The 57047-nt window shown below is 56.9% G+C and carries 55 protein-coding genes (1 of these 55 running past the window's edge); 37 read left to right on the forward strand and 18 right to left on the reverse strand.

The window, feature by feature from the left end:
- The 3 genes from BMX75_RS13165 to rho form a co-directional block, all read left to right on the forward strand.
- On the forward strand, nucleotides 1-140 hold a 140-nt coding region (locus tag BMX75_RS13165; protein ID WP_139197168.1), incomplete at its 5' end, for a transposase.
- A 194-nt stretch (nucleotides 141-334) separates the two neighbouring features.
- Entirely contained in the window at nucleotides 335-1363 is a 1029-nt protein-coding gene (locus BMX75_RS13170; RefSeq protein WP_092828653.1) for a glycosaminoglycan attachment site, read from the forward strand.
- Nucleotides 1364-1630: 267 nt separating this feature from the next.
- Nucleotides 1631-2587 (forward strand): transcription termination factor Rho, encoded by a 957-nt coding sequence (gene rho, locus BMX75_RS13175; RefSeq protein ID WP_092828655.1) that lies wholly within the window; start codon nucleotides 1631-1633, stop codon nucleotides 2585-2587.
- Between the two features lie 55 nt (nucleotides 2588-2642).
- On the opposite strand, the gene BMX75_RS13180 is transcribed toward rho, so the two are convergent.
- Nucleotides 2643-3839 carry a DEAD/DEAH box helicase gene (locus tag BMX75_RS13180; protein ID WP_092828657.1) on the reverse strand — a complete coding sequence of 399 codons (1197 nt, stop codon included), beginning with the start codon at nucleotides 3837-3839 and terminating at the stop codon, nucleotides 2643-2645.
- Nucleotides 3840-4304: 465 nt separating this feature from the next.
- Between BMX75_RS13180 and BMX75_RS13190 the strand changes: the two genes are divergently transcribed.
- The 8 genes from BMX75_RS13190 to BMX75_RS13225 all read left to right on the forward strand — a co-directional run bounded on the left by BMX75_RS13190 (nucleotide 4305) and on the right by BMX75_RS13225 (nucleotide 10840).
- The gene (locus tag BMX75_RS13190) at nucleotides 4305-5048 is read left to right on the forward strand and encodes a carbon-nitrogen hydrolase family protein (RefSeq protein ID WP_092828659.1); all 744 of its coding nucleotides are present in this window, start codon (nucleotides 4305-4307) and stop codon (nucleotides 5046-5048) included.
- A 42-nt stretch (nucleotides 5049-5090) separates the two neighbouring features.
- Nucleotides 5091-5732, forward strand: coding sequence for a hypothetical protein (locus BMX75_RS13195; RefSeq protein ID WP_217639880.1), 642 nt, complete (start codon nucleotides 5091-5093; stop codon nucleotides 5730-5732).
- A gap of 107 nt (nucleotides 5733-5839) precedes the next feature.
- Nucleotides 5840-6718: an alpha/beta fold hydrolase gene (locus BMX75_RS13200; protein ID WP_092828660.1), complete on the forward strand. Its 879-nt coding sequence runs from the start codon at nucleotides 5840-5842 to the stop codon at nucleotides 6716-6718.
- Between the two features lie 48 nt (nucleotides 6719-6766).
- Nucleotides 6767-7210 carry a Replicative DNA helicase gene (locus BMX75_RS13205; RefSeq protein ID WP_092828662.1) on the forward strand — a complete coding sequence of 148 codons (444 nt, stop codon included), beginning with the start codon at nucleotides 6767-6769 and terminating at the stop codon, nucleotides 7208-7210.
- Complete coding sequence (locus BMX75_RS13210; protein WP_092828664.1) at nucleotides 7200-7685, forward strand: YehS family protein; 486 nt, start codon at nucleotides 7200-7202, stop codon at nucleotides 7683-7685. Before BMX75_RS13205 ends, BMX75_RS13210 begins: the two co-directional genes overlap by 11 nt.
- 195 nt (nucleotides 7686-7880) lie before the next feature.
- Nucleotides 7881-8297, forward strand: a complete 417-nt coding sequence (locus BMX75_RS13215) for a DUF4019 domain-containing protein (protein ID WP_092828666.1) — start codon at nucleotides 7881-7883, stop codon at nucleotides 8295-8297.
- Nucleotides 8298-8604: 307 nt separating this feature from the next.
- A complete protein-coding gene (locus tag BMX75_RS13220) occupies nucleotides 8605-10002 on the forward strand; it encodes an NfeD family protein (protein ID WP_092828668.1) in 1398 nt (465 codons plus the stop codon).
- Between the two features lie 49 nt (nucleotides 10003-10051).
- Nucleotides 10052-10840, forward strand: a complete 789-nt coding sequence (locus BMX75_RS13225; protein ID WP_066319148.1) for a slipin family protein — start codon at nucleotides 10052-10054, stop codon at nucleotides 10838-10840.
- Nucleotides 10841-10855: 15 nt separating this feature from the next.
- Here the strand turns inward: BMX75_RS13225 and BMX75_RS13230 are convergent, their stop codons facing one another.
- Nucleotides 10856-11680: a DUF1206 domain-containing protein gene (locus BMX75_RS13230; RefSeq protein ID WP_092828670.1), complete on the reverse strand. Its 825-nt coding sequence runs from the start codon at nucleotides 11678-11680 to the stop codon at nucleotides 10856-10858.
- Nucleotides 11681-11868: 188 nt separating this feature from the next.
- Here BMX75_RS13230 and BMX75_RS13235 point away from each other — a divergent pair, with 188 nt between their 5' ends.
- Nucleotides 11869-12573 carry an aspartate/glutamate racemase family protein gene (locus BMX75_RS13235; protein WP_092828672.1) on the forward strand — a complete coding sequence of 235 codons (705 nt, stop codon included), beginning with the start codon at nucleotides 11869-11871 and terminating at the stop codon, nucleotides 12571-12573.
- 10 nt (nucleotides 12574-12583) lie between these two features.
- Here the strand turns inward: BMX75_RS13235 and BMX75_RS13240 are convergent, their stop codons facing one another.
- Nucleotides 12584-13504: a glutaminase gene (locus tag BMX75_RS13240; protein ID WP_092828674.1), complete on the reverse strand. Its 921-nt coding sequence runs from the start codon at nucleotides 13502-13504 to the stop codon at nucleotides 12584-12586.
- A gap of 156 nt (nucleotides 13505-13660) precedes the next feature.
- On the opposite strand from BMX75_RS13240, the gene BMX75_RS13245 reads away from it, so the two are divergent.
- The 3 genes from BMX75_RS13245 to BMX75_RS13255 all read left to right on the forward strand — a co-directional run bounded on the left by BMX75_RS13245 (nucleotide 13661) and on the right by BMX75_RS13255 (nucleotide 18551).
- The gene (locus BMX75_RS13245; RefSeq protein ID WP_092828676.1) at nucleotides 13661-14527 is read left to right on the forward strand and encodes a bifunctional transcriptional activator/DNA repair enzyme AdaA; all 867 of its coding nucleotides are present in this window, start codon (nucleotides 13661-13663) and stop codon (nucleotides 14525-14527) included.
- Between the two features lie 236 nt (nucleotides 14528-14763).
- On the forward strand, nucleotides 14764-16962 hold the full coding sequence (locus tag BMX75_RS13250; protein ID WP_245748551.1) for a S8 family peptidase: 2199 nt from the start codon (nucleotides 14764-14766) through the stop codon (nucleotides 16960-16962).
- Nucleotides 16963-17084: 122 nt separating this feature from the next.
- Nucleotides 17085-18551, forward strand: coding sequence for a cobyric acid synthase (locus tag BMX75_RS13255; protein ID WP_092828680.1), 1467 nt, complete (start codon nucleotides 17085-17087; stop codon nucleotides 18549-18551).
- On the opposite strand, the gene BMX75_RS13260 is transcribed toward BMX75_RS13255, so the two are convergent.
- Complete coding sequence (locus tag BMX75_RS13260) at nucleotides 18511-18909, reverse strand: RidA family protein (protein ID WP_092828682.1); 399 nt, start codon at nucleotides 18907-18909, stop codon at nucleotides 18511-18513. The genes BMX75_RS13255 and BMX75_RS13260 overlap by 41 nt on opposite strands.
- Nucleotides 18910-19036: 127 nt before the next feature.
- Between BMX75_RS13260 and BMX75_RS13265 the strand changes: the two genes are divergently transcribed.
- Complete coding sequence (locus BMX75_RS13265) at nucleotides 19037-19600, forward strand: hypothetical protein (protein WP_092828684.1); 564 nt, start codon at nucleotides 19037-19039, stop codon at nucleotides 19598-19600.
- 26 nt (nucleotides 19601-19626) lie between these two features.
- Here the strand turns inward: BMX75_RS13265 and BMX75_RS13270 are convergent, their stop codons facing one another.
- Nucleotides 19627-20808 (reverse strand): vWA domain-containing protein, encoded by a 1182-nt coding sequence (locus BMX75_RS13270; RefSeq protein WP_092828686.1) that lies wholly within the window; start codon nucleotides 20806-20808, stop codon nucleotides 19627-19629.
- Nucleotides 20809-20811: 3 nt separating this feature from the next.
- A complete protein-coding gene (locus BMX75_RS13275; protein WP_092828688.1) occupies nucleotides 20812-21666 on the reverse strand; it encodes an AAA family ATPase in 855 nt (284 codons plus the stop codon).
- Nucleotides 21667-21986: 320 nt separating this feature from the next.
- Between BMX75_RS13275 and BMX75_RS13280 the strand changes: the two genes are divergently transcribed.
- Together BMX75_RS13280 and BMX75_RS13285 are read left to right on the forward strand one after the other, a co-directional pair.
- Complete coding sequence (locus tag BMX75_RS13280; protein WP_245748553.1) at nucleotides 21987-22175, forward strand: PIN domain-containing protein; 189 nt, start codon at nucleotides 21987-21989, stop codon at nucleotides 22173-22175.
- A gap of 574 nt (nucleotides 22176-22749) precedes the next feature.
- Entirely contained in the window at nucleotides 22750-23364 is a 615-nt protein-coding gene (locus BMX75_RS13285; protein ID WP_175474743.1) for an OmpW/AlkL family protein, read from the forward strand.
- 110 nt (nucleotides 23365-23474) lie between these two features.
- Here BMX75_RS13285 and pepQ read toward each other — a convergent pair whose 3' ends face one another.
- From pepQ to BMX75_RS13325, 8 genes are all read right to left on the reverse strand, one after another.
- Nucleotides 23475-24764, reverse strand: coding sequence for a Xaa-Pro dipeptidase (gene pepQ, locus BMX75_RS13290; protein ID WP_092828690.1), 1290 nt, complete (start codon nucleotides 24762-24764; stop codon nucleotides 23475-23477).
- 9 nt (nucleotides 24765-24773) lie between these two features.
- Nucleotides 24774-25688: a LysR family transcriptional regulator gene (locus BMX75_RS13295; RefSeq protein ID WP_092828692.1), complete on the reverse strand. Its 915-nt coding sequence runs from the start codon at nucleotides 25686-25688 to the stop codon at nucleotides 24774-24776.
- A 46-nt stretch (nucleotides 25689-25734) separates the two neighbouring features.
- Entirely contained in the window at nucleotides 25735-26802 is a 1068-nt protein-coding gene (locus BMX75_RS13300; protein WP_092828694.1) for an ABC transporter ATP-binding protein, read from the reverse strand.
- On the reverse strand, nucleotides 26799-27815 hold the full coding sequence (locus BMX75_RS13305) for an ABC transporter ATP-binding protein (RefSeq protein ID WP_092828696.1): 1017 nt from the start codon (nucleotides 27813-27815) through the stop codon (nucleotides 26799-26801). The genes BMX75_RS13300 and BMX75_RS13305 overlap by 4 nt, the downstream gene beginning before the upstream one ends.
- Before the next feature lie 7 nt (nucleotides 27816-27822).
- Nucleotides 27823-28764 carry an ABC transporter permease gene (locus BMX75_RS13310; protein WP_092828698.1) on the reverse strand — a complete coding sequence of 314 codons (942 nt, stop codon included), beginning with the start codon at nucleotides 28762-28764 and terminating at the stop codon, nucleotides 27823-27825.
- The gene (locus BMX75_RS13315; RefSeq protein WP_092828700.1) at nucleotides 28761-29810 is read right to left on the reverse strand and encodes an ABC transporter permease; all 1050 of its coding nucleotides are present in this window, start codon (nucleotides 29808-29810) and stop codon (nucleotides 28761-28763) included. The genes BMX75_RS13310 and BMX75_RS13315 overlap by 4 nt, the downstream gene beginning before the upstream one ends.
- 134 nt (nucleotides 29811-29944) lie before the next feature.
- Nucleotides 29945-31516, reverse strand: coding sequence for an ABC transporter substrate-binding protein (locus BMX75_RS13320; protein ID WP_092828702.1), 1572 nt, complete (start codon nucleotides 31514-31516; stop codon nucleotides 29945-29947).
- A gap of 267 nt (nucleotides 31517-31783) precedes the next feature.
- Entirely contained in the window at nucleotides 31784-32170 is a 387-nt protein-coding gene (locus BMX75_RS13325) for a glutaredoxin family protein (RefSeq protein ID WP_092828704.1), read from the reverse strand.
- Nucleotides 32171-32378: 208 nt separating this feature from the next.
- Between BMX75_RS13325 and mpl the strand changes: the two genes are divergently transcribed.
- Genes mpl through BMX75_RS13340 form a run of 3 tightly spaced genes read left to right on the forward strand, consistent with a single transcriptional unit; the run spans nucleotide 32379 to nucleotide 35038 of the window.
- Nucleotides 32379-33764, forward strand: a complete 1386-nt coding sequence (gene mpl, locus BMX75_RS13330; protein WP_092828706.1) for a UDP-N-acetylmuramate:L-alanyl-gamma-D-glutamyl-meso-diaminopimelate ligase — start codon at nucleotides 32379-32381, stop codon at nucleotides 33762-33764.
- Entirely contained in the window at nucleotides 33764-34411 is a 648-nt protein-coding gene (locus BMX75_RS13335) for a flavin prenyltransferase UbiX (protein ID WP_092828708.1), read from the forward strand. The genes mpl and BMX75_RS13335 overlap by 1 nt, the downstream gene beginning before the upstream one ends.
- 3 nt (nucleotides 34412-34414) lie before the next feature.
- A complete protein-coding gene (locus BMX75_RS13340; protein WP_175474738.1) occupies nucleotides 34415-35038 on the forward strand; it encodes a LysE family translocator in 624 nt (207 codons plus the stop codon).
- Between the two features lie 18 nt (nucleotides 35039-35056).
- Here the strand turns inward: BMX75_RS13340 and BMX75_RS13345 are convergent, their stop codons facing one another.
- From BMX75_RS13345 to BMX75_RS13355, 3 genes are read right to left on the reverse strand one after another with little or no spacing between them, the layout of a single operon-like run.
- Nucleotides 35057-36454 (reverse strand): bifunctional DedA family/phosphatase PAP2 family protein, encoded by a 1398-nt coding sequence (locus tag BMX75_RS13345; RefSeq protein ID WP_092828710.1) that lies wholly within the window; start codon nucleotides 36452-36454, stop codon nucleotides 35057-35059.
- Nucleotides 36455-36477: 23 nt separating this feature from the next.
- Nucleotides 36478-37410, reverse strand: a complete 933-nt coding sequence (locus BMX75_RS13350; RefSeq protein ID WP_092828712.1) for a diguanylate cyclase domain-containing protein — start codon at nucleotides 37408-37410, stop codon at nucleotides 36478-36480.
- Nucleotides 37407-38261 carry a hypothetical protein gene (locus BMX75_RS13355; protein ID WP_092828714.1) on the reverse strand — a complete coding sequence of 285 codons (855 nt, stop codon included), beginning with the start codon at nucleotides 38259-38261 and terminating at the stop codon, nucleotides 37407-37409. The genes BMX75_RS13350 and BMX75_RS13355 overlap by 4 nt, the downstream gene beginning before the upstream one ends.
- Before the next feature lie 192 nt (nucleotides 38262-38453).
- Here BMX75_RS13355 and BMX75_RS13360 point away from each other — a divergent pair, with 192 nt between their 5' ends.
- The 11 genes from BMX75_RS13360 (at nucleotide 38454) to lipB (ending at nucleotide 48801) form a co-directional block, all read left to right on the forward strand.
- Nucleotides 38454-39761 (forward strand): glutamate-5-semialdehyde dehydrogenase, encoded by a 1308-nt coding sequence (locus BMX75_RS13360; protein WP_092828716.1) that lies wholly within the window; start codon nucleotides 38454-38456, stop codon nucleotides 39759-39761.
- A complete protein-coding gene (gene nadD, locus BMX75_RS13365; RefSeq protein ID WP_092828718.1) occupies nucleotides 39758-40423 on the forward strand; it encodes a nicotinate-nucleotide adenylyltransferase in 666 nt (221 codons plus the stop codon). The genes BMX75_RS13360 and nadD overlap by 4 nt, the downstream gene beginning before the upstream one ends.
- 55 nt (nucleotides 40424-40478) lie before the next feature.
- A complete protein-coding gene (gene rsfS, locus BMX75_RS13370; RefSeq protein ID WP_092828721.1) occupies nucleotides 40479-40859 on the forward strand; it encodes a ribosome silencing factor in 381 nt (126 codons plus the stop codon).
- Complete coding sequence (rlmH, locus tag BMX75_RS13375; RefSeq protein WP_092828723.1) at nucleotides 40856-41323, forward strand: 23S rRNA (pseudouridine(1915)-N(3))-methyltransferase RlmH; 468 nt, start codon at nucleotides 40856-40858, stop codon at nucleotides 41321-41323. Before rsfS ends, rlmH begins: the two co-directional genes overlap by 4 nt.
- Nucleotides 41324-41377: 54 nt before the next feature.
- Nucleotides 41378-43285, forward strand: a complete 1908-nt coding sequence (gene mrdA / locus BMX75_RS13380; RefSeq protein WP_092828725.1) for a penicillin-binding protein 2 — start codon at nucleotides 41378-41380, stop codon at nucleotides 43283-43285.
- Between the two features lie 2 nt (nucleotides 43286-43287).
- The gene (gene rodA / locus BMX75_RS13385; protein ID WP_092828727.1) at nucleotides 43288-44445 is read left to right on the forward strand and encodes a rod shape-determining protein RodA; all 1158 of its coding nucleotides are present in this window, start codon (nucleotides 43288-43290) and stop codon (nucleotides 44443-44445) included.
- A gap of 42 nt (nucleotides 44446-44487) precedes the next feature.
- Nucleotides 44488-45540: a lytic murein transglycosylase B gene (gene mltB / locus BMX75_RS13390; RefSeq protein ID WP_092828729.1), complete on the forward strand. Its 1053-nt coding sequence runs from the start codon at nucleotides 44488-44490 to the stop codon at nucleotides 45538-45540.
- On the forward strand, nucleotides 45537-46496 hold the full coding sequence (locus BMX75_RS13395) for a septal ring lytic transglycosylase RlpA family protein (RefSeq protein WP_092828731.1): 960 nt from the start codon (nucleotides 45537-45539) through the stop codon (nucleotides 46494-46496). Before mltB ends, BMX75_RS13395 begins: the two co-directional genes overlap by 4 nt.
- A 67-nt stretch (nucleotides 46497-46563) precedes the next feature.
- On the forward strand, nucleotides 46564-47763 hold the full coding sequence (locus BMX75_RS13400; protein WP_092828733.1) for a D-alanyl-D-alanine carboxypeptidase family protein: 1200 nt from the start codon (nucleotides 46564-46566) through the stop codon (nucleotides 47761-47763).
- Between the two features lie 58 nt (nucleotides 47764-47821).
- On the forward strand, nucleotides 47822-48133 hold the full coding sequence (locus tag BMX75_RS13405; RefSeq protein ID WP_092828735.1) for an HP0495 family protein: 312 nt from the start codon (nucleotides 47822-47824) through the stop codon (nucleotides 48131-48133).
- A complete protein-coding gene (gene lipB, locus BMX75_RS13410) occupies nucleotides 48133-48801 on the forward strand; it encodes a lipoyl(octanoyl) transferase LipB (RefSeq protein ID WP_092828737.1) in 669 nt (222 codons plus the stop codon). Before BMX75_RS13405 ends, lipB begins: the two co-directional genes overlap by 1 nt.
- Nucleotides 48802-48821: 20 nt before the next feature.
- Here lipB and lipA read toward each other — a convergent pair whose 3' ends face one another.
- Entirely contained in the window at nucleotides 48822-49877 is a 1056-nt protein-coding gene (lipA, locus tag BMX75_RS13415; RefSeq protein ID WP_066315151.1) for a lipoyl synthase, read from the reverse strand.
- Nucleotides 49878-50170: 293 nt separating this feature from the next.
- On the opposite strand from lipA, the gene BMX75_RS13420 reads away from it, so the two are divergent.
- The 5 genes from BMX75_RS13420 to BMX75_RS13440 all read left to right on the forward strand — a co-directional run.
- Nucleotides 50171-52525 carry a DUF3141 domain-containing protein gene (locus tag BMX75_RS13420; protein ID WP_092828739.1) on the forward strand — a complete coding sequence of 785 codons (2355 nt, stop codon included), beginning with the start codon at nucleotides 50171-50173 and terminating at the stop codon, nucleotides 52523-52525.
- Nucleotides 52526-52827: 302 nt separating this feature from the next.
- Nucleotides 52828-55458: a type I DNA topoisomerase gene (topA, locus tag BMX75_RS13425; protein ID WP_092828741.1), complete on the forward strand. Its 2631-nt coding sequence runs from the start codon at nucleotides 52828-52830 to the stop codon at nucleotides 55456-55458.
- A complete protein-coding gene (locus tag BMX75_RS13430; RefSeq protein WP_092828743.1) occupies nucleotides 55455-55916 on the forward strand; it encodes a DUF6586 family protein in 462 nt (153 codons plus the stop codon). The genes topA and BMX75_RS13430 overlap by 4 nt, the downstream gene beginning before the upstream one ends.
- A gap of 82 nt (nucleotides 55917-55998) precedes the next feature.
- Nucleotides 55999-56463 (forward strand): hypothetical protein, encoded by a 465-nt coding sequence (locus BMX75_RS13435; RefSeq protein WP_092828745.1) that lies wholly within the window; start codon nucleotides 55999-56001, stop codon nucleotides 56461-56463.
- A gap of 40 nt (nucleotides 56464-56503) precedes the next feature.
- A protein-coding gene (locus BMX75_RS13440; RefSeq protein WP_092828747.1) for a L,D-transpeptidase family protein crosses the window boundary here: on the forward strand, nucleotides 56504-57047 show its 5' portion. The gene runs 89 nt beyond the window's last position; 544 of the gene's 633 nt are visible here — the first part of the coding sequence; it begins with the start codon at nucleotides 56504-56506; the stop codon falls past the right edge of the window.

Here is a 57047-nt window from a genome sequence, read left to right on the forward strand (position 1 = left end):
TCGGTAATATTGGCACGACGAAGAGGCTGAGCCGCTTCAGCCTACGGGGCAAGAAGAAGGTGCAAGGTCAGTGGAAGCTCTACTGTATGGTGCACAATATTGAGAAGTTAGCGAATTATGGTCACTTGGCCGCTTCATGAGGGGCTTTGAGCGGGTGATGTTGCTTTGTGAGCGCAAAATACAGTATTTAACGCGCTTTGGCTGGGCGCTCAAGTGGCTGAATGCCAATATTAGTATGACTCAGCCAGGTGGCTGGTTGAGCCAAAAAATTAGGACGCCAGGCGATAGAAGTGCTCGAAATCGGGTTTTCTACAGCCTCGTTAGGGCATAAATTATGATCGAGCTACCACTATTTACTGATGTGGCGAAAATAGATGCTCAACATCCTATCTACAAGATGATCCGGGATGGTGACTATGAAGCTGAAAGAAAGGTTCTCCTAGACTGGTCTAGGGGCTTCGAAGATCGAGATGGTAAATTCTGCCATGAATTTCAAACCAGTTTCGAACCCTGCTTATGGGAACTTTATATTCATGCGTTTCTTAAAGAGATAAAAGTCTCAGTCGACTTTAAATACGACGCTCCAGATTTTGTGGTAAATGCGGAGCAGCCGTTCTGTATTGAAGCTACGATTTCTGCTCCCGCTCATGGGCAAAAGCCACCTCATGGCTACTCTATGGACTCTATGCCGGACGACTTCAATCGTTTCAATCAAGAAGCAACTATTCGGTTCTGTAATAGCTTTACCTCAAAGGTTAGGAAGCTGAGAGAGCGCTATTCAAAGCTTCCTCAAGCTCAAGATAAACCATTTATTATTGCAATCGCTTCATTTGATCGTCCATTTTCTCATATGTCAGCTATGAGGCCTGTCATTAGTGCGCTTTATGGGCTGTATCACGATGAAATGAAAACTATTGAAACTGGCTCACCTGAGATGATTAGTTACAACGTTGATGGTGTGGTAAAGAATGATAATGTAAATATTGATTTAGGGTATTTTTGTTCACCTAATTATTCGGACGTAAGCGCTGTTATTTTTAGTAGTCTTGCCACATGGGGAAAGGTTAGAGCCGTTGCTGAAAATCCAACAGCTATGACTATGTATACGACCTATCACCCTAACCCTGGCTCACTTCATCCTACTATTAAGCATACTCAAAAATCAGAGTACTATGAGCATCTGTTAGATGGCCTGTGCATATTACACAATCCATTTGCTAATAATCCCCTAAAGCCTGGCACATTGAGTCACGAGAGGTTGGCTCAAGGCTTTGTGAGGGACGACGGTGAGTTGGATTTCGAAGCGCCCGATGATTTTTTACTTATGCGCTCGTTAATGTCCATAAAGCCAGCTAAAGAGTGAAGTAGGCTGGATGCCTAACAAACATGGAAAAAGTTTCCCTTGCGCTTCAACTTCGCCCGCGTTAGCAGGGACTTACGATCCCTATGATTTCCGAAATGCCAGAACTGTCCTTACTTTGACCAGTTTCTTCTTCCGAGTGAACTTATAATTCTCGTCCACAACCACCAGTAGAGTTTTAAAGGCATCGTACCCGCAAGACCAATATCATTTTCAAAGCACTGCAGCTATTCTATTAATCCAGTTTATACAAGGCAATCCACCAATACTATGACCAGAAAAACACTAGGCTTGAAAACAAAAAGACAGGCAGACGCCAAGCCCGCCGACGAAGTGGAAGACCAATTCCCAAATGATCCCGAAAAGCGTTTTTTAAATGGCGTCGCTATTCATCCTTCTCCGCGCATTGTTTTAGTGCCTGGTTCTCAAGAGCGTACCGTGCGGGCGATGGATTTGATTACGCCTATTGGTATGGGGCAGCGTGGGCTGATTGTGGCGCCGCCGGGCTCTGGCAAAACGACCATGCTAAAACATATCTGTCAGGCCGTGGCCGAGGCTCATCCTGACATAAAGCTGTATGCCTTGCTGATTGATGAGCGGCCTGAAGAAGTGACGGATTTTAAGCGCAGTGTGTCGGCAGAGGTACATGCCTCGTCGTCAGACGAGACCTACACTCACCATGTGCGTATGGCCGATAAGCTGCTTGAGACGGCGCGTAAGCAGGCAGGCGAGGGGCATGATGTGATGATCGTGATCGATTCGCTGACCAGGCTCTCGCGGGTTCATAATTCTGAGCAGCGGGGCAATGGTCGCACCATGTCAGGTGGGCTGGATTCCCGCGCGATGGAAATACCGCGAAAACTGTTTGGCGCTGCGAGAAAGATCGAAAACGGCGGATCGCTCACCATTCTGGCCACCGTGCTGGTGGATACGGGAAGCCGTATGGATCAGGTGATTTTCGAGGAGTTCAAGGGCACGGGTAATATGGAGCTGGTGTTATCCCGCGACGTGGCAAATCAACGGATTTTCCCGGCGATCGATATTGCCAAAAGCAGTACCCGGCGAGAAGAGCTTTTGATTGATGCAAAAGATATTGAAAAAGTAAGGGCATTGCGTAGAGCGTTGACAACCCTTAAACCAGTAGAAGGCGCTCAGAAGTTGCTTGCTTTATTGGAGAAGTATCCCACTAATGCCGAGCTGTTGGATGCGTTTTTGCCCGCCTCCTGAAATGTCTATAATAAAAATCCCACCTGTTTTTAAGAGGTGGGATTTTTGGTAAGTATTAACGAGTGCTTTTTTTACTATGGTTTATGTTTGACGCGGGCACTGCTTTTTTAACCGGAAAGCCTGCAATTTCTTTGCGCTCAATCGTATTTTTCAATCGCCTTTCAATAGCACAAAGATTTTTAAAGTCACTGATGTCTACAAGGGAGATGGCTTCACCTGAGGCACCCGCACGGCCGGTTCGGCCAATGCGGTGGATGTACTCTTCGGGCTGGAAAGGTAAATCGTAATTCACCACACGGCTCAGTTCACCAATATCCAACCCTCGGGCGGCGACCCCCGTGGCCACCAGGTACTTGAGTTCGCCCGTTTTGAACTGAGTTAACACCTGTTCGCGCATGGCCTGGCTTCTGCCGCCATGAATGGAATCCGCTGCGATGCCGCGTTTTTCCAGTTGGGCAACCAGCTTGGCCGCACTGTGTTTTTTCTCGACAAAAATAAGCGCCTGATCCCACGCTTGCTCGTTGATCAAATGGCTTAATAAGGCGGACTTGGTGTCTTTGTCTACCGTGATTAGCCACTGTTTGATCGTGGCGGCGGCGCGGACGTTGGGCGTAATGGCGATGTCAGCCGCCAGGTTGGTCATCTTGCTGTCTGAAAAAGCGTGGGCGATGGCGCGAACGTCATTGGTCATGGTGGCCGTGAACAACAGGTTTTGACGGTTTTCAGGCAGGCGCACGATGATTTTGTGGATATCATCGACAAAACCCATATCGACCATTCTGTCCGCTTCGTCCAACACCATCACTTGTAGCTCATCAAAGTGCAGCGCTCGCTGATGCGCCAAATCGAGCAGTCTGCCCGGTGTAGCGACCAGAATATCCACGCCTTCTATTAAACGCTCCTTTTGCGGCGCGGTATCCACGCCGCCATACGCGGCCATCGAGGTTAAGGTCGTGTGCTTAGCGTATTGAGCCACACTGGCTTCGACCTGAACCGCTAACTCACGGGTCGGCACGAGAATCAGCGCACGTATGCGTTTGCCGCGCAAGGTTTCCGCGTTACTGAACTGTTCCAGCAGAGGCAGCACAAAGGCAGCGGTTTTGCCTGTTCCTGTTTGTGCGGTGGCGATTAAGTCGTTACCCGAAAGAATGACAGGAATGGCTTGTTCCTGGATGGGCGTTGGCGTTTTGTAACCCAGCTCGGTAATCGCTTGAACAAGAGGACTGGATAATCCTAGTTTTGCAAATGGCATAAGGCGCTCTGACAGAAAGTCGTGAGGGGTGTCGAAAATAAAAAGTGGTGCAGTATAGCGCGAGAGCCGCCGTTCGTTTCTTGAATTATCCAATCAGCGTCGTAGTGTTGCTATCTCACCCCTTGATTGTGGCGTTAGAGGCTCATCTTTGGCTTTACGATTCTGACATTAATCAGCACAAGGCCGACTTATGCACGTTGAGCGGTCTATCGATCCACCCGAGCCCGTTGCTCAGCCTGATCCAGAAGCACCGCACCGCTACCTGATTCGGCCAGTATGTCGTCTGGGTTATAGAGCGGGCAACGGGTCATGCTCAGGCAGCCACAGCTGATGCAGCCCGTCAGGTTATCGCGCAGTTGTTAATACTATATCGTACGGGAAGCGTTCCAGAATAAGTTGGTTCTGGACTGCACAATGCTTTAGCAAACACGGAATACAGACGCTGACGCCGATAGGAGCTCAACGATGAAGGTGTGTGCTGCTCAGCTTCGACCCATCGCGGGTGATTTTGCGAGTAACCGCGCGAAGCATCTTGAACTCATCGAGCTTGCCGTTGCGCAGCGAGCAGATGTCGTATTCTTCCCTGAGCTTTCGCTAACGGGTTTTGAGCCGCGCCTTGCTGATTCACTGGCTGTCGATATAAACGATCACCGGCTTGATGTGTTCCAGGCATGGAGCGATCAACACAATCTACTTATCGGTGTTGGTATGCCGATCATCGTTGAAGAGGGCGTGCAGATTGGCATGGTGTGGTTCACGCCGGGTAAGGCACGTTGCTTTTATTCTAAACAACAGTTGCACCCCGATGAGTACCCCTATTTTGTGCCAGGCTCTGAACAACGTGTATTGAAGAGGGACGGCTGCAAACTGGCTCCGGCTATCTGTTACGAGTCGCTTCAAATGAGCCATGCAGATGAGGTGGCTGCCTTGTCCGCCGAGTTGTACTTGGCCAGCGTTGCCAAACCCGCAGGTGGTCTGGACAAGGCCATGGCGCATTATCCCGCCGTCGCGCGCCATCATCATATGAGTGTGATCATGGCAAATTGTGTCGGGCCGAGCGATGATTTTATCAGCGTAGGCCAGTCGGCCGCTTTGAACGTGCATGGAGAACTGCTTGCGCAGATGGATGCCGAGTCGGAAGGGCTGGTAGTGCTGGACACCGTTAGCGGGCGTGCTAGTGTTAAGCAACTTGCTAATATGATGCTTTAGCGGCCAGAAAGTGACGCCTCAGACGCTTATTAACGATTTGATATGGAGGTTGATTTGCGGACACCGCAATCCGTAAAAAAACTTGAGGAGCTTGGCCGGGTGCGTTTGTCAGACTCCTTTTTCATGAGAGATTTTCTGTATTCGGAGATTTCTCAAATCGAGGGCATCCCTAATATCCCGGAATATCCTGATGTTGCCATAGAAGCTGGTAGAGGTTTGTGTCAGCACGTTCTGGAACCGATCCAGAAGGCGTTGGGGCGCGTTTCAATCAGGTCGGGGTATCGGTCACCCGCCGTAAACGAAAAAGGGGCCGAAAACAAAAATCAGTATAACTGCTCTAGCAACGCTTCAAACTATGCTCACCATATTTGGGATTATCGAGACAAGGACGGCAACATTGGGGCAACGGCTTGTATAGTCGTTAACTCGTTTGTTGACTATTACGAAAAAACGGGAGATTGGCAGGCGTTGGCGTGGTGGATTCACGACAATATTCCTGGATATTCCTCACTATATTTCTTTCCGAAGTTAGCAGCGGTGAACGTTCGTTGGAGCCCGCAACCTGAGAAATGTATATCGAGTTACATTCCGCCAAAAGGAATGTTAACAAAGCCCGGAGAGCAAAATCATAGCGATGATCATGCCTACCTATACAGTCATTTTTTGAACAATCTCAAAATATAATCGCTGCAATTTCTGTGGCAGCTTTTCCGTTACGGCTTCACTTCTTTCAGCAGCCGGGCGGGCTGCTGGCGTCATGAAAAACACCACCAGTGCGGGGTATCGCGACCATGTTTGACGATTTTGAGAAGCGCCGTATTCAAACCGATGACGCCGAGATATTTGTATGTCGCGGCGGATCTGGTCCACCGCTTTTGCTGTTGCACGGCTACCCTCAAAATCACGTGATGTGGCATGCGGTGGCAACGCAGCTACGCCACCATTTTACGCTCGTGATACCCGACCTGCGGGGCTACGGAGAGAGCAAGGGGCCGGAACCCGATCCAGAGCACCAAGGGTATTCCAAGCGCGCCATGGCCCAAGACATGGTGGAGGTCATGTCGGCGCTTGGGTATGAGCAATTTCTGCTCGCGGGCCATGATCGCGGCGCACGCGTGGGCTATCGGCTCGTGCTTGATCATCCCGAGCGGGTCCTGCGTTTTGCCGCACTCGATATCGTCCCAACCCTTGCGGTGTGGGAACGGATGAACAAAGATGTCGCCATGCGCACCTACCACTGGCCCTTTCTTGCCCAGCCGGCTCCCTTGCCCGAGCGGTTGATCGGTCACGATCCCGAATTTTATTTGCGTCACCTACTGGCGCAGTGGGCAGGGCGAGTGGAGGCTATCACTGCTCCTGCACTAGCCGAGTATATTCGCCACTTTAATAAGCCCTCTGTCATTGAGGCAACGTGCGAGGATTATCGCGCAGGGGCTACGGTTGACCTGGAACATGACCGGGCGGATCGCAATTCTGGTCGTCGGATTCAATGCCCGATGCTGGTTGTCTGGGGCAGGGGCTTCCTCGCCGGGCAAGCTGAGTCGCCGCTTAGCGTCTGGCGTGATTGGGCTGATGATGTACAGGAAGTCGCTCTAGACTGCGGGCATTTCGTGGCCGAAGAAGAACCGGACGCATGCGCCGCCGCCCTTCGCAACTTTTTTGGTGAATAGGCGGATCTGAATTTCTATGAATCCAGGTAATAGAAAAGGTAATAAACTGTGATCAACACCAAGATATACAAGGCGGTTTACGAGTTGGCTGAAAAGCTGATGAAGGCTGCCGCCAAGGATGACAGAGAAACATTTGATGCGCTGTATGCCGAGTTGCGGGCAATCTGCATCGATAACGAGAACACCGATAAAGACCACCCGGAACAATGGGAAACCCTTGCGGACTTTACCGAAGAGCTGGAAGACGCGCTGGCGGGCTACGAAAAGGCCCTGGAAAAGGCCAACGCCATTGATTCCAACGACCATCAGGCTTCCATTGGTTTTTCCATGGCGATGTTGCAAGCTGAGGCAGGCAAGACCGACGCGGCTATCGCCAGTTTGCGACAGGCCAAAACCAGCGCGCAGGGCATTGAAGATGACGAGCTGAAAGCCGACATCGATGAACTTCTTGAAAAACTAACTACCGGCCAGGAACCCCATTTTGACCAATAACGATATTTTTCGCCGCATCCGCTACACCTTCGATTTAAAAGACAGCACCATCGTGGATATTTTCGCCCTGGCAGAGGTCAGCGTGACCCGCGAGCAGGTCGCCGCCTGGCTGAAAAAGGATGAAGATGATGCCTTTGTCACGATGAAGAACAAGGAGCTGGCGGCGTTCTTGAACGGGTTTATCAGTTTCAAGCGTGGCAAGCGCGAGGGACCCCAGCCCGAGCCGGAAGCGCAACTGAACAATAATATGGTGTTCCAGAAACTGCGCATTGCGCTGAACATGAAAGCGGATGATGTGCTGGAAGTTTTTGAGTTGGTCGGTCTGCCGTTGAGCCATCATGAACTCAGCGCCTTTTTCCGCAAGCCAAGCCACAAGAATTACCGTGAGTGCAAGGATCAGATGCTGCGCAATTTCCTGCTCGGCATTCAGCGCCAGTTGCGGCCCAGTTCTGAAGACGCTAGTCCCGAAGTCTGAAAGAAGCCCTTCACGCCAGCAGTGCCCCGCCTTCGTAAAGGTAAGAAGGCGGGGCACTCCGCTTTGCTCTGTTTGCCTCAAGCCCTGGCGGCGCTGCCCTTGTAAAGATGCGCGCTAAAGAAACTCCGTCTATTTCCGATAACTCTCTATACGACGAACATGCACGACCGTCACCCAACGTCATGAGAGCCCGCCATGCCCAACATATTGCGCTTTATTATCACGGCCGTACTGCTGTCTTTCAGTACGCATGTAATGGCCCATACTGCCAATGAGGCGGAGGCCGCTGCGCTTGCCTGGTTGAAAGCGATCGATAACGGTAATTATGAACAAGCCTGGGAGACCTCGTCGCCGATCTTAAAAGCGCCGCTTTCACAAGGTATGTTGGCGCGCACCATTGAGCTTGTACGCCGGGACTTTGGTGAGGTGGCCTCGCGCAAGCGCATTCGTACCAGCCACCAGACGTCCATGCCGGGTGCGCCGAGCGGCGACTATATCGTCTTTACCTTCCAAACCGGCTTCGAGAACAGTGGGCGTCGGCTCGAGACCGTTACCCCTCACCTTGAAAACGGCACCTGGCGGGTTAGCAGCTATTACGTGGAAGCGCCCTGATTTGCCAGCTACCAGCGCTGCATGCCTGGCGAATCAGCGTTATTTCCCGATAGGGATAAAAATGCCAGGTTGGCGCTAAATCGAGTCAATTTTTCCCGCTAAGGAAGTTTACGCTTCGCCTCATTACCCAACCCACCATAAGTGCTATGTTGAAAGTATATCGATGTGGCGACATTACTTGTTCATAAAATATGCAGGGTGTAAGTTTTGTATATGATGATTCCGGTGGTGGGCGTGCTTATATGATGGCTGCTGACCCAGGCAGCTAGGCAATGGTTTCAGGACGCGAGGCGCGGGGAGAGCTGACATGCGAAGCCTTTCTTACAAATCCCCTTGGCTGTGGTTATCGCTGGCAGGTTTGTTGATGCTGGCGCTTTCGTTTGCCTGGCAGGCCACGGCGCAGACCTCTTCGCGTAATGCCCTTGTCATGAACATTGAAGGGGCCATTGGCCCCGCCACCAAGGATTATCTTGAGCGCGGCCTGCGCAATGCCCGTGAGCAGAACAGCGAGGTGATTGTCGTTGAACTGGATACGCCAGGTGGCCTGGTCGACACGACCCGCGACATGATCCGTGAAATGCTGAATACCGATATTCCCGTGGCGATGTATGTCTCCCCCAGCGGCGCCCGGGCGGCCAGTGCGGGCACTTATCTGCTGTATGGCAGCCACGTCGCCGCCATGGCGCCCGCGACCCATCTGGGGTCTGCCACGCCGGTGCAGATGGGCGGTTCCGGCTTTCCCGGCAGCGCTGATGAAGCAGATGACAACGTCGAAGGCCAATCGGAAGGCGAGACTGAAAGAGAAAGTGAAAGCGCATCTGGAGGCGAGAGCAGTGCCATGGAGCGCAAGGTCATGGAGGACGCGGTGAGCTTTATCCGCAGCCTGGCCGAGCGTCACGACCGGAACGCCGATTGGGCCGAAGCGGCGGTGCGCGAGGCGGTCAACCTCACCGCCAATGAGGCACTGGAGCAGAACGTCATCGACGTGATTGCGCAGGATCTGAACGATTTACTTTCACAAATAGACGGTACGACGGTGGTCATGGAGGGTGGTGATCGGACGCTTGAGACAGCCGACCTCGCCATCGAGCGCTTTGATCCGGATTGGCGCACAGAGCTGCTTTCGCTGATTACCAACCCCAATATTGCCTACTTCCTGCTGATCATCGGCTTTTACGGGCTGATCTTCGAACTTTCGAGCCCTGGCAGCCTGTTCCCTGGCACTATCGGGGTTATTTCGCTGCTGTTGGCGCTCTTTGCCTTTCAGATGCTGCCGATCAATTATGCGGGCCTGGCGCTTATCATCGTGGGATTGGCGCTGATGGTGGGCGAGGCGTTAATGCCCAGCTTTGGTGTATTGGGAGTGGGCGGGATTATTGCCTTTGTGCTGGGGTCGATCATGCTGATGGATGCCGAGTACCTCGCCATTTCGCTGCCACTGATTGGCGGTGTGGCGCTGGTGTCCGGCGGGCTGATGCTATGGACGCTGACCCGCTTCGCAACGCTGCGCAAGCGCCCGGCCCACACAGGGATGGAGCAGCTGATTGGCGCAAGTGCTATTGCCCTGGAAGATTTTGACACGCGCGGCCACGTGCGACTGCACGGCGAGCGCTGGAACGCGGTGACCAATGTGCTGATCAAGCAGGGCGACGAGGTGAAAGTGGAGCGCCTTGAGGGCTTGACGGTCTATGTATCACCCCCGTAAGCGCCTGGCCGCCAGTGCGTTACACATCAATCGCTAGACGAGGTGTCCCATGTTGCTATCTTACTTAGTGCCCGTTGTCCTGGTGGTGTTACTGATAGCCGCCTCCATTCGCATTCTGCCGGAATATAAACGTGGCGTGGTGTTCTTTCTGGGCCGTTATCAGAAGGTAAAAGGGCCTGGCCTGGTTATCGTGATCCCGGCCATTCAAAAGATGCAGGTGGTCGATCTGCGTGTCATCACCATGGACGTGCCCGAGCAGGATGTGATCTCCCAGGACAACGTCACGGTGAAGGTCAACGCCGTGCTTTACTTTCGCGTGATCGACCCTGAAAAGGCGATTATTCAGGTGGAGAACTTCACCCAGGCGACCAGCCAGCTGGCGCAAACCACGCTGCGTTCGGTATTGGGTAAGCATGACCTGGATGAAATGCTTTCCGAGCGCGACAAGCTCAACGACGACATCCAAGAAATCATCGACGCTCAGACAGACTCCTGGGGTATCAAGGTGGCGAACGTCGAGATCAAGCACGTGGATCTGGACGAGAGTATGATCCGCGCCATTGCCCGCCAGGCCGAGGCGGAGCGTGAACGTCGCGCCAAGGTCATCCACGCTGAGGGTGAACTGCAGGCTTCCAAGAAACTGGTCGAGGCAGCCAACGTGATGCAGGAAAACTCTGCTGCGCTGCAGCTGCGCTACCTGCAGACCATGAGCGACATGAGCAACAAGAACGCGTCGACGATCGTCTTCCCGCTGCCCATGGACATCATGGAAGCCTTCAAGGACATGAAAGCCAAGCACATGCCGCCCGCATCGGGTTCGCCAAAAGACGACGCTTAAACGCTTCTGATAGGGCTATAACGAAGGGTCAACGTGGCGGTAAATGGCGGTAAGCACGCTATAGCACCCAAATGCCAGCAGGCCAATGGCGACAAACCCAAACAGCCATTGCCCGAAGGCCTGGCCCCGCAAGGTGTTAAACGCTTCCGCCGTGCCGCCAGCTTCGTTGGGGTCGAACTGGTAGGCGGCGATCATGAACAAGCTACCCACGATCACAAAGACGAGCCCGCGAACCACCAGGCCAAAGCGGCATATCGGGTAGGCCCAGGCTTGGGTGCGCGAGGGCATGGTGAAGTGCTTGACAAACTTGGCCTTGTAGCCTTTGACGGCATGGGCGATCCCCGCACCGATGATGGCGATGCCGACAGCAGCCACCAACCAGCGGCCAAAGGGTTGCTGCATCAGCCAAGTGGCCATGCCTTCCGAGCCCCCGCTTGAGCCACCCGAAGAACCGGACGAAAGAAAGCGGAAGACAAGGCGGGCGGCAAAAAATGCCAGCAAGGTGTGGGTAACCGCACTGACGAACAAGCCTGCGCGAATCACCAGCCCTTTGGCGCTGGTGCCGTGGCGGTCGGGGTCCTTGAAGGCCTGTATGCAGCGCCACATGGCGTACCCAAGCAGCCCCACGGCGATAATGCCCAGCATCACCTTGCCGAACGGCGCCCCCAGAGCGGCTTCCAGCGCGCCACGGCTGCCTTCCGCCTGGCCGCCCTGATCTATGGCGGTGAGCGCCGCCAATCCCCCCACCAAAACGTAAACCACGCCGCGGGATGCATAGCCCAAACGGGCGAATGCGCTGATGGCATCGCGGTGGTCGGGTGCGGGCGTAGAGCTTGCCATGGTGTCCTCCTGACTGGCGATGGCGGGTAACGTCCTCAAACACCCTGAGATCCCTCTCGGATAAGGACTCATGCTACTGTTACTTTAGCATGCTGGCAGCGTTAACAGCATTTTGCTTTGACGCTATAAATGCTCAGATGCAAGCGTGTATTTCAGTCGTCAAACACGATAAAAGCCAAGAGGTCACCATGAAAGCCATCGGCTTGCTGGGGGGAATGAGTTGGGAATCCACGCAGACCTATTACCGTATGCTCAATCAAGGTGTTGCGGAGCAACTGGGGGGCTTTCATTCGGCGAAAATAGTGCTCTATAGCGTGGATTTTGCCGAGATCGAAACGCTTCAACGCCAGGGCGACTGGGAGGCGATGGCGGACATCCTGGCGAATGCGGCCTGCTCGCTGGCGGCAGCGGGGGCGGATTTTCTGGTGATCGGCACGAATACCATGCATAAAGTAGCTGCCGAGGTGGAGGCGGCATCAGGCCTACCGCTTTTGCATATTGCCGAGGCAACCGGCGATATTCTGGCCCAGCAGGGGATAGACCGCGTTGGCCTGCTAGGTACCCAGTTCACCATGGAGCAGCCTTTTTACCGGCAGCGACTGGAGGCGCGGGGGATTGAGGTCATCGTGCCTGAGTCCGAGCAGCGTGAGGTCATTCACCGCGTGATCTATCAGGAGCTCTGCCGGGGGACGATCAGTCCCGCCTCGAAAGAGGCTTATCTGGACGTGGTGGCGACGCTTTCAGCGCGGGGCGCGCAGGGCGTGATTCTAGGCTGCACCGAGATTGGTTTGCTGATTAACCAGAGCGATACCCCGGTCGCGCTTTTTGACACCACCGAGATCCACGCCCAGCGTGCGGTGGCCTGGGCGCTGGGTGATGGCGTGGCCGCCTGAACGCTTGCCGTTAATGGCCAAATACCGACCAGCCAGTTTTCTGGACAAACATTTCGAGCGCCTGGGTGCCTAGAAGGCTGTTGCCGTAGGCATCGAGCCCCGGCGACCAGACGGCGATCGCCCCGTGGCCCGGCGCGATCGCCAGTATGCCGCCGCCCACGCCGCTTTTAGCCGGTAAGCCGACACGAAAGGCAAATTCGCCGGAGGCGTCGTAGTGGCCGCACATCATCATCAACGAGTTGATTCGTCGGGCCCGCTGGGAAGCTACCACCCGAATGCCGCTGGGCTTGTTGATACCATCGGATGCCAGAAATAGCCCGGCGTGAGCGAGTTGCTCACAGCTCATGGCAATGGCGCACTGGTGAAAGTAGGTACCCAGCACCTTGTCGACATCGTGGCGTAGATGCCCAAAGGCTTTCATGAAATGCGCCAGCGAGGCGTTGCGGTCACGGTGGGCCATCTCTGAGGCAGCTACCGCATGGTCGAAGTAGATGCTGTCGTCATCGGCGATATAGCGCACAAAACTGAGAATCTCGCCCAGGGTCTCTTTGGGTTCGTGGCCCATCATGATCGCATCGACCACCGCAATAGCCCCGGCATTGATGAACGGATTACGCGGCTTGCCGCTTTCATGCTCTAGCTGAACGATGGAGTTGAACGGATCGCCCGATGGCTCGCGGCCCACTTTCGACCACAGCGAATCACCTACTTGCCCAAGCGCTATGGTCAGCGTGAATACCTTGGAGATACTCTGGATGGAGAAGGGCGTGGTCGCGCAGCCCGCCGAGTACACCTTGCCATCCACGGTGGCCAGGGAAATGGCAAACTGTTTTGGGTCAACGTGGCTAAGCTCGGGGATATAGTCCGCTACTTTGCCACGTTCCTCTGCGCTCGCCATGGTGGCGGCAATGTCGTCGATCAAGGCTTGCATGGGCGTATCGTGACCGTCAGTTGAGGCGGGCAATAACCCTAGCGAAAAATCCGGGCACTGTCTGCTATTGCAGTCAGCAAGATTCGGGTCGGCAACTCGCCTGTGAGCGCATAGGCTGTGAAGGTAACGGTTAATACGACGATGTGAGAGACGACAATGAACGACTATGAGCGTATCGAGAAAGCCATGGATTACATGGTGGCCCATGCGGCCGCACAGCCCAAGCTGGAAGCGGTGGCTGCTCACGTTCATTTGAGCGCCTTTCACTTTCAGCGTTTGTTCTGCCGTTATGTCGGGATCAGCCCCAAGCGTTTTTTGCAGGCGCTGACCCTGGAGCGCGGCAAGCAGTTGATGGCATCCTCTAGCTCACTGCTGGATATTGCCCATACGCTGGGGCTTAGCGGTGGCTCGCGGCTTTATGATCACTTTGTGCAGTTGGACGCGGTCACTCCTGGAGAGCACAAGCGCCAGGGGCAGGGCGTCGAGATTGCTTACGGCGTTCACGCCACGCCGCTGGGTAGCCTGTTCGTGGCGGTCACGCCGCGGGGTATCTGCCGCATGGGGTTTGTGGATGCCACCAGTGCCGACGAGTTGCTGGCACGGCTTGCCAAAGAGTGGCCACTTTCCACGCTTCATCACGATCCTGACGCCACGCGTTTTGCGGTGGAGGCGCTTTTCAACAGGTCAGGCGATGCCTCTGCCACTTTGTCGCTGCATGTGACCGGCACCAACTTCCAAATCGCTGTATGGCGGGCGCTGCTGACCATTCCAGAAGGCCAACTGGCTAGCTACTCGCATATCGCCCAGGCGCTGGGCACGCCCAAGTCGTCGCGGGCGGTAGGCAATGCGGTGGGTGCCAACCCCATCGCGATATGGATTCCCTGCCACCGGGTGATTCAACAAAGTGGTGCGCTAGGTGGCTACCGCTGGGGCGTGGCGAAGAAGCAGATGGTGCAAGCCTGGGAGTTGGCGCAGTTAAAGGATACAGCACCTAAACCGGAAAGCTGTTTTATCAGACATTAGAGGTGAATCAATATTAGTCGACTAAACCCCATGTGCATCATATCTTAAGTTTTTTGTTTTTAAATACACCTTATCTTTATGAATAATAACTACTTTATATTATTAGAAAGTGTTCATTAACGTACTAAAAAATAATGAGTCAAGTAGTAGTTTATAGGTTGATTGTTTGGCATGACCTAGTATTAAATGCGCTTGCTTTTCCCTCCGGTAGCTTACCTAGCGAGCGTTATTGCCTAATGATGATGTTTTCCCCCCGGTTGTCCGCGATGTTTGACAGGCACCCGCTTTTTTTGGCTGTCGCTGTTGCGCTGGGCAGCATTTCGTTGACTGCTTGCAGCTCCGGCGGTGGGGGCGTTAGCAGCAATACGGCCCCTTCAGATAGCGATTCGACAACCAATATAGCCCCAAGCGAGCCCCTTAGCGTACGTGTGGCAGTCGCCGATACGGGTTTTGATGTGGATGACATCGTCAACAGCGAATTGGTGATTGATAGCCTGAATATCTATACGGGGAGTACGGATGTCAGCGGAGGCAATGAATGGCACGGCAACGTGGTGGCGTCGACCATTACCGGTGGTTCGTTAGGTAATGCACGCCTTGACCTCTTGAAAGTCGCTGATAGCGATGGCGTGACCTTTAATAACGCACTGGATTACGCCATTGGGGAAGCTGCCCAGCGTGGCGCGAGAGTCGTCAATGCCAGTTTTTCACGACGTCTTGAAGCAAGCGACCCGAATCTCGCGTTTAACGGCGTAACATCGTCTGAGTCTTACCAGCGAGTGGTAAGCGCCAACCAAGGTAAGGGCGCTATCTACGTTGTAAGCGCCGGTAATGACGGCACTGCCATTGATACCCAAGGCCGCCCGATTTATGCGAGCCAACCCGAACTCTTCAACATGATGCTGATTGCAGTGGGAACGTCTGAGGATGGCCAAATTCACCCTTCCAGCAGCTATCCGGGAGCAGATACTGAGCTCCAGCGGCGTAGTATTGCGACTGAATTTGCTAATCCAGCGGTAGGTGCACAGGGAACGTCTATTTCAGCCGCCAGAATTTCTGAGTATGTGGCCGGCATTGTGGGTCAATGGCCTCATTTGACCGCAAAACAAGCGAGCCAACACTTGTTGGATACGGCCAGCCAAACCAGCGTGCTTTATCAGCAAAATACGTGTGGCGATGCCGCGAATTTAAACTGTGGCACTTTTTACCTCGGCCAGGGAGAAGCCGATATAGACGCTGCATTAGCGCCAGATGGTGATTTGATAGTGCCTCAAAGTGATCGGGTGATGGCAGGCGGTGATTTGGCTGAGGCGTCTTATATGCAGCTTTCAGCAGCCTATGGTGATTCGCTTTCTGAGTCGGGTGTATTAGATGGTGTCGCTGTATTTGATTCCCTGGGGCGTGACTACCAAATGAACCTGGGACATCAAACGCAGCAGCGCTTAAGCCGTGCTCACCACTTACGTGATCAGATGGAGCGGATGTCGCTTACGTCGGCGCAGGCCACGCAAACGGAGTCGATGCAAACGGATAATTTCCACTTTACTTCGAGTGTGAATGCCGCGGGGGATTTGCTAAGCAGCCGTTTCGATGGCCGTTTTGGTAATACCACCCTAAGCGCGTTCAACTACGCGGGCAACCAGATTGATCCAACAACCGGTTATGCGGCTTCGGGCATGATGCCGATGATTTCATTCCAGTCCGGCGCGACGGTTACCAATTCGTTTGAAAGCGTTAACGGCATAGAAGCACGTTATTCTTTGACCGATAAGCTGAGTATCTCTACTTCCTATTGGGTGGGTGATGTCGAAGACGATATAAGTATCGGTAGTGACTATCGTGCCAACCGCTCTGACGTTGAGCTAGCCTATCAACTAACGCCCGTCTTAACCCTGACAACGCATGTGGGCCGCTTGAATGAGGAAAATGGCCTGCTCGGTGGCAACGGCTCGGGGGCTCTTGCGTTTGGTGAACGCAATCAGATGACGTTTGCCGGTGCTGGTTTACAGGCGAAAGTAGCTAATGGGGTTGCCGCCTTTGCCGACTTTGAGCAGGGGCGTGGCGATGCCGAAGGGAGCGGTTTGATTGCCCACATTGATGATATTAGTGCCCAGGAAATGGCCGTAGGTCTTCAGTGGCAGAAGAACGATGAGCGAGCAGCGCTGACACTTCGCCAGCCTTTGCGCATCGATAGCGCGACGGCGACATTCGATGTGCCCATTGGCCGCACTTTGGACGGCGCTGTACGCCGTGAAACGCGTGAAGCGTCGCTGTCGCCTTCGGGGCGCCAAATGGATATTGAACTAGGCTATGCGTTCAAGCCCAGTGAACGTAGCCAGCTGCAGTTTAACTTGCTACATACGATGGAACCCGGTCATAACGCTAATGCCAGCAGTGATAGCGCTGCAATGGTGAACTATCGTATTGATTGGTAGCAAGACTCAGCGGAGCGACTGATATACGGAGAATGCTGCTAAGAGCTTTTGCTAGCCGTTGTTGCGACGTTAACTCTATCCCGCTACAGTCTCGCTCTTGTTTACCTGGACGAGACCTCCTTATGGCCACACTGATGATTCAGGGCACCACCTCGGATGCGGGCAAAAGCACCGTGGTGGCTGCGCTATGCCGTGCGTTGGCCAGGCGTGGCATATCGGTGGCGCCATTCAAGCCTCAAAACATGGCGCTCAATAGCGCCGTTACGGAAGATGGTGGCGAAATTGGCCGTTCCACCGCACTGCAGGCCCAGGCCGCTGGCGTTAAGCCACACAGCGATATGAACCCGGTGCTGCTCAAACCGGAAAGCGATCGTGGTTCGCAGGTGATTTTACGCGGCAAGGTCTACGGCCATATGGACGCCATGGATTACCACGCCTTCAAGCGCACCGCCAAAGAGAGCGTGATGGCCGCGTGGCAGGCGTTGGAAAGCCGCTTCGATGTGATTATCGCCGAAGGCGCGGGCAGCCCCGCTGAGATCAACCTGCGTCAGGGTGACATCGCCAATATGGGCTTTGCCGAAGCGGCTGACTGCCCGGTGATACTGGTGGGCGATATTGAGCGAGGCGGGGTGTTTGCTCAGTTGGTGGGGACGCTTGCGCTGCTGAGCGAAAGCGAGCAGGCGCGTATGAAAGGGTTTGTGATCAACCGCTTTCGTGGCGACATGAGCTTGTTAACCCCAGGCATTGAGTGGCTGACAGCACACACCGGCAAGCCTGTATTGGGCACCTTGCCCTACCTTCAAGGGTTGCTGCTGGATGCCGAAGACAGCATCGGCCTGACCCACGCGCCTACCCAGGGGGAGTTGCTCAACGTCGTGGTACCTGCGTTGCCGCGCATCAGTAATCACACCGATTTTGATCCATTGCGTTTGCATCCTCAGGTAAACCTCACCTTTGTCGGCGCAGATGAGCCGATTCCTGCGGCCGATGTGATTATCCTGCCGGGCAGTAAAAGTACGGCGAGTGATCTGGCATGGTTAAAGCGCCAGGGCTGGGATAGGGCAATTCAGCGTCACCTGCGCTACGGCGGCAAGTTGCTGGGTATTTGCGGTGGTTTTCAAATGCTCGGCGAGTGGGTGGAGGACCCTGACGGCCTGGAGGGCAAGGCCGAGCGTGTCATGGGGTTGGGGCTGCTATCGCTCACCACGCGTATGGTGGCGGGCAAACAGCTACGCAATGTGAGTGGCGTGACGGTGGCCGAAGGGGCGAGCGTCACGGGCTACGAAATTCACAATGGCGTAAGCGAAGGCACTGCGCTGGCCCAGCCGCTGTTTGACCTAGGCACCCACCGTGATGGCGCCGTCAGCGACGATGGGCAGGTGATGGGCACTTATCTGCACGGCCTGTTTGATCATTCAGAGGCTTGCCAGGCGCTGTTAACGCGCCTGGGATTGTCAGCGGCCCAGCGCCTGGATTATCGCGCCCATCGGGAGCGAGAGCTGGACCGTCTGGCCGATACGTTAGAGGCGCACCTGGATATCGAGGCGCTTATTGCTCTTTTGGGAGCTGGCGCGTCGCCATCACGGTGATCTCGACGTGGCAGCCACCACAGATATTGGGCGATTCGGTACAGGTTCTGGCTGGGTAGCGGCCCGGCTCGAAGAACTCGGCATAGACGCTGTCCATGTCGTTGATGGTCTTCAGGTCAGTCAGGTGAACGTCCACGCGCAGCACGTCTGCCAGGCTGCCGCCTTCCATTTCGAGCATGCGTAAAATGGCGCGCATCACTAACCGGGTTTCTTCCTTGACGTCGCCCTTGGCCGCATGGCCGTTCGACAGGTCAGAAACCGTTAGCCCCGAAATAAACACATATCGATCATCCATCACCATATGGCTACCGGGGAAACTCGGTGTGGGCATGGTGGGGTCGTTCATAAATTTCGTCATAATCATCCTTTTATGGTGACTGGTTAAGAGTCCGACACGTTAACACTCGCTAGGTTCATGTTGCGTGGCGCTGTTAAAATGGCTTTGTTTACACTAGGCTTGCCGCTTTTGGCGAGCGGGGGACCTCATGAAAGTAATCCAAATAGACCAGAAAGCACAGCAGGATGCCTGCCTGGCACGGCTGTGCGCAGAGGTTTATGGCCAGTCCGCCGGGCTGACGCCGCTCGTGGTATTTACCGGCACACGCAATGTGCTCCTGGCCGAAGAAGCCGCGCGCCTGGTGGCGGCGGTTGACGGCGAAGGCAAGCCCCAGGCTCTCGCGCTGCTGGTATTGGACGAAGAGGGCGAAGGGATGGCACTGACCCACGCCTGCGACCTGGAGGCGCCCCAGGCCAAGGTGTGGCTAATAAGCGAACTGGCGCTTAAAGCACCGCTGCGTGTTGATGCTGGCGACGCTGAACAGGAAGCGTTTTATCAGCAGTGCGGCATTAAGCGCTGGCTGGACGGCGCCGAGGGTCAGCGGATCGGGTTAGGCGCTCGCCACCCGGCCAATACCGTCGAGGAACTCACCGCGACGGTGGCCATTGACGAAGCGCTGATTTTACGTCGCTTCAAGCATGACCCGGCAGCGTTTGACCAGGCTAAGCAGTTATTTGTCGATGGCCTGGCACATTTCCCCGAGGCCTTTTAAAGGCCAATCATGCAGTGACCAGGCGACTACTTTTTCGCCAGTTCCCGCATGGCGGTTTCCAGTCCTTCCATCGTCATGGGGTACATGCGGTCGCCGATGATCTCGCGGATAAGCTGCGTTGAGTAGGTGTACTCCCAGGCCCTTGGGGGCATGGGGTTAAGCCATGCCAGGCGCGGGAAGGTTTCGCACAGGCGCTTGAGCCACAGGCCGCCGGGTTCGTCGTTGAAGTGCTCCACGCTGCCGCCTGGATGGGTCACTTCATAAGGCGACATGGCCGCATCGCCGACAATCACCACCTGATAATCCGCGCCGTAGGTATGCAGCACCTCCATGGTCGGGATGCGCTCGCTGCCGCGGCGCATATTGTTCCGCCAAACGCCTTCGTAAAGGCAGTTGTGAAAGTAGTAGTGCTCAAGGTGCTTGAACTCGGAGCGGGCCGCCGAAAACAGCTCTTCACAGACGCGAATATGGTCGTCCATCGAGCCGCCCACATCCAAAAACAGCAGCACCTTCACCGCGTTGTGGCGTTCAGGGCGCATCTGCACGTTGAGCAGCCCGGCGTCCTTGGCGGTTTCGCGGATGGTGCTATCCACGTCGAACTCTTCGAGCGCGCCCTGGCGGGCAAACTTGCGCAGGCGGCGCAGCGCCATTTTGATATTACGCGTGCCCAGCTCCAGCGAGTCATCGTAGTCGCGAAAGCGCCGCTCGTCCCATACCTTGGTGGCGCGCCGGTGGCGTGAACCGTCCTGACCGATGCGAATGCCTTCCGGGTTGTAGCCGTAGGCGCCAAAGGGGCTGGTGCCGCCGGTACCGATCCATTTATTGCCACCTGCGTGGCGCTCTTTCTGCTCTTCCAGGCGTTTCTTGAACGTCTCAATGAGCTCTTCCAGGCCGCCCAGGGACTCGATCTTGGCTTTTTCTTCCTCCGTCAGCTGCTTCTCGAACTCACGGCGCAGCCAGTCATCGGGGATCAGCGCTTCAATGGCGGCGTCCATGTCCTCGAGGCCTTTAAACCAGGCAGCGAAGGCCCGGTCAAAGCGGTCGAAATGGCGCTCGTCCTTGACCATCACCGTGCGGGCCACCTGATAAAACGCTTCCATATCGGCAAATACCACGCCACGCTCTACCACGGCGTGAAGGTCGAGCAGCTCGCGCAGCGAGACCGGCACGCCTGCGCGTTTTAATGTTTCAAACAAGCCGATAAACATGGCTTAGCGGCCTCTGCCTTTCTGGCGGCGCATCATGAATGCCAGACGCTCCAGCAGTTGGGTATCCTGCTCGTTTTTGACCAGGGCACCGGCCATGGGCGGCAGTGCTTTTGACGGGTCGCGGTTATAAAGCGCTTCCTGAGCCAGCTCATCTGCCATCAACAGTTTCAGCCAGTCCACCAGTTCCGAGGTTGAAGGCTTTTTCTTGAGTCCCGGGGCGTCACGCAGGTCGAAAAAGACTTCCAGGGCTTCGCTGACCAGCCGGGGAGCGATGTCAGGAAAGTGCACGTCGACAATGGCCTGCATGGTCTCGCGGTCGGGGAATTCGATGTAGTGGAAGAAACAGCGGCGCAGGAACGCATCCGGCAGCTCCTTTTCGTTGTTGGAGGTGATGACGATGATCGGGCGATACTCGGCGCGGATGGTTTGGCCGGTCTCGTAAACGTGAAACTCCATCCGATCCAGCTCCTGGAGCAGGTCGTTGGGGAATTCGATATCGGCCTTGTCGATTTCGTCGATCAGCAACACCACCCGCTCGCCGGTACTGAAGGCTTCCCATAGCTTGCCGGGCTTGATGTAGTTGGCGACGTTCTCGACGCCTTCAACACCCAACTGCGAGTCACGCAGACGGCTCACGGCATCATACTCATAAAGCCCCTGGGCCGCCTTGGTGCTGGATTTGATATGCCAGGTGATCAACTGGGTACCGAGCGACTCGGCGAGTTCTTCGGCCAGCAGGGTTTTGCCGGTGCCCGGTTCGCCCTTGATCAATAGCGGCCGCTCTAGCACCACGGCCGCATTGACCGCCTGCTTGAGCGCATCGGTTGCGATGTAGGAAGAAGTGGATTCAAACGCCATGGGAGAGCCTCGGCTTGTCGAAAGCAGGGTTATAAAAGGGTAAACGGATTCAAACAAGTGTACGTGAGGGTCACCCCAAGGCCAATGGCTGGTCTAGCGTTATTGGTAAAGTTACACTTGCTTGAGTAACTTAGTGAGTCGGCAACTGTCATAGTTGCCATAATAGGGATAATGACAGCGGCTAAGAGAGGTTACGCCATGCATGCCAACGTAAAGCAACTGCGTTTACAAACCAAGGCGCTCTTAGCCGCGACACAGCGTGGAGAAACCGTCGACATCACTTGTCGCGGCAAGCCTTGTGCTCGACTGGTGGGTTCCATTTGGACGAAGGTACCTCGTCGCGTGCCACCTTCCTGGTCGAAAGTTATGCGCTTAGCCATAACATGCAGATGGCGGATGCGCTCATCGCCGCGACGGCTATGGAGCTGGGCTTGCCCTTACTAACCGCCAGTGATCGTCATTACCGGCATATCGATGGTCTGGCGTTAGACATCTTTCGTCCAGCTTAAATGGCTTAACTCTCCCTGGCACTCTCTGCCACACACCTCCCCAATCTTTCATATGTCGCTATTGCAGGAGTGTGCACTGCATCATCATGAGCCGCTGGACTGATAAATTGATCGTTCGTGGTGCGCATATTCCCTCACGAAAAGTGCTCCTCAGAAATTGGCAAAGCTTTGTTTTTTATAACTATCTGATTAATAATGTTTTTTAAAATATTGGCACGCAGTTCGCAATATATATGGCAAAGGGTGAGTGAATAGAGAAACAACGGCTTTGATAGTTTGCTTCTCTCCCTTCTTCACCTACATCGCTGCTAACTTTCAGCGATACACCGAGTGAGCTGGCGTGCTCCACCTGGGTCCCCTTCGGGGGACTTTTTTTTGCCTGTCATTTGGCCTCCCCCTGCATATTTTGTGCTTAATGCTATAACAAAATTTTACGTGACGTTTGGAAACGGTGTTCGTATACTCATTACTGTACAAGTAATCGAGGCGTCGCCAACAATATGGATGTTGCCCATGTAAGTGGTACATGACGCTTTATAACGGACTCCAAGCGAAAGTTGAGAGGTTGACCCTGATGAACCAATTTAAAATTGTAACGGCCGCTGTGATCACCGCTGGCTTTGCCGTGGCAAGCCAAGCCGCACTTGCATACACTGCGGGTGATATTTTTGTTCGCGGTGGGGTCGCTAAAACGGACATCGCTTCCGACAACACCAACGCAGGGGGAGCAGACTTCGACGTTGAAAGTGAAAACGGCTACAGCTACGGCGTTGGTTATCTGTTCCATGACAAGTTCGGCATCGAGCTGAACAGCGGTGAAGGCTTTGAGCATGACCTGACGACTGCGGCCGGTGCTGATGCCGGTAGCGTTGAGCGTTTGCCAATCAACGCGCTGTTCAACTACTACCCGATGGGGGGTGTCGATTCGCGCATTCAGCCCTACGTAGGCGTAGGTCTTAACTATACCAACTTCTACAGCGAAGACATTGGCGCCGGTATCAAAGTCGATGACAGCTATGGTGCGATTGGCCAAGCGGGTCTCGATCTGGCCGTAACAAACAATATCATGCTTAACGGCTATGTCAGCTATGCCGACGTGGACGCCGACATTACATCCAACGGTAATAACGTTGGTGCTGTTGACGTCAATCCGGTAACCGTCGGTGGCGGTATTACTTACCGTTTCTAAACGGCTATTTTCTAAACGGCCGTAGTGAACGCCCATCGTTGCGTTAACCAAGCTAGAACAAACGCCCAGCTCAGCTGGGCGTTTTTATATCAGGCGTGTGCGACTTTAGCTCAAGGGGTCAAGTTATCCGGCCCCTGGTCGGTCACGGCGATATTGTCTTCAATGCGAATGCCACCGCAGGGCATGCAGTAATCCAACAGCGCCCAGTTGATGGGCAGCGATGTCTCGCGCAGGGGCGCCAACAGCATGGGAATGAAATAAAGCCCGGGCTCGATGGTCACGACCATGCCGCTGGAAAGCGTACGCGTAAGACGAAGCGCCGGATGCTCGTTGGGCGGCGGAGCCGCTGTGCCGTCCGGGTGGCGTAAACCGGCCACGTCATGCACCTGTAATCCCAGCGAGTGCCCCAGCCCATGCGGACAGAAGGCACGGGTGACGCCTTCGGCAACGGCCTGTTCGCGGCTGCCACGGAAAAGGTCATGGGCGATCAGAATATCACCCAGCCGCTGGTGCATCTGCTCGTGCAGCGCGATGAAATCCGTACCTGCCGTAACGCCCTGAACCAGTTCGTCTTTCAGGCCGTGCATGGCCCCAACCAGCTCGCCGAATAGCGCCGGGGCATCTGGTCCGGCGTGGGTGCGGGTGATATCGGCGCAGTAACCGCGAAAGCGTCTTCCGGCATCGACAAGCAGGCTATGGCGTCGCCTGGGCGGGCTTATGTCGTAGTGCTGGTAGTGGAGGACGCCCGCGTGGTCGTTCAGGCCGATAATATTCTGGTAGGGAACCGCTGACTCGCGCTGGCGGCTACCTGCCAGGTAGGCAAGTTGGATATCCAGCTCGCCGGACGCGCCCAGGAAGGCTGCCTGGGCGGCCTCGTGCCCGGCGATCGCGAGCCGATTAGCTTCACGTAGGCAGGCGATTTCATAGTCAGACTTGACGATGCGACGCTCGTCCAGGCGATTCAACAATGTGGCAGGGTTCAGTTGCGCTTTCAGGCTTGCGTTGGGCAGCTGCGCCACGTCGCCGATAATTGCGGCGTGACCATCCAGCGCGGGGCTGACGTGGTCGCTGCACAGGTGGATATCGAATTCGTCGACCCAGGGTTCTTCGGGAAGCCGGGTCGGCAGGTGCCAAAAGTCCGCCGGGGCATAGAGATAAAGTTGTGGCCGTTGATGAGGGCGTATCACCAGCCAGCTATGTTGCACGTCGGCCAGCGGCACCCAATGCATGAAGTGGCCGTAGGTCTGAAAGGCCGGTGCCTGGTCGTCGCCAAAGAAGGCGTTGGCATGCCCGCTATAGATTGCCAGGCAATCGAGCCGGTGTTCTTCGAGCAAGGCCGCATAGTCGCGCTGCAAGCGCGACAGGTGCTCTTGCTGCAAGTGATAGAGTTGCTTAGACATGCAGGGTCCCTAGTAAGTGCGAAGCGGTGTAAGTTCGCTCCAAAAGCTATCCAGTTCCGCGTGGTGCTGGCCTTGGTGACGATACAGGCGAAGCTCCATGGGCACATCCCAGCGGCTGTCGCCCGCGCGGACCAGGCTACCCTGGCGAAGCTCAGCCTCGACGTTGCGTTCGGGCAGCCAGCTCATCCCGTAGCCGAGCAGCACCAGTTCCTTGATACCCGCCGCATAGAGGTTTTCGCTCTGGGCGTTTAAATAGCTGCTCTGGGGTAATCGCGCCAGGTGGGCGGTCACCGCTGAACCCAGCAGGCCTCGTTGTGGATAGGCGAGCCAGGGAAGTGGCTGCTGGCGGCTGCCCGGCAATAATGCTCTCGGCGCCGAGTGTTCGTCGACACCGGTCACCGGAATCAGCCGTTCATGGCCGATGACGCGGTAGGTGCAGGAACTGGTGTCGATGTCCAGATCGCAGCGCCCAATCGGCCAGTAGCAGATCGCCAGGTCACATTCGCCGTGCTGGAGCGCCTGGAAATAGTCGCTGGCCACCCAGCCGGTGGCGCGCAGGTAGGGTTGAACACGCTCCTGCCAGCCCGTCGTGGCCAGCCATTCGGGTAGAAATTGCCCCAGCAGGCTCTGTGGGGCGGCCACCATGATGCGCCGCTTCTGACCCGCGCTGATTTCCCGAACGCGGTCTCGCGTCAGCCGTACGCGGTCAGTGACCTGCTCGCACAGCAGCAAGAACTCGTCTCCCGCCGGGGTCAAGGAAAGCGGCAGTGTTTGCCGGTTGATCAGCGTCACGCCCATTTCCTCTTCCAGCAGCTTGATACGCCGGGAAAAAGTGGGTTGTGTGACGTTCTGTTCATCGGCAGCGCGGGAGAAGTGTCGCGTTCTGGCCAGGGCGATAAAGTCTTCTAGCCAGCGAATTTCCATGCCTTACCTCTCCGTGCATAGCGCCATCTAAGGTCCGACGACCGCCTCATAGGCGGCCTTCTTCAACAGCGTGGCATGCAACACGCGTGCCGTCATCCTGTGTCTGCAGGACAGGAATTTCCTGTTTGCAGCGCGCATTGGCATGGGGGCAACGGCCATGAAACACGCAGCCGCTGGGCAGATTCACCGGTGTAGGTACTTCGCCAGAAAGCCGGATGTGCTGGGGGCGGTCGTCTTCAAGGCGTGGAATCGCCGACAGCAACGCCTGAGTATAAGGATGGCGTGGCTTGGCGAATAATGTCGAGGTGGTAGCAATTTCGCATACCGTGCCCAGGTACATGACGGCAACGCGGGTCCCGAAATGTTCGACGACTGCCAGGTCGTGGGTGATGAACAGATAGGTCAGGTTGCGCTCTTGCTGGGCTTCCATCAGCAGGTTGAGTACCTGCGCCTGAATGGAGACGTCCAGCGCGGAAATGGGCTCATCGGCAACGATGAACTCAGGGTCGACGGCCAGGGCACGGGCAATGGCAATACGCTGGCGTTGGCCACCGGAAAATTCGTGGCCGAAGCGCTTGCCCCAGTCCGGGTCAATGCCGACCGATTGCATGACGTCTTCGACCTTGGCGTCGATTTTCTCGCGATGCCAATCCGGATGGTGCAGCCGTAGCGGTTCTTCCAGCGTTTGCTGGATGGTCATGCGTGGGTTGAGCGATGCATAGGGGTTCTGGAAGATCATCTGCATGCGCTTGCGGTAGGGCAGCAGTTGCCGCGAGCTCAGGTTGTCGATGCGCTCGCCTGCGTAGCGAACTTCACCCTCGGAAGGGGTGATCAACCCCATCACCATGCGCGCGACGGTGGACTTGCCGCAGCCGGATTCGCCGACCACGCAGAGTGCTTCGCCGCGCTTGATATCGAGATCCACGCCATTGATGGCATGCACGTATTCCTGGTGGCGAACCAGCTTGCCACCCTTGAAGCGTAGCTGTTCAAGAAAGTCGCCCGACAAAGAAAAGCGCTTTTTCAAGCCGCGAATCTGCAGCAGCGAGTCGTCACTTTTCTCGTTCTGGGTCGGCGTCGGGTGGGCCGCCATGGCCTCAGCGGGCGCGGTCATGAGGTTTCCTCCTTCAAGCGGCGGTCTTCAAGCATTTCAGCGACCATATGGCACGCCACGCGGCAGTTGCCGGACTCGACGAAGCCGGGAACCTGCTCGATACAGGCAGGGCGGGGCTTTCCATCGGCGCGATTGATAAAGTTACAGCGCGGGTGAAACGCGCAGCCGCTGGGCAGGTTTGAAAGCGACGGCATGCTGCCGCGGATCTGGTTGAGCCTTTCGCCGGGCGTTGCCATCTGCGGCAGGGCGTTGATCAGCCCTTGGGTATAGGGGTGCTGCGGGTCGTTGATGATCTCCCGCGTGGGTCCCTGCTCGATCACGCGACCGGCGTACATGACCAGCATGCGCTGGGTGACTTGGCTGACCACCCCCAGGTCGTGGGTGATCAGAATCAAGCCGACGTTGTGCTGCTCGCAGAGCTCCAGAAGCAACGCCATGATTTCGGCCTGAATGGTCACGTCCAACGCCGTGGTGGGCTCGTCGGCGATGATGATATCCGGGTCCAGCAGTAGCGCGATGGCGATGATCACCCGCTGGCGCATGCCGCCGGAGAGTTCGTGGGGGTACTGGTCCAGGCGGGTTTCCGGCGAAGGAATCTGTACCTGGCGCAGTTTGTCCAGGCAAATGGCGCTGGCTTCCTTGCTTGAAATACGCCGGTGGGCCTTCAGGCACTCCACCATTTGTTCGCCGATGGACAGGACCGGATTCAGCGTCATCATCGGGTCCTGGAAAATCATCGAGATGCGGTTGCCGCGCACTTTGCGCAGGCCGCGTTCGGACATGGTATTGAGCGTTTTACCTTCAAAGCTGATGCTGCCCCCGGCGATAAAGCCGGGTTTGGCAATCAGGTTGAGCAGCGAAAACGCGGCCACGGATTTGCCCGCGCCAGATTCGCCGACAATGCCTAAGCGCTCGCCGCGTTCAAGGGTAAAGTTCACGTCGCGCAATGCGCGCACTTCGCCTTGGCGCAGGCCGAAGCGCACGTCCAGATTTGTCACTTCCAGTAGTGCCATGGTGTCTTCAGCCTTTGTAGAGTCGCGGGTTCATGACGTCACGCAGCCAGTCGCCCAGCAGGTTGATGGACAGTACCAAGACCACCAGTACCGCCCCGGGAATCAGCGTGATCCACCAGGAACCGGACTGGATGTAGTCAAACCCGGACTTGATCAACGATCCAAGCGAAGGATGGGTTTCGGGCATGCCAAGACCCAGAAACGACAGGGCGGCTTCGGAGATGATCGCGTTGGCAATCTGTACCGTCGAAATCACGAAGATCGGTGACAGCGTGTTGGGCAGTACGTGCCGGAACATGATGCGTTTGCTGCGGAGCCCCATCACCCGGGCGGCATCGACGTACTCTTTGTTCTTCTCGGCAAGCACTGACGCCCGCACGGTACGCGCGTATTGTGGCCATTCCGCGAGACCGATAATCAACACCAGCATCAAGACGGCGTAGCTGCTGTAAAACGAGCTGCCAAACGAGGCCTTGACCACGGCGCCGACTACGATGGCGACCATCAGCGTCGAAAACGACAGCTGAATGTCGGCCAAGCGCATCAGGAAGGCATCCACGCGGCCACCCAGATAGCCTGCCATCAGGCCAAAGGTGACCCCCAGAAGGGCTTGCAGGGCCACCGCACCAAAGCCGATCAGCAATGATACCCGCGTGCCATACAGAATCACCGATAACAGGTCGCGCCCCTGGGCATCGGTACCCAGGGTGTAGTTCGCATCGGCGCCGTCAATCCAGAAGGGCGGCAACTCGGAGGCCAGAATATCAATCTGGGCCAGATCGTAGGGGTTTGTAGGCGCCAGCAGCGGTGCCGAAAAGGCGGCAAATACCAGGCAGACAAAGATTGCAAAGCACAGCTGCGCGGTGTAATCGCGCTTGAAGCTGTACCACAGATAAGAGTCGCGGAAGCGCTGCCAGCGGCCAGGGACAGATGGGGTTGTCGTTGTCATGCGGGCTTCCCGGTTAGTTTGACAGTGGGGTTGACCAAGCCGTAGATCAAATCGACGAGAGTGTTGGTGATCACGAAAATGACCCCGACAATCATCAGGTAAGTGATAATCAGCGGTATGTCGGCGCGGTTAATCGCATCCAGGAACATCAAGCCCATGCCCGGCCATTGAAAGACCGTTTCGGTCAGTATGGTGTATGCCACCATGGTGCCGATTTGCACGCCGCCGACGGTAATGACCGGCAGCATGGTGTTCTTGAGGGCGTGGACAAAATATACCCGGCGCATGGAGATGCCTTTTGCCCGTGCATATTTCACGTAGTCTGACTGCAGTACTTCCATCATTTCCGCGCGAATCAAGCGGATAAACAGCGGCAGCATGATCGATGCCAGCGAAACCGCCGGTAACACGATATTGCGCAGCCCATTCCAGGAGGCAAAATTGGTTTCCCAATAGCCGAACATCTCCACGGTGCCGCCGCCGCGTCCGAAAGAGGGCATATTGCCTTGAGTGGAGAAGAAGCTGTTTAACCAACTCCCCCATGCAGTGCCTTCAGGGAAAAACGTGATGGTCAGCCCAATTGAGAAAATCTGAATAAGGACAATAGCGGTTAAAAATACCGGTATTGAAATGCCAATGATCGATATGCCCATGAAAAACCGCGAAATGGGCGAGCGGGGTTTGATGGCGCTGTATACCCCAATGGGGACTGAAAACAGGACGATGATGAACGTAGACGCGAAAACCAGCTCCAGGGTGGCGGGTAAATGGCGTGCAATGACGTCCAGCGCAGGCTCCCGGTAAAAATACGAGTAGCCAAAGTCGCCCTGCAGGGCATTTTTCGCAAAACGCGTATACTGGACCAGGAACGGATCGTTCAGGCCGAAGCGTTCCCGAAGCTCCTCGCGTTCGCTCTCCGGTACTGACTGGCCCACCATCTGTTGGATGGGATCCCCCAGGTTGTCCTGAATAGCGAAGGCTAGCAGGCTGATGACAAACATCACCAGTACGGCGTGCATTAGCCGCTTAACTAAGAAAGCAATCATGGCGTACGCCACCTATGTGTCACTCAGGTTCAACAACACCACCGAGAGGCAAACGGCAACAAAACAGCTTCGCCCTCCAAATCACTTGGAGAGCGAAGCGTCCTTGCATCCTTGCCTAGCGGGTGATGGGGGAATTAACGATCAATGACGAGATCGCCAAGGTAAGGGAAGTCAAGGGCATTGACCACGGGCTCGATTTCGACCTCTTCAGCGGCAGCGTAGGCAAGGTTCTGCCAGTGTAGCGTGATATAGCCGACATCTTCGTAGAGCATGGCTTCGGCTTCGCGCAGCATTTCGTTGCGTTTTTCAAGATCGGTTTCGCTGTCAGCCTCGGTAACTAGCTGGTCAATTTCTTCGTTGCAGTAGCTACCGTAGTTGTACTGACCGGCACCGGTTTCTTCGTCAATGCAGAAGGAAAGGTATTGGAAGAAGTTAGCGGTATCTTCTGTATCCGCGTGCCAGCCAATCATCGCCATATCGGACTCGCGTGTGTCGTATTCGGGCCAGTACTGAGCCAGCGGCATGGTGCGGAGGCTAACGTCGATGTTGATACGTGCCAGCATGTTGGCAACCGCCTGAGCGATTTGGGCATCGTTAACGTAGCGATTGTTGGGCGCGATCATGTCGATCGCGAAGCCGTCCTCGTAACCGGCCTCAGCCATCAGCTCATTGGCGCGCTCGACATCGTAGCGCGGTGTCAGGTCAGGGTTGTGGCCGGAGTAGCCCTCGGGAGAGAACTGACCCGCCGGGTTAGCGAAGCCACGCATCAAGCGGTCGGCAATACCTTCCTGATTAATCGCCAAATCAACTGCTTGGCGAACGCGGGCATCCTGGAAGGCTTCAACGCGCTCTTCGTTCATCTGGAAGCCAATAATGCGTGTGCCGTCAACCTCTACCAGATTGACATCATCAGCCTCGCGTACGCGCTCCAGGTCGTTGGGCGGTACCGCATCAATAAAGTCAACGTCCCCGGACAGTAGGGCAGCCACGCGTGAGGCATTTTCGGAAATTGGTGTTAGCTCAATGCGCGAGACGTTACCTTCTGTTTCGGTGTCCCAGTAGTCTTCAAAACGCTCGAATTCAACGCGGACCCCTTGGCGACGGTCGGTGATGATGAAAGGACCTGTGCCGGACACATTGCGTGAAGCGTAAGAATCGCCGGATTTTTCGATTTCACCCTTGTCATCGCCATCTTCGGTTTCACCGCTGTAAAATGCGCTGTCCATCGGGAAGATGTAAGTGGCCAGGTTGAGGAGAAGCGGGTATGGCTCGCTGGTCTTGATTTCAATCGTCGTATCATCAATGGCTTGGGCACTTTCGACAGGCTCGAAAATAGCGCGGTAGTCAGGGCTTCTTTTAAGTCGTTCGATGGTCCAGACCACATCGTCGGCGGTAAATTCGTTGCCGGAATGGAAGGTGACGCCCTCACGCAGCGTCATACGCATGGTGGTTTCATCCACCTGCTCCCATTCGGTTGCCAGGCGCGGTTCGAACTCGAAGTCCTTGGTCCAACGGACCAGCGGGTCAAAGGCGAGGTGCGAAAAGCGCAGCATGCCGCCTGAAAGCTGTTCGTGTATATCCAGCGTTTCGGGGTCGGCCGAGTAGCCAATGCGCAGGGTTTCAGCGCTTGCGATCGAGGGTAGCAGGGCGGTGCCCGTCAATGTGGCACCAATCACCGAAGCCAGTAGCGTTTTTTTAAACGTCATTATCGTTCCCTGTATAAGGATGTTGTTTATTTGCTTTGCTGCTTATTCTCCGTATGGGAAACGCCAAGAGCGTGGTCAAAGCAGCAAAACAGACACGGTCAGCTCGAAAGCTATGTGTCTAACATAGTGAGGGGCGATGGCTTTCTACAATCGAAATAATGACTGACCTCATTCACCATATGAATGAGGCAGGTGATGGCGAGTGTTACAAAGAGGAGTTAAGACCAAAGAAGTGGTTGGGAAAGGGCACCCAGACAGGTTTCCAAACTAGCCAAACTGCTGATGTAGCCAGCGATTGATCTCATCGGATTCATACAGCCATTCTTCGCGTCCATCGTCGTGGGCAATTTTCAAGCACGGCACTTTGACGCGGCCGCCACCTTCCTGCAGTGCCTTCTTGTGGTCAGGGTCCAACTGAGCATCACGTTTTTCGATTGTCAGCCCCAGGCGGGCCATTTCCTTGCGCACCTTGATGCAAAACGGACAGGTGCGGAACTGATACAACGCCAGGCTGTTGCAGGCTTCGTCTACCTTGGCCTGTTCTTCAGGCGAGCGCTTCACCGCCTGAGGGGTCGAAAGCTTCTCGGATATCATCATGAACGGTGCGAGCACCAAGCGGAGGCCGCGGAAAAAGTAGCGTATCAGCATGCGCATAGAGTAATCCTCGTCGTCGTGCTTGCCGTCTCGACGGGAGTAGCGGCAAGCGTAGGTGTGTTGACTGACCGGCATCCTGCAATATCTAAGTGACGTTGTCACTGGAGGATGGTTCCCTGGCGGCATTGCCTCCCTTCAAGAGAGGTGAGCCAAGAGGCTGGTCGTGCTAGGCTTGCCAGCTGTTTTGGGGTTGTTTAGAGGCGAAGCGATGCATCTGCACATTATCGGAATTTGCGGCACTTTCATGGGCAGTTTGGCGCTGCTCGCCCGGGAGTTGGGTCATCAGGTGAGTGGCTCCGACGCCAATGTCTATCCGCCGATGAGCACCCAGCTGGAAGAAGCGGGGATCAGCCTGATGGAAGGCTACCGGGCCGCGCACCTTCAGCCAGCCCCCGACATGGTGGTGGTAGGCAATGCGCTTTCCCGTGGCAATGAAGAAGTCGAAGCCTTGCTGAACAGCGGCCTCCCCTATACATCTGGTGCCCAGTGGCTGGCAGAACATGTGTTGCCGGGTCGGCGGGTGATCGCCGTGGCGGGCACACACGGTAAAACCACCACCGCCAGCCTGTTAGCCTGGCTGCTGGAAAGTGCCGGGTTATCGCCGGGGTTTCTGATCGGTGGCGTGCCACGCAATTTTAATATCTCGGCCCGGCTGGGGTCGCTGGATGCGCCTTTTGTGGTGGAGGCCGACGAGTACGACACGGCGTTTTTCGATAAGCGCTCCAAGTTCGTTCACTATCGCCCGGATATTGCCGTGCTGCATAACCTGGAATACGACCACGCGGATATTTTTCCCGACCTTGCCGCCATCGAGCGCCAATTCCACCACCTGGTGCGCACCGTGCCCAGCCGGGGGCGTCTATTGGTTGGCGATGGGCAGCCAGCGCTTGAACGTGTGCTGGAACAGGGCGTTTGGACGCCGGTCGATTATGTGGGCGACCACCCGGAAAGCGCTTGGCAGTTGCGCAGTGAGCGCGATGATGCAAGCCGCTTTCAGGTCATCTACCGCGACCCCGAAAGCAAGATTGAGGAAGATGGCGTGGTGGAGTGGGCCTTGACCGGCGAGCACAATGCGCGCAATGCGCTGGCTGCCTTGGCCGCGGCCAGACAGTGTGGGGTCGACCTGGCACGTGGCTGTGCCGCCCTGGCGCGCTTTGAAACCCCACGCCGTCGCCAGGAGGTGCGCGGTGAGGTCAACGGCATTCAGGTTATCGATGACTTTGCCCATCACCCCACTGCCATTGCGGCGACACTTCAGGGCCTCAGGGCGGCAACGCCAAAAGGGCGCCTGCTGGCGGTTATCGAGCCGCGTTCCAATACCATGCGGTTGGGGGCAATGCGTGAACGTCTGATGGAAAGCGTGACGCAAGCCGATGCGATTTTCTGGTTCCAGCCGCCCAGCGTGGCCTGGTCGATGGAGACGCTGGTGGACGCCCAGGCGCATTCGACGCTGTACGATGATATCGACGCCTTGGTGAGCGCGGTCGTCACCCAAGCGTCGCCTCAGGATCGTATCGTGGTGATGTCGAACGGCAGCTTCGAGGGCGTTCATGAGCGCTTGATAAGCGCATTAGCCGCCAGGGAGGAGGCGTAATGGCCGCGACTTTCAAGCCACCGGTAACCGTTGCGCTGACCGGCGCCTCGGGGGCACAGTACGGGCTTCGGCTGATTGATGTATTGATAGCCGCTAATCATGAAGTCTGGGTGATGATCTCCAAAGCCGCCCATATGGTGATCGCCACCGAAACCGAGGTTACTCTTCCTGCTCAGCCAGAGCGGCTCGCCGCGGCGCTGAGCGAGCGCAGCGGCGCGGCGGCGGGGCAAATTCGCTGTTTTGGTCGTGAAGACTGGATGGCGCCTGTAGCGTCAGGGTCTGGCGCGCCGTCCGCCATGGTGATCTGCCCGTGTTCCACGGGCACGCTGTCTGCGGTGGCCACCGGTGCCAGCAACAACCTCATCGAGCGTGCCGCTGACGTGGCGGTGAAGGAGCGGCGTACCCTGGTGATGGTGCCGCGTGAGAGCCCGTTTTCCCCCATTCACCTTGAGCACATGCTCGCCCTGAGTCGGCTGGGCGTGGTCATCCTGCCAGCAGCGCCGGGGTTCTATCATCGTCCTCAATCGATCGAGGACTTAATCGACTTTATTGTGGCGCGTATTCTCAATCAGTTGGGAATCGAGCACCAACTCATGCCCCGCTGGGGGGAGGATCAATTGTCTGCTTCAACGACCAAGGATGGATAGCCAATGATGTCGTGGGCCACGCTTTCGGTGTTTGTACCGACGTTCTTGCTGGTGTCGTTAACGCCGGGTATGTGCATGACCCTGGCGATGGTTCTGGGGATGACCCAGGGCGTCAAGCGCGCGCTCTGGATGATGGTCGGCGAATTGATCGGGGTCGGCCTGGTGGCCGCGGCAGCAGGGGCGGGCGTGGCGGCACTGATGCTCCGCCAGCCAGCGTTGTTTATGGCGTTCAAGTGGGTGGGCGGTGCCTACCTGGCCTATATCGGCATCATGATGTGGCGCTCAAGAGGGCGCATGGCGATTCCCAATGAGCTTGAAGCCGGCCCACCGGCAGGGCGTTGGCAATTGGCACTCCAGGGGTTTTTAACGGCCGTCGCCAACCCCAAAGGGTGGGCGTTTTTCATGGTGCTGCTGCCGCCTTTCCTGGATAGCAGTCGGCCTCTCGGGCAGCAACTGATGCTGCTGATTGCGGTGATATTGACCATCGAGTTTGCCAGTATGCTGGTTTATGCCACTGGCGGGAAAACATTGCGTCGGGTACTGGGTAAAAGCGGCAATGTCCGCCTGTTGAACCGCATTGCCGGGACCTTGATGATCGGCGTCGGCATTTGGCTGGCGCTTGGTTAGGTAGGCACACTGACTGCTTTACACGGGTGGGAAAAGGGCCACCCGCAAACTGACGAATAGCAGCGATCCCAACAACAGGCTAACCCAGGGAAGAGAGGGCAGTGGTGCACGGTAGCGCCGCTGCCAGTTAATTTGAACCATGGCGCATACCACCAGCCCTAACAGCGCACCGCCCACCAGGTCGCTGAGCCAGTGGACATCGATTACCAGCCGAGAAAGCGCCATGGGGATTACGGTGGCAATGGCCAGCCAGTAGGCCCACACACGCCGCTGCCTCGGCAGCTGTGAGGCGACAAAAGCCGCCAACATGCCCCCGATCACCACCCAGGTTGAAGTATGCGCGCTCGGGTAGGAGAACGACCCTATCAGGTAATCGGGTGTATCGGGCCTGGCTCTAGCGAAAACGGCTTTACCCAGCGCATTGAGAGCGCCAATGCTGCCTAGGGCGAGCGCGCCATGGATGAGTAGATCCAGCCGCCTGACCCAGAGCAGCCAGATTGCCCAGGGGGTGACAAACGCCATAATGCCTGCTTTATCACCCGCTTCAGCGAGTAACAGACTAGTGGTGGTGAGCCAGTCCGTGTTCAGCCATGCAAAAAGCCGTTGTGCCTGGAGGTCGATAAGTAGCGGCTCTGGGTGATGGAGTATCAGGAGTGTCCAGGCGGAGGTCGCCGTCAGCGCCAGGATACAGAGAAACAGAGAAGCTAGTGGCACTTCACCGCTGCGGCTCATGGCAAGCCAAGGGCGGCGCATGGCGGGAATACGTCGAGCAATCCGGGCAATCGCAAGATACACCCGTCCGTGGCGCCCCACTTGTGCGCGGCCCCAGGAAAACATGATGGCTAGCACCACAATGCTGGCGGTTATCATCAAGACAGCCATTTCGACATTGGTAGGCAGGTTAAGCCTTTGCTGCCAGGTGTGGCCCAGCAGGAAGCCTGGCAAAACATAGGCCGGTGCCCACAGGGCAGCCGAGGCCACGTTAGCCAACAGAAAGGTACGCGACGGCATATGCATCATACCCGCAATCAGTGGGATGATAGGTCGCACTGGGCCCACAAAGCGGCCGATAAATACGGAATAAATGCCATATCGCTCGAAAAAACGTGCACCGCGGTTTATCCACTCTGGGTGTTGCGAGAGTGGCCAGCGGGTGATCACGGTATCGCGGTGGCGGTACCCCAAGAAGTAGCTCAGTCCATCGCCTAGCACAGCCCCTGTAAACGCCGCGCCGATGAGCCATGGAAGCGCGACCATTTGGTGACCTGCAATGGAAGCCAACGCAGTGATCAGTACAACGCCTGGCACCAGCAAGCCTATCAGCGCGAGAGATTCCAGTAGAGAAATGCCTAGCAACAACAGAAGTAGTAGTGCAGGGGCGAGCGAAAAAGATAGTAGCGTATCGGCAATAGACACGGACGAATTCATCCACAATGAAGTTACACGTTGGCAATAGCATCAGCACGAGCTTTCAGGCGCTGAAGATAGTGTTCAAAATTTTCTTTGGGGCAGGGCAGGCACGCGGCAATGCGCGCCTCGCACTGTCCGGTTTCGACCAATACGCGCCGGGACAGGGCGCGCTGAAGGCGGTCCCGGACCAGCAGTGCACCGCTTTCGCTGGTGTCGGGTAACACTAGCCAGAAAGTGGCATTGTCGGCACGGCCCAGCAGGTCGTGGTCGCGGCAGCAGCTGTAGACCTCGGTGCACAAGGCGCGGAGCAATGCCTGGGCGGCGCGGGCGCCGAACTGCTCCTCCGCCATGTCGCGCTGGGGTAAATGGATGACCAGTACTGCCAAACGCTGGTTGAGCATATCGGCCCGCTGGTATTCACTGTGCAAGCGCTCTTTGAGCGTGTCGATGTGATAAGCCTCGCACTCGCTGTCATTGGGGTCGGTGGCTCTCAGCAGTGCACGTCGACGCGCATGCTCCCAGCGCGGAAGTGCCAGCAAAAGCACCAGTGCAACGTAACCCATCACCAGGGTGGGCGATGCCTGGGCGAGGGCAGGCATCAACCACCACAGTGGAATCAATACAAGATGCAACAAGACCGCGCCCATCATGGGAAGCAGCAGGAAGGCGGCGGTCATCGGCAAGCCGATCCAGATCAGAGGGAGATCGGGTTGGTAATAAAGCGCGCCGATGACGCTTGCGTAGGTACAAAAAAGCAGTACCAGCCTCGGCAGGTGAGCGCGCATGTCCTGGCCCAGATGGAGCAGAAAGGCGGCCAGCAGGAGCAGGATCATAAAGCTGGGAATGACGAGGTCACGATACTCGCCCATGGCATAAAGCCAAACCGCATAGCTGCCCATCAAGGCGATGCTGGCTATATACGCAAGTGTCACCAACTGTCGGGGGAAATGATGCTGGGTCATGGCTGGCCTCGCCATTCGCTTGCCTGCCGTTGGGTCAGCGTTTGAAGCGTTGATGGGTTGGGGGGCACATCCATTAATTCGATCGGGTTGGCAATGGTGTTGTCGGGTAACGCATTGATTAACGACTGGTAACGCTCATGGGCCTCGGGCGCCGAACGTGACAGCATTAACGTTGCCAGGGTCGTGCCATCGAGGCGGTAGACATTTTCGAAGTCGTGGGTAAGTTCGCAGAGTTTTTTGGCTGTTGGCCACAGTTGATGGCGTTTTACGTGCAGGACGATTAGCTCCCCATAAATGCCTTCCCGGGCGCAACGCGTCTGCTCCCGCTGGATGTCCCTCACCAGTTGCTCGCCAGCCCAGAGGTTCAAGCCCGGAACGAGTCGCAAGCGTTGGCGAATCGCTCCGTTCATATCGATCAACTGTTGCGCACGCGCCAGTGCCAGAACGCACAGGATCGCCAGTGAAATGACCATTAATAGCCAGGCGGGTGTCGATAACTGTGGCGCAACCAGTACACTGCTGAGTAGGGCAGCGCTGATGTTGAACGCGGCCACCCAACTCATTTGCGGTAGCATGAACAGGGCCGCCCAGGCCCAGATCAGCAGACCGTGGCGTTCCGGTGCGGCGGCAATCAGCCCGAGTAGAAGTGCGCCCGGCAACAACTGCCACGGGCGACCACGCGGATAGCGGTGGCTGAAGTCCAGCAGCAGGGCAGTGATGAACAACCAGCCCACTGATAGCCACAACACGAGTGCCGCAGACGGCGGTGCAGCGGGTGTCCATAGGGCAAGCACCACGGCCGCCGCCAACAGATTGGCTCTCAATAGGCGTATTTTGTATTTATTTTGCATGGTGGCTTACTATCAACCCTTGGAGAGATGCGTGATGGTGAGCGTGATATGCGTAAAATCGTCATCAGAAAGGTGGCGAAAAGTGTTAAATTAGCCCTTAGTATAGCGCTAAAATAGCTTAGCATGCCGCCTAACCTAGAGGCTAAATATGACCGGGTGGCCTATGCCCACCGAGGAATTTATGGAGATCGCATGAGCGTTTCAACATCGTTCGACGCCGATGCAAAGTTATCCCTTGAGGCTGGCGATGTCGCCGCCTACATGCAATCGCTGGGCAAAGCCGCTCGCCAGGCGGCGGGTGAGCTTCGCCGCGCTGATTCAGGTCAGAAAAACCGTGCGTTGTATGCCATGGCCGCGCGCCTGGATGCGGCCCGCACGGAGGTGCTGGCGGCCAACAGCGAAGATCTGGCAAGAGGCCAGCAAAACGGCCTGGACGCGGCATTACTGGACCGTCTGGCCCTCAGCGATGGGCGTATCGACGCGATGATCGAGGGGTTGAACCAGGTGGCTGCGTTGCCCGACCCGGTGGGTGAAATCAGTGACATGCGCTACCGCCCGAGCGGTATTCAGGTAGGAAAAATGCGTGTTCCCCTGGGCGTGATCGGTATCATCTACGAGTCGCGCCCTAACGTGACCCTTGAAGCCGCCAGCTTATGCCTTAAAGCGGGCAATGCCTGTGTGCTGCGGGGCGGATCCGAGGCGCATGCGTCCAATGCGGCCATTAGCCGCTGTATCCAGGAAGGGCTTGGTGATGCAGGGCTGCCAGCCGGAAGCGTCCAGGTAGTGGCCACGAGTGACCGTGAAGCGGTGGGGGCGATGATCACCATGCCTGATTATATCGATGTGATTATTCCCCGCGGTGGCAAGTCGCTCATCGAGCGTATTGCCCGGGAGGCGAAGGTGCCGGTCATCAAGCACCTCGACGGTGTCTGTCATGTCTATATCCACAGTCTGGCGGACCCTGCCAAGGCGCTGGCAATTGCGGTCAACGCCAAGACCCACCGCTATGGCACCTGCAACACCATGGAAACGCTGCTGGTGGATGCGGCGGTCGCCGATCTCTTGCTGCCCGAGTTGGCTCGTCAATACGCTGAGCATGAGGTCGAGTTGCGCGGCTGCGAACAAACCCAGGCGCTGCTTCCTCAGGCGCTTCCCGCAAGCGACGATGACTGGAGCGCCGAGTACCTGGCGCCGATACTTGCGATCAAGATCGTCGGCGACATCGATGAGGCCATCGCCCATATAGAACGTTATGGTTCGCATCACACCGACGCCATCGTGACCGAAGACTATTCGCTGGCCCGCCGTTTTATGGCTGAAGTGGACTCGAGCTCGGTGATCGTCAATGCCTCTACCCGTTTTGCCGATGGGTTCGAATACGGTCTAGGCGCCGAGATCGGCATTTCGACCGATAAGCTGCATGCCCGAGGGCCGGTAGGCCTTGAAGGCTTGACCACCCAGAAGTACGTGGTCATGGGCAGTGGTCAGGTTCGCGAATGACCCGTCCACCCCGTATTGCGATGCTCGGCGGCACCTTTGACCCGGTGCATAACGGCCATTTGCGTAGCGCGGTAGAGCTGCGTGATGCCCTGGGGCTGGACAGGGTCCACATGATACCTGCGCCGCAGCCGCCCTTGCGCGATACGCCGCAGGTATCGCCGCAACAGCGGCTTGAATTGTTACAAATGGCCATTGGTGACACGCCGGGTCTTGAGGCCGATGCGCGAGAGCTTGAGCGCGATGGTCCTTCCTACAGCGTGGATACCCTGCGTTCGTTGCGACACGAGTATGGCGAACAGGCGCGGCTGGTTATGGCGATTGGCTGGGACGCGTTTTTGCGGCTTGATCAATGGCGCAAACCTGAACAGCTGTTCGCGTTTGCCCACTTGGTGGTGATCGCCCGCCCCGGCCACGCCGAGGCACCGTCGACGCCTCTGATGGAACTGCTGGGCGAGCGTGAAGTCGATAGCGTATCCCGCTTGATGGCCTCACCTCATGGGCAGGTGTTGCGCGTCACGCTGCCTTCCGCGATGGCCATTTCAGCGACCCATATCCGTCAGTCGCTGGAGCAGGGAAAAAGCATTCGCTTTCTGGTGCCTGAGACGGTGGAACGCACCATTTTACGCGAAGGACTGTATCAGCGCTGGCAGTCCGCTTATTAGTCGTTACAATGGCTCGCTTCGAAAAGCGCATTATATGGGGTTATCCTTAGGAGATATGCACATCGATACATTGAAGAGCGTAGCGCTTGATGCGCTGGAAGAACTGAAGGCTCGCGATATCGCTCAGTTGGACGTCGCTGGGCTGACAGATGTTGCCGATATCATGTTGATTGCCAGCGGTACGTCAACCCGTCATGTTGCTGCCCTGGCCCAGAACGTGGTGGAAAAAGCCAAGGCCGCCGGGCTGTCCCCGCGGGGTGTCGAAGGGGGAGATAACGCCGACTGGGTGCTTGTCGACCTGAGTGACGTGATTGTTCATATCATGCTGCCTGAAGCACGTGCTCTCTACGATCTGGAGCGTTTATGGGCCGACTTGCCCAGCGACACTGGACTGCGTGAGCTTTCGCTACGTGACGAGCCGGCCAGCATGTCATGAAAATCCGCCTATTGGCAGTGGGCAGTAAAATGCCTGCCTGGGTGGAAGAGGGCGTAGAAACCTACCGCAAGCGCCTGCCGAAGGATTTCAGCCTGGATATCGAAGAGGTGGCGCTGGGGCAGCGTGGTAAGAATGCGGATATTGCCCGGGCTCGGGAGCAGGAGGCGGCGCGTATTCGCAGCAAGCTGCGGGGCAACGAACATGTGGTGGCGCTAGAGGTCGGTGGCAAGGCCTGGACCACCGAACAGCTTGCCCGGCAGGCCGATGGCTGGCGGCTGCAAGGCCAGGATGTGGTGCTACTGGTTGGCGGTCCCGACGGGCTTGACCCTGCCATGTCGGCGATGGCCCAGCAACGCTGGTCGTTATCGCCACTCACCTTACCTCACCCGTTGGTGCGTATTATGCTCGCCGAGCAGCTTTATCGCGCCTGGACGCTGCTGGTCGGGCATCCTTACCACCGTTAAGTTATTCAGGCAGCTGGATGCCCGTCATCGATTGAATGAGAGTTAGTCATCGCTATGCCACCGCGCTCCGACAAGCTTAAGAATACCGAGCAAGAACTGCGGATTTTTCGTGCCCGAGCGCTACTGGCGCTTGTGGTCGTGGTGGCCTTGACGAGCCTGTTGGTTGGGCGTCTGGCCTATCTGCAGGTTGTTCAGCACGATGTTTACAGCACGCGCTCCGAAAAAAACCGTGTGCGTGTTGAACCCCTTCCACCTAATCGCGGGTTGATATACGACCGTAACGGGGTGCTGCTGGCGGAAAACCGTCCCACCTACAACCTGACGCTGGTGCGCGAACGCTCGGAAGACGTCGACGAAACCCTGGAACTTCTGGTTGAGCTTCTCGAACTCAACGGCGAAGAGATCAACACCTTCTATGAACGCTCCAAGCAATGGCAACGTCCCTTCCAGCCGGTGCTGCTGGCCAGCGATCTCAGCGAGGAACAGATTGCCCGGTTAGCCGTTAACCGTCATCAATTGCCGGGGGTGGAGGTCGAAGCTCAGTTGCTGCGTTATTACCCCGATGCGGAGGTGATGGCGCATGCGCTGGGTTACGTCGGGCGCATCAACGCCGAAGAGTTAGCCAATCTGGATGCCACCCGCTATGCCGGGACACACTTTATCGGCAAAACCGGCATAGAGCGGTTCTACGAGAATGAGCTGCACGGCCAGGCAGGCTTGCGCAGGGTTGAAACCAACGCCCGGGGGCGTGTACTGCGAGAGCTTGGGCGCACCGACCCCGTGCCCGGCAAGGACTTGACGCTGACCCTTGATTCGTCGCTGCAGATGCTCGCCTACGAATTGATGGATGGCCGCCGGGGTTCAATCGTTGCCATCGAGCCAGGCAGTGGTGAAATCCTCGCCATGGTGTCAACGCCTGGCTTTGACAGTAACCAGTTTGTCACGGGTATCGACAGGGCCTCGTATCAAGCGCTTCAGGAAAACCTGAACCTGCCGCTGTTCAACCGGGCCACTCGCGGCCACTACCCGCCTGGTTCGACGATCAAGCCTTTTCTGGCGCTTGGCGGGCTTGTCGATGGGGCGATCACACCCGATACCACCATCAATGATCCTGGCTATTATCAATTGCCCAATGATTCACGGCGCTATCGCAATTGGCTGCGCTGGGGGCATGGCCGCGTGGATTTGGAGCGCTCGATAGCGGTGTCCAACAATACCTTTTATTACTCGCTGGCCCACGAAATGGGCATTGATAGCCTCCACGATCAAATGACCAACTTCGGGTTCGGTGAGCGCGTCGCGCATGATGTCCAGAGCCAGGGCTCAGGCTTGATGCCGTCGCGTGAGTGGAAGCGCGAGCGCTTTAACCAGTCCTGGTATCCAGGTGAGACCCTGTCTGTGGGCATCGGCCAGGGTTACTGGCAGGTGACGCCATTGCAGTTGGCCACCGCCACGGCCACGTTGGCCAACCGCGGGCACTGGGTAAAGCCGCGCATGGCGCGGAAAATTGGCGATACGCCGCTGGCACGTGAACTGCCCGATACCCCGGACGATATCAATCTGGCACAAGACGATTGGTGGGACAGCGTGTTCAGCGGGATGGAAAAAGTGGTGAGCGGCAGAGAAGGGACCGCGCGGCGTACCGGTGAGGGGCTTGAGTATCGCATGGGCGGTAAATCGGGCACTGCGCAGGTGTTTTCGCTGGGCCAGGACCAGCGCTACGACGCCGACGAGCTCGAAGAACGCCTGCGTGACCATGCGCTGTTCATCGCCTTTGCGCCTATTGAAGACCCGCAAATTGCCGTTTCGGTCATCGTTGAAAATGCCGGTGGCGGGAGTACCCACGCTGCTCATCTGGCCCGGGCGATGACCGATGAATGGCTGCTGGACGACGATGCCCCCGAAGTCGATGAAGTGCGCGAGACCCTGGAAACCGATACCAGCAACGTGGAGGGCAACTGACCATGCCATGGCAGGCAATCACCCGATCAATACGCGGTTATCCGGTGCGTTCCAGTGGCGGTATTCCCAAGCGTCGCAGTATCTGGGAGCGTATTCATATGGATCCCTGGCTGCTTGGTCTGCTGCTGGTGCTGATGGGTAGCGGTCTGCTGGTGATCTACAGTGCCTCTGGGCAGAACATGAATGTCGTCATCGCCCAATCTATCCGTTTCGGTATCGCGCTGGTGGCGATGCTGGTGGTGGCTCAGTTGTCGCCGATCTTCTTTTTACGCTGGACACCCCTCGCTTACGGGGTTGGCGTGCTGATGCTGGTAGCGGTAGAGCTGGTTGGAGATATAGGCATGGGCGCCCAGCGCTGGCTGGAAATCCCGGGGGTCATACGCTTTCAGCCCTCGGAGATGATGAAGCTGGCCGTGCCCATGATGGTGGCAGCGTATCTTTACCGCTGCGAACTGCCTCCAAGGCTGAGAGACATTGCCGTGTGTGCCTTGATTATTGGCCTTCCGGTGGCATTGATCGCCGCCCAGCCCGATTTGGGTACGTCGCTGCTGGTCGCCAGTGCGGCGATAATCGTTGTGCTGCTGGCCGGTCTGTCATGGCGACTGATCGGGCTGGTATGCGTGCTGCTGGCTTCCGGCTTGCCGTTGTTATGGATGAACCTGCATAACTATCAGCGCCAGCGCATACTGACGTTCCTGAACCCGGAGACTGACCCCCTAGGCTCAGGTTGGAACATCATCCAGTCGACCACCGCCATTGGCAGCGGCGGTGTTTTCGGCAAGGGGTGGCTTGAAGGCACCCAATCACAACTGGAGTTTTTGCCCGAACGTCATACCGACTTTATCGTTGCGGTGCTGGGCGAAGAAGTGGGCCTTGTTGGCATGGTAGTACTGATCTTCCTGTACCTGCTGATCGTGAGTCGCGGGCTGTGGTTGGCAAGCGAATCACAGAACACCTTTGGTCGTCTGGTCGCGGGCAGCATTATTCTGACGTTTTTTATCTATGTGTTTGTCAATATCGGTATGGTGAGCGGGATACTGCCGGTCGTAGGGGTGCCGTTGCCGCTGGTCAGCTACGGCGGCACCTCAAGCGTGACCTTGCTGTTGGGTTTCGGTATTCTCATGTCGATCCACGCGCATCGTCGGCTTTTGCCACGCTAGCGATAGCAATCACACAGCGCATCCCACAGGAGCAGTGAGTGAATGAATAGAGCCAAACGGATGGCAGGTGTTGGCGTGTTGGGTGTCATGGTCGGCGGCCTGGCGTTGCCTCTTATGGCGGAGGACGCCCACTATTTCGACCCCGGACACCATGCAGGCGCGCGGGCACTGGTGCAAAGCCTTGAAGGCGAAGGGGTGCCGAGCGACTGGTTAAACCGACAGTTGCGTCAGGCCAGACTGCGTCAGTCGGTGCTGGATGCCATGGCGGGAGCCGCCGAGCGCCACCTTGAATGGCACGAATATCGCGATATTTTCATGACCCAGCAGCGCATTGAAGAAGGCGTCGAATTCCAGCAGGCCCATCTGGAGGCGTTTGCCAAGGCGGAAGACGTTTACGGTGTTCCCCGCGACATCATTACGGCGATTATCGGTGTCGAGACTTATTATGGCCGCTACCGAGGAGGGCATCCGGTACTCGATTCCTTGGCGACACTGGCCTTTGAACACCCCACCCGGGGCGACTTTTTCACCCGTGAACTAGGCGCCTTTCTACAGATTGCGCACGAGCAGGCGGTTGACCCTGCAGCCCTCAAGGGTTCCTATGCCGGGGCAATGGGCTACCCACAGTTCATCCCGACAAGCTACCAGGCTTATGCCGTTGACTTCGATGACGACGGGCAGCGGGATCTTTGGAACAACCCGGTTGATGCGATTGGCAGCGTTGCCAATTATTTCGCGGAGCACGGCTGGCAGGAAGGGGGCGCTGTCTATCATCCAGCCGAGGGGCCTGAAACAGCGCCATCCGGTCTGTCCATCAATCAGATAACCCCGCCCGCTACGTCGCTGGAGGCGTTGGAAAGCGCCGGTATCACGCCCGATGGGGGGCTGGATGAAAGTGCCTTGGTCACGCCTCTGGTGCTTACCCTGAGCGATGGTCAACTGACGTATCGACTCGGCGATCACAATTTTTACGTAATTACCCGCTACAATCACAGCCACCTCTATGCCATGGCCGTTGCCGAGTTGGCAGAAGCCATCGCGGCTGAGGCGCAGGAGGCGGGCGTAAAAAGGCCCCTGGGTGAGGATGACGCATGAAGTATGACGCTAAAGTCTGGCAGCAGTTAGGTTGGGCGGCCCTGATGCTGGTAGTGGTCAGCGGCTGTGCGAGCCACCAGCCGACGCGTGACTCGAGCGAGCCAGCGCAAGAGCGCACGGGAGAAAGTGCCGCGCCGACCAATGACCGTGATACTGCGGGGGGGCGTTACGCCATGAGCGGAGATGCCTATCCCCTCGAGCCGCCGGATGTCTCCAGCGTGCCGGATGCGGTGCCCCGGAATGAACCCCTGTCACGGGCGGGCAACCGGTCAACCTATGAAGTGTGGGGTAAAACCTATCATGTCTTGCCCAATGCCGAGGGGTACAGCAAGCAGGGGCTGGCCTCCTGGTACGGCGAAAAGTTTCATGGCTATGCAACCTCGAACGGTGAAATCTATGACATGTACAAAATGTCGGCAGCGCACCGTTCGCTACCGCTGCCCACCTTCGCGCGCGTAACCAACGAGCGTAATGGACAGTCGGTGATTGTCAGGGTTAATGACCGTGGGCCTTTCCACAGTGATCGCGAGATTGACCTTTCTTACGCAGCAGCTGCCAGGCTGGACATCTTGGATGAAGGTACTGGCGCGGTGAAGGTGGAGGCAATAAATCCCGAGCAGTGGCAGGCACAGCGTTCGCGTGATACGTCTCGGTCAACTCCCGTGCCCGACACGACGACGGCAAGTTCAACGGAATCGGCAGCGCAAGGCAGGGATAATCCGCCGAGCGAGTCAACGGGCGAGGTGGTTTATTTGCAGATAGCCGCGTTAGGCGATCCCCAAAACGCCCAGAAAATGCGTTCGCAACTGAGTAATGCCATACCTCACGATGTGCGTGTGAACCAAGACGACGACATTTATCGGGTACAGGTGGGGCCGGTCGCTGCTGATCAGGAAAGTGATGCCCGCAAAGCGTTACACGATGCGGGCTTTACCGACGTATTTATCGTGCGATAATTGTTGGCCGTTATTTTAGGCGCGCGATACCGGGCGCGTTTTTTTTCAAGTTAATGAGAATGTCATCATGAAAGTTTTTAGTGCTTTGTTTTCTTCTGCGCGGCTGTGTGTATTGGCGGCAGCTATTGTGGTTGCCCCTGCAGCCGGAGCCCAAGAGGCACCCCAGCCGCAAACCCTCATTCCTGCACCGCCGCAGCTGGCCGCCAGCTCTTGGATATTAATGGATGCCGATAGCGGCAAGATACTGGCGCAGCATAATGCAGATGAGCGTCTGCCGCCTGCCAGCTTGACCAAGTTAATGACCGCCTATCTGGTCGAGCGTGAGCTGGACCGGGGCAGTATTGCCCTTGATGATCAGGTAAGCATCAGTGAAAAAGCATGGCGCACGGGCGGCTCTAAAATGTTCGTCGAAGTCGGTGAGCAAGTCGCTATTGAAGATCTGCTGCATGGCATCATCATTGTGTCGGGCAACGATGCCAGCGTGGCGGTGGCTGAGCACCTGGCGGGTGGTGAAGCACCATTTGCCGATTTGATGAACCAGCATGCTGCGCGATTGGGAATGGAAAATTCCCATTTTGAAAACCCGACGGGGTTGCCGGGAGAGAATCACTATTCGTCTGCCCACGATATGGCGCTACTGACGCAGCATATTGTTAACGATTACCCTGAACATTACGCGATTTACTCCGAGCGTAATTTCACTTATGCCGGTATTGACCAGCCTAACCGGAACCGCCTGCTTTGGCGTGACCCCACGGTCGACGGCTTGAAAACCGGGTGGACCTCCGAGGCGGGCTACTGCCTGGTCTCATCTGCCAAACGCGATGACATGCGGCTGATTTCCGTGGTCATGGGAACTGCTTCTGAAGAGGCCCGCGCTCAGGAAACCCAAAAGCTGCTCAGCTACGGCTTCCGGTTTTTTGAAACCATGAGCCTTTACGAGCGTGGTGCCGTACTGGCCACGCCACGTGTATGGGGTGGCGACATCAATGAGGTTCGCGTCGGGGTCGATGAAGCTGTCACCATGACACTGCCGCGTAACCGCAATGACGAGTTGCGCGCCCGCCTCAACCTCAATGCGGAGCTTCAGGCGCCGCTCAGTGTGGGTGACGAAGTGGGCACGCTCGAAATTCACATGGGTGACGATGTCGTCGGTGAGCGGCAGCTAGTGGCATTGGAAGACGTTGAGGAGGGGGGCTTTTTCAAGCAGATGTTCGATCAGGTGCGCCGCTTTTTCTCTAATCTGATCAGTAATTTTACAGGTTGATGGTCGGCTGTCTTGCCGTTGAAGCAGCAATATCCTTTGCAAAATCAGTGAGTTTTTCATGTCAAAAGGTGGACAAAACAGCTTTCGCGATCTGCGTCAGCCCGCGACACAAGAAGCGCCCAAGATCAGCTTCCCGTGCCCCTATCCGTTAAAAGTAGTGGGCGACGCTACCGAGGATTTCCCGGCCCGGGTTTGCCAGGTGATTGTTCGGCACGATCCAGGCTTTGATGAAACGACGATGCAAGTCATTGATAGTCGCAACGGACGTTTCCAGTCGGTCAGGGTCACCATCACGGCCACCGGTGAACAACAGCTGAAGCAGTTGTTCGACGAGCTGAAGGCCACCGGCCTCGTGCATATGGTGGTGTAATGACGACACCGCCCATCGAACTGCATGTGTTGGGCCGCAAGCCCTATCTGCCGGTTTGGCAGGCCATGCGTTCGTTGACGGATCATCGAGATCCACAGACGCCTGATCAATTCTGGCTGGTTGAGCACGACCCGGTATTTACCCAGGGGCAGGCCGGTAAGCCCGAGCATTTGTTGATGCCGGGCGATATTCCGGTCGTGCAGACCGACCGGGGCGGGCAGGTAACCTACCATGGCCCCGGTCAGGTGGTGTTGTATCCGTTGCTCGATGTGCGGCGAGGTAAGCTGGGCGTGCGCACGCTGGTGACCGCCCTTGAAAATGCGGTGATTAGCGTGCTGGCAGATTACGGTGTGTCGGCAAGAGCGCGTCCCGATGCGCCGGGCGTCTATGTGAAGGGTGATGCAGGGGAAGCCAAGATAGCGTCGCTAGGGCTACGTATCCGCCGCGGAGCGAGTTTTCACGGTGTGGCGCTCAATGTCGACGGGGACCTGACGCCCTTTTCTTACATCAACCCCTGTGGCTATGCGGGCATGCCGATGACTCGCCTGGCCGACTGGGTGACCTTGCCAAGCGACCACCGGGTAGGCGAGCAGTTGGCTGAGGCGCTGGCTTTTCAGTTAAGCCGTTCGCTGGTAACGGCCGTACAGCCGCCACCGCTGCTTGCATAGCGGTGGCGCCGTGGGGCTGATTAGCCGACATTGAGGGCCGGTATGATATTGGGATCCGGCTCTTCCTGGCCGGGTACCGCCGCTGGCGACGCCAGCCCCAGGTTGTTCTTCTCGAACACACGGTCGGCACGGTAGCTCGAGCGTACTAGCGGACCCGATGGCACTTCCATAAAGCCTTTCTCAAGCCCGATTTCGCGGTAGCGGTCGAACTCTTCAGGCGTTACCCAGCGCTCCACTGGCAGATGATTCTTGGTCGGACGCAAATATTGTCCCAAGGTCACGATATCGACGCCGATTTCGCGCAGGTCGTCGAATGTCTTGAGAATTTCCTCGTCGGTTTCACCCAGGCCGAGCATCAAGCTGGTTTTGGTGATCACGTCAGGGCGATAGCGTTTGGCGTGGGCCAGGACGTCCAGGGTCTTGCGGTAGCCCGCACGCGGGTCACGGACGCGGCTGGTCAAGCGTTCAACCGTTTCGACGTTTTGGGCAAAGACTTCCAGCCCTGAATCGGCCACTTGCTCGATGGCCGCTGGCACCCCGTCGAAATCCGGCGTCAGTGCTTCAACCACGACGTGAGGGGTGCGTGCCTTGATGGCGCGAATGCAATTGGCGTAGTGGCTGGCGCCACCGTCGTCCAGGTCGTCGCGGTCTACCGAGGTAAGCACGATATAGCGCAGGCCCATCAGCTCGACGGATTTTGCCGTGTTGTCTGGCTCCTCATGGTCGAGCCAGCCTTTCGGATTACCGGTATCGACCGCGCAGAAACGGCAGGCGCGGGTGCATACCGACCCCATCAGCATGATCGTCGCCGTGCCGTTGCTCCAGCACTCGCCCATGTTGGGGCAGTGGGATTCAGCGCAGACAGTGCTGAGCCGGTGGGTGGCAACATTCTTCTTGACCGCCTCGAAGCGCTCGCCACCAGGGATTTGAGCGCGAAGCCATTTGGGCTTGCGATCCAGAGAAGGGGCATCGGCGTCTGCTTTGCGCTGCTTCATGCCATCTTTAATCACCGTCATGCCGTGTTCATTGCGGAATTTTTCACCGCTTGGGACACGTGGCGAGGTGTTATTGCTCATAGCGAGAGAGCCTCTCTACTGGGCGGCAGGCAAGGTCATGCGGCGATGTAAGCCATGTCCGACTGCATGCCGATTGATACGTAGGTAGTAAGCCATAATGTAACATAGGTTGGCTTTTGCATGACACCGCAGGCTGGATACCTGTTGCCGACGGACGGCACGTCGTTAATAGATTATACCAATGGGTTGGCGTTAGGCATCGACGTGATGCGGGGAAAGGCCTAAACTATATTGCGTTGCAGCATCATTGCTTTCGGGTTCGGTGCTACCGCATCAACCCAATGGGAGACTCTATGAATTTCTTCGCTAACCCTCTGTTGCCGACTCCTACCCACCAGGATAAAGCGACGGCATCTGTCGGTGATGCCATGACCACACTGTTCGATCCTTTCGGGTTTGGCCGCGCCGCTTTTGATTACTGGCGAGATAGCGTTGAGCGTAGCGTGCTTTACCTGGACGTGATGCGCGAGCGTGGGAATCAATACCTGGCACACATGGAACAGACCAAACCCAGCGTGCTCGGGTTTGACACCGAAGTGCTGGTGGATGGACGCACCTTGCCGCAGCCCACCAACTATGAACTGCTGCGCGTGATACCGCCGGAAGGCATTGAAACGGATCCGGCAAGCCGTCCTTTTGTGGTGGTCGATCCGCGTGCCGGCCATGGACCCGGTATCGGTGGTTTCAAGCCCGACAGCGAGCTTGGCGTCGCGTTGAAAGCAGGCCATCCATGCTACTTCATCGGCTTCCTGCCGTTTCCCGAGCCCGGACAAACGGTTGAAGATGTGGTCGAGTCCGAGGTGGCGTTTCTGCGTCATGTGATCGAGCGCCATCCCGAAACCAGCGAGAAGCCCATGGTGGTCGGCAATTGCCAGGCGGGCTGGCAGATCATGATGGCGGCGGCCCTGGAACCTGAGGTGTTCGGCCCGATTCTCATCGCCGGTGCGCCGCTTTCGTATTGGGCAGGCGAGCATGGCAAGGCCCCCATGCGATATAGCGGTGGCATGACCGGCGGTAGCTGGATAACCGCCATGACCAGCGATCTGGGTAACGGCCTGTTCGACGGCGCCTGGCTGGTGCAGAATTTCGAACGTCTCAACCCGGCGAATACCTATTGGAAGAAGCAGTATCACCTGTTTGCCAACATCGATACCGAGTCAAACCGCTACCTCGAGTTCGAGCGCTGGTGGGGCGGCCACGTAGTCCTCGGTGGCGAAGAGATTCAATATATCGTCGATAACCTGTTCGTCGGCAATCGGCTCTCAACTGCCCAGCTGGTTACTCGCGATGGCCGTCGCATCGATTTGCGCAATGTGCGTTCTCCGGTGGTGGTGTTCTGTTCGCGGGGGGACGATATCACGCCGCCGCCTCAGGCCCTGGGTTGGATCCGCGATTTATACGAAGATGAAAAAGATATCATTGCCAATGAACAAACCATTGTTTATTGCCAGCATGATACAACCGGGCACCTGGGTATCTTCGTGTCGAGCAGCGTGTCGCGCAAGGAGCATACCGAGTTCACGGCCAACATGGATTATATCGATGTGATGCCGCCGGGGCTGTACGAAACCACGATTACGCACGCCGATGACCGCCACGATGGCGAAAGCCTCGAGCGGGACTATCTGCTCGAGTTCTCGCCACGGGATTTTGAAGAATTAGACCGTGAAGTCATGCACAAGCCCGAAGATGACCGGCGTTTCGCCACCGTGGCGCGTATTTCCGAAATCAATCTTGGGCTGTACCGGCTTTATATGCAGCCCTGGCTGCAGGCGGTCATGACACCTGAAGCCGCACGTTGGATACGTCGTATGCACCCCATTCGGTTGGGCTACAAGCTGCTTTCTGACCGTAATCCGATGAGTGTGCCGCTGCCCGTAATGGCCGAGCAGGTGCGTCAGTCCCGTCATCCGGTGGACAAGGACAACCTCTTCAAGGCTTTTGAAACCATGGCCTCTGACCAGATCGTGACAGGCCTCAATGCCTGGCGCGATGCCCGTGACGGCGCCACCGAGCGACTCTTCATGGATATCTACGGCCAACCCCTGCTACAGGCCGCCGTTGGGCTCTACGGTGACGCTCACGTGCACCGCCGTCGCCCCGGTGACGAGCCGGAACACCGCCGCTTCCTGGAGCAGCGCGAGAACGAGCTGCTCGCCAAGATTGCCCAGGGCGGGCCTCACGAAGCGGTCATGCGTGCTGTTATTTACGTACTGGGCGGCGCACCCGCGACGGACGAGCGCAACTTCAAGCGGCTGCGTGCTTCCCGAGCGGCACTGGAGCCCGGCGCCAACTTAAGCGACTTCAAGCGCCTGGTGCGTGAACAGTTCTTTATCCTGAAACTGGATCGGGAGCAGGCGCTCAACACGCTGCCTACGCTGCTCGAGGGCCAGACCAACGACGAGATCGATGCCCATCTTTCGCATCTGGAGGATGTTCTGTCAGCCAGTGGCGAGCTCTCTGAGCATGCCGCATCGCGCTTTGCGCAGGTCAGTGAGTTGTTTAATCAGGCCCGGCCTGTTGAAAAAGCCGTTGCATCAAGTCCACAGACGCCAAAGCAGGCTCCCCAGGCGGCACCGGACAAGACACCGACTGCCAATGCCAAGAAGTCGACGACGCCAAGGCGTAAATCGCCGCCTAAGCAATAGCGGTTCAATGGAGTGCCATACGCCCCTGCCCAACGGCAGGGGCGTTTGCGTTGGGGGCCGCCTGGCGTGGCGTTGATTTTTGGGTTGCCGTTGCGCAATCGGCAGTCTAGTGTCTAGCTACAAATTAGTTGAAAAATGTGGTGTTCTTCATCATCGGGTCGACGACATCCTCGTGCTCACCACTGGCGCTTCGTTATGGGCTGGGGTAGGGTAGGCGCATTTTTTCGCCCGCACGGTTTTGATGGCTGTTGCGGCAACGTATTCATCGCACCTCAGCGTGTGCACTCAGAAAGTGGAGCACTATGGGTAAGTCACTGGTCATCGTCGAGTCGCCCGCCAAGGCGAAGACGATCAATAAATACCTCGGCAACGATTTCATCGTAAAGTCGAGCGTGGGTCACATCCGTGACCTGCCGACCAGCGGCTCGGGTAAGACAGCCTCTGACCCCAAGGAGCGCGCTCGCCAAGCCGCGGCTACACGTAAAATGTCGGCGGACGATAAAGCCGAATATAAGAAGCGCAAGGCGCAGGACCAGCTGATACGGCGGATGGGCATCGACCCCAATAACGGCTGGAAAGCGCATTACGAAGTGCTTCCCGGCAAGGAAAAAGTCGTTGCCGAACTCAAGAAGCTGGCCGAGAAGGCCGATGCCGTTTATCTGGCAACGGATTTGGACCGCGAAGGGGAAGCCATCGCCTGGCACTTGCGCGAAACCATCGGCGGGGACGACAGCCGCTACAAGCGCGTAGTGTTCAACGAAATCACCAAAAACGCCATTCAGGACGCTTTTAAAGCCCCTGGGGCGCTGAATATTCCACGGGTTGAAGCCCAGCAGGCCAGACGTTTTCTTGATCGTGTGGTGGGCTTCATGCTGTCGCCGTTGCTCTGGGCCAAGATCGCCCGGGGGCTCTCGGCGGGGCGCGTGCAGTCGGTTGCCGTGCGCTTGATCGTCGAGCGCGAGCGGGAAATACGCGCCTTCATTCCCGAAGAGTTCTGGGATGTGCACGCTGACCTTGCCTCGCCGGACGGCGAGCAGGTGCGCTTCGTGCTGGCCCGTCAGGACGGCAAGGCCTTCCGCCCAACGTCTGAAAAGGACACGCTGGCGCGTATCGAGCGGCTCAGAAGTGCGTCGCTTTCGATCACCTCGCGGGAAGACAAGCCCACCAGCTCGAAGCCGACAGCGCCTTTTATCACCTCGACATTGCAGCAGGCGGCCAGCGGACGGCTGGGGTTCTCGGTCAAAAAGACCATGACCATGGCCCAGCGTCTTTACGAGGCGGGCTATATCACCTACATGCGTACCGATTCGACCAATCTTTCGAAAGATGCGGTGGACAACGTACGGACCTTTATCGGTGAAGAATACGGGCCGCGTTATTTGCCCAAGGAAGCCAACCGCTATACCAGCAAGGAAAGCGCGCAGGAGGCCCACGAGGCCATTCGCCCGTCGAGCGTTGACCGTCAGGCGACCGATCTGGTGGGCATGGAGCGGGATGCCGAGCGTCTCTACGAGCTTATCTGGCGTCAGTTCGTGGCCTGTCAGATGACCCCCGCCGAGTACCTTTCCAGCACGCTGAGTATCGACGTTGACGGCTATGAGCTGCGTGCCAAGGGGCGTGTGCTGAAGTTCGACGGCTACACGCGGGTAATGAAACCCAGTGGAAAGAATGAAGACCAGCGCCTGCCGGATCTGCCCATCGGCACGCCCATGTCGCTCGAGGCCCTTGACCCGCAGCAGCATTTTACCAAGCCGCCCGCACGCTACACCGAGGCAAGTCTGGTCAAGGAGCTGGAAAAGCAGGGTATCGGGCGTCCGTCTACCTATGCCTCGATCATCTCGACGATCCAGGATCGCGGCTACGTAAAGCTCGAGAGTCGCCGGTTCTACGCCGAAAAACTCGGCGATATCGTGACGGAGCGTCTAAAGGAGTCCTTCCCTGACCTGATGGACTTTTCGTTTACCGCCCGCATGGAAGACAGCCTGGACGAAGTCGCCGAAGGTGAGCGTAACTGGCAGGCCTTGCTGGATGCCTTCTATGAAGAATTCCGGGAAGAGCTGGTCCAGGCTGAAAGCGAAGACGGCATGCGCCCCAACCAACCGGTGCCCACCGATATCGACTGCCCCGCCTGCGGTCGTCATATGCAGATACGTACCGCCTCGACAGGCGTGTTCCTCGGCTGCAGTGGTTATAACCTGCCGCCCAAAGAACGCTGTAAAACCACCATCGACCTGATTCCCGGTGAAGAAGCCGTGGCGGCTGACGCGGGAGAAGAAGCGGAAACCGACGCGCTGCGTGCCAAGCGCCGCTGCCCGATCTGCAGCACGGCGATGGATAACTACCTGATCGATGAGACCCGTAAGCTGCATATCTGTGGCAATAGCCCGGATTGCGAAGGCTATGAGGTTGAAACCGGCAAGTTCAAGATCAAGGGCTATGACGGGCCGCTTATCGAATGCGATAAGTGCGGTGCGGACATGCAGCTGAAGTCAGGGCGCTTTGGCAAGTATTTTGGTTGTACCAACAGTGAATGTAAAAATACCCGCAAGCTGTTGAAGAGTGGCGAAGTGGCACCGCCGAAGATGGACCCCATCGATATGCCGGAACTGGCCTGCCAGAAAGTCGATGATCATTACGTACTGCGTGACGGTGCCAGTGGGCTCTTTCTGGCAGCGAGCAAGTTTCCCAAAAACCGTGAAACGCGCCCGCCGCTTGTCAAAGAGCTCAAGGCCCATGCCGATGAGCTGCCTGAGAAGTATCATTTCATCCTCAAGGCGCCCAGCGAAGACCCTGACGGACGACCTGCGCAGATCCGCTATTCGCGCAAGTTCAAAGAGCAGTACGTGATGACCGACGAGGATGGCAAGGCGACAGGCTGGAAAGCGACCTTTGAAGGCGGCAAATGGCAGGTGGAGGATAAGCGCAAAAAATGAGTGATCGTTCGCGTACCAATCAGTTGCTCTATCAGGCTGAACTGCTGGCGACCTCAGCCAACGCCGATGACGAGCATGCCGTGGCGAGAGGTATGGCGCAGGAAGAGGGTGCGCTTGCCCTCTTTGAGCTGGCGCTTACGTCGTTGCTGCGCGAAGTAACAGAGCACGCTCGTCTGACGCAGCACGATTGGCGCTACCTGTTGTCTGAGGAAGGGCCGGCGATGGCCGAGCTTCAGCGCCTGCGCGACCTGGCTCACCATCCGGATTCTTGGCTAAACTGGCTGGTGGGGCAGCTGGATAAACTGCACAGCAGTGAAGGCGTGGCCAAGCGCCGAGCTTCCCAGCCCGGGATGATCGCGGTCGGCGATCAAGCCAGCTTGCGCGAGCAGCTTCAGACCCATCTCGAGTCGGCCAAGCGAGAGGTCGCCGCGCTGCGCGAAACCAGTCAAGAGTGGTAATCAGAGTGGTCATAAAAGTGGTAATGGGAAGTTAACTAGACCGCGTTGCTCTATGAAGCCGCGATGTAGGAAGGGAGAAACAATGCGCTACAACCAAGTAAAAGATTTGATTGTCTGGGTCGAAGCCTACCATGGGCGTCTAGCCGAACAGTACCGCGCCAAAGCCGATGCTGCCGAAAGCGAAAGACTGCAGATGGTGCTCAGTTATCTGGCGAACCATGAAACGCGCATGCAGGCAGGCTTGCGTGCTATCTTCGATGAGTCACATGAAAAGCGCGATGTGCTGGATACATGGTTTGACGATCCCAATGACTTTCCACAGCCGCCGCAACTGGAGGAATTGGCCGATAAGCCCGTTGGCAACTCCATCGACTCGGTCATGGAATCGGCTGTTGAAGCGCATCGTACCCTTGAGGCGCTCTACCGCCACCGGGTCAATCGGGCGGTGATCGAACCGGAAGCTGAATTTTTTAACGCCCTGGCGGAAGGCCATAATGCCGAACTTCGTCGCATCGTGGCAGGTATTGAAGAGCTGCAGGGCGTCTAGCGCTGTATCGCCTTGACCTCCATCTTGATGAGAGTATTGAATGAAGCCGGTAACTCGTCGTCGTTTTCTGGCCCTGGCCCTTGGTTGGCCAGTCGCTGCCAATGCAGCGGCCAGCGTCACTCTGTCGTCCGAAGTCTATCCCGACCTGGTTGCCAACCAGCTTGAACGTGCCGCATCGCCCCGTGAGCCCTATGAACAATGGGTGCTGGTCGATGATAAAGCATCAACACTGACCGTGTTTCGCGGGTATACAGTGGTAGAGGAATTTCATCCTGTCTCACTCGGCCGTGGTGGTGCCAGGACGCAGCGACTGCGTGGTGATAACACCACCCCTCTGGGCGAATTCCGGGTTTACCGCTTCAATCACGACAGCAAATGGCATATTTTCATGGGAGTCGATTATCCGACCCCCGCTCACGCTCGGATGGCTCTGCAGCAGGGTATCTATTCCCAGGCGGATTATGATGCCTATTTTGATTATTATCGCCGACACCGGCAGCCACCCCAGAATACCGTGCTCGGTGGGGCCATTGGCATTCATGGACTGGGGGAGGCAGATCCCGATATTCATGACCGCTATAACT

The sequence above is a fragment of the Vreelandella subterranea genome (assembly GCF_900111305.1).
Taxonomy (GTDB): domain Bacteria; phylum Pseudomonadota; class Gammaproteobacteria; order Pseudomonadales; family Halomonadaceae; genus Vreelandella; species Vreelandella subterranea.

Bases quoted from the DNA above. Each gene is read 5' to 3' on its own strand.
- BMX75_RS13170 (WP_092828653.1), top strand. From the start codon at position 335: ATGATCGAGCTACCACTATTTACTGATGTGGCGAAAATAGATGCTCAA.
- rho (WP_092828655.1), top strand. From the start codon at position 1,631: ATGACCAGAAAAACACTAGGCTTGAAAACAAAAAGACAGGCAGACGCC.
- BMX75_RS13180 (WP_092828657.1), bottom strand. From the start codon at position 3,839: ATGCCATTTGCAAAACTAGGATTATCCAGTCCTCTTGTTCAAGCGATT.
- BMX75_RS13190 (WP_092828659.1), top strand. From the start codon at position 4,305: ATGAAGGTGTGTGCTGCTCAGCTTCGACCCATCGCGGGTGATTTTGCG.
- BMX75_RS13195 (WP_217639880.1), top strand. From the start codon at position 5,091: ATGGAGGTTGATTTGCGGACACCGCAATCCGTAAAAAAACTTGAGGAG.
- BMX75_RS13200 (WP_092828660.1), top strand. From the start codon at position 5,840: ATGTTTGACGATTTTGAGAAGCGCCGTATTCAAACCGATGACGCCGAG.
- BMX75_RS13215 (WP_092828666.1), top strand. From the start codon at position 7,881: ATGCCCAACATATTGCGCTTTATTATCACGGCCGTACTGCTGTCTTTC.
- BMX75_RS13220 (WP_092828668.1), top strand. From the start codon at position 8,605: ATGCGAAGCCTTTCTTACAAATCCCCTTGGCTGTGGTTATCGCTGGCA.
- BMX75_RS13225 (WP_066319148.1), top strand. From the start codon at position 10,052: ATGTTGCTATCTTACTTAGTGCCCGTTGTCCTGGTGGTGTTACTGATA.
- BMX75_RS13230 (WP_092828670.1), bottom strand. From the start codon at position 11,680: ATGGCAAGCTCTACGCCCGCACCCGACCACCGCGATGCCATCAGCGCA.
- BMX75_RS13235 (WP_092828672.1), top strand. From the start codon at position 11,869: ATGAAAGCCATCGGCTTGCTGGGGGGAATGAGTTGGGAATCCACGCAG.
- BMX75_RS13240 (WP_092828674.1), bottom strand. From the start codon at position 13,504: ATGCAAGCCTTGATCGACGACATTGCCGCCACCATGGCGAGCGCAGAG.
- BMX75_RS13245 (WP_092828676.1), top strand. From the start codon at position 13,661: ATGAACGACTATGAGCGTATCGAGAAAGCCATGGATTACATGGTGGCC.
- BMX75_RS13250 (WP_245748551.1), top strand. From the start codon at position 14,764: ATGATGATGTTTTCCCCCCGGTTGTCCGCGATGTTTGACAGGCACCCG.
- BMX75_RS13255 (WP_092828680.1), top strand. From the start codon at position 17,085: ATGGCCACACTGATGATTCAGGGCACCACCTCGGATGCGGGCAAAAGC.
- BMX75_RS13260 (WP_092828682.1), bottom strand. From the start codon at position 18,909: ATGACGAAATTTATGAACGACCCCACCATGCCCACACCGAGTTTCCCC.
- BMX75_RS13265 (WP_092828684.1), top strand. From the start codon at position 19,037: ATGAAAGTAATCCAAATAGACCAGAAAGCACAGCAGGATGCCTGCCTG.
- BMX75_RS13270 (WP_092828686.1), bottom strand. From the start codon at position 20,808: ATGTTTATCGGCTTGTTTGAAACATTAAAACGCGCAGGCGTGCCGGTC.
- BMX75_RS13275 (WP_092828688.1), bottom strand. From the start codon at position 21,666: ATGGCGTTTGAATCCACTTCTTCCTACATCGCAACCGATGCGCTCAAG.
- BMX75_RS13285 (WP_175474743.1), top strand. From the start codon at position 22,750: ATGAACCAATTTAAAATTGTAACGGCCGCTGTGATCACCGCTGGCTTT.
- pepQ (WP_092828690.1), bottom strand. From the start codon at position 24,764: ATGTCTAAGCAACTCTATCACTTGCAGCAAGAGCACCTGTCGCGCTTG.
- BMX75_RS13295 (WP_092828692.1), bottom strand. From the start codon at position 25,688: ATGGAAATTCGCTGGCTAGAAGACTTTATCGCCCTGGCCAGAACGCGA.
- BMX75_RS13300 (WP_092828694.1), bottom strand. From the start codon at position 26,802: ATGACCGCGCCCGCTGAGGCCATGGCGGCCCACCCGACGCCGACCCAG.
- BMX75_RS13305 (WP_092828696.1), bottom strand. From the start codon at position 27,815: ATGGCACTACTGGAAGTGACAAATCTGGACGTGCGCTTCGGCCTGCGC.
- BMX75_RS13310 (WP_092828698.1), bottom strand. From the start codon at position 28,764: ATGACAACGACAACCCCATCTGTCCCTGGCCGCTGGCAGCGCTTCCGC.
- BMX75_RS13315 (WP_092828700.1), bottom strand. From the start codon at position 29,810: ATGATTGCTTTCTTAGTTAAGCGGCTAATGCACGCCGTACTGGTGATG.
- BMX75_RS13320 (WP_092828702.1), bottom strand. From the start codon at position 31,516: ATGACGTTTAAAAAAACGCTACTGGCTTCGGTGATTGGTGCCACATTG.
- BMX75_RS13325 (WP_092828704.1), bottom strand. From the start codon at position 32,170: ATGCGCATGCTGATACGCTACTTTTTCCGCGGCCTCCGCTTGGTGCTC.
- mpl (WP_092828706.1), top strand. From the start codon at position 32,379: ATGCATCTGCACATTATCGGAATTTGCGGCACTTTCATGGGCAGTTTG.
- BMX75_RS13335 (WP_092828708.1), top strand. From the start codon at position 33,764: ATGGCCGCGACTTTCAAGCCACCGGTAACCGTTGCGCTGACCGGCGCC.
- BMX75_RS13340 (WP_175474738.1), top strand. From the start codon at position 34,415: ATGATGTCGTGGGCCACGCTTTCGGTGTTTGTACCGACGTTCTTGCTG.
- BMX75_RS13350 (WP_092828712.1), bottom strand. From the start codon at position 37,410: ATGACCCAGCATCATTTCCCCCGACAGTTGGTGACACTTGCGTATATA.
- BMX75_RS13355 (WP_092828714.1), bottom strand. From the start codon at position 38,261: ATGCAAAATAAATACAAAATACGCCTATTGAGAGCCAATCTGTTGGCG.
- BMX75_RS13360 (WP_092828716.1), top strand. From the start codon at position 38,454: ATGAGCGTTTCAACATCGTTCGACGCCGATGCAAAGTTATCCCTTGAG.
- nadD (WP_092828718.1), top strand. From the start codon at position 39,758: ATGACCCGTCCACCCCGTATTGCGATGCTCGGCGGCACCTTTGACCCG.
- rsfS (WP_092828721.1), top strand. From the start codon at position 40,479: ATGCACATCGATACATTGAAGAGCGTAGCGCTTGATGCGCTGGAAGAA.
- rlmH (WP_092828723.1), top strand. From the start codon at position 40,856: ATGAAAATCCGCCTATTGGCAGTGGGCAGTAAAATGCCTGCCTGGGTG.
- mrdA (WP_092828725.1), top strand. From the start codon at position 41,378: ATGCCACCGCGCTCCGACAAGCTTAAGAATACCGAGCAAGAACTGCGG.
- rodA (WP_092828727.1), top strand. From the start codon at position 43,288: ATGCCATGGCAGGCAATCACCCGATCAATACGCGGTTATCCGGTGCGT.
- mltB (WP_092828729.1), top strand. From the start codon at position 44,488: ATGAATAGAGCCAAACGGATGGCAGGTGTTGGCGTGTTGGGTGTCATG.
- BMX75_RS13395 (WP_092828731.1), top strand. From the start codon at position 45,537: ATGAAGTATGACGCTAAAGTCTGGCAGCAGTTAGGTTGGGCGGCCCTG.
- BMX75_RS13400 (WP_092828733.1), top strand. From the start codon at position 46,564: ATGAAAGTTTTTAGTGCTTTGTTTTCTTCTGCGCGGCTGTGTGTATTG.
- BMX75_RS13405 (WP_092828735.1), top strand. From the start codon at position 47,822: ATGTCAAAAGGTGGACAAAACAGCTTTCGCGATCTGCGTCAGCCCGCG.
- lipB (WP_092828737.1), top strand. From the start codon at position 48,133: ATGACGACACCGCCCATCGAACTGCATGTGTTGGGCCGCAAGCCCTAT.
- lipA (WP_066315151.1), bottom strand. From the start codon at position 49,877: ATGAGCAATAACACCTCGCCACGTGTCCCAAGCGGTGAAAAATTCCGC.
- BMX75_RS13420 (WP_092828739.1), top strand. From the start codon at position 50,171: ATGAATTTCTTCGCTAACCCTCTGTTGCCGACTCCTACCCACCAGGAT.
- topA (WP_092828741.1), top strand. From the start codon at position 52,828: ATGGGTAAGTCACTGGTCATCGTCGAGTCGCCCGCCAAGGCGAAGACG.
- BMX75_RS13430 (WP_092828743.1), top strand. From the start codon at position 55,455: ATGAGTGATCGTTCGCGTACCAATCAGTTGCTCTATCAGGCTGAACTG.
- BMX75_RS13435 (WP_092828745.1), top strand. From the start codon at position 55,999: ATGCGCTACAACCAAGTAAAAGATTTGATTGTCTGGGTCGAAGCCTAC.